The sequence below is a fragment of the Microbacterium sp. genome (assembly GCF_017305435.1).
In the GTDB taxonomy this organism is placed as follows: domain Bacteria; phylum Actinomycetota; class Actinomycetes; order Actinomycetales; family Microbacteriaceae; genus Microbacterium.
The window spans coordinates 343,948-401,618 of sequence record NZ_JAFKIP010000003.1 but is presented as its reverse complement, the minus strand read 5'-3'; the positions used below and the strand labels follow the sequence as shown (position 1 = coordinate 401,618).

The 57,671-nt window shown below is 71.5% G+C and carries 45 protein-coding genes (2 of these 45 only partly in view); 27 read left to right on the top strand and 18 right to left on the bottom strand.

What is annotated here, in order from left to right:
• The 6 genes from J0I43_RS05195 to J0I43_RS05170 all read left to right on the top strand — a co-directional run.
• A protein-coding gene (locus J0I43_RS05195) for an HtaA domain-containing protein (RefSeq protein WP_292860093.1) crosses the window boundary here: on the top strand, positions 1–521 show its 3' portion. The gene continues 376 nt to the left of window position 1, outside the view; 521 of the gene's 897 nt are visible here — the last part of the coding sequence; its start codon lies off the left edge, out of view; the stop codon is at positions 519–521.
• A gap of 83 nt (positions 522–604) precedes the next feature.
• A complete protein-coding gene (locus J0I43_RS05190; protein ID WP_292860090.1) occupies positions 605–1,762 on the top strand; it encodes a hemin ABC transporter substrate-binding protein in 1,158 nt (385 codons plus the stop codon).
• Positions 1,759–2,868, top strand: coding sequence for an iron ABC transporter permease (locus J0I43_RS05185; RefSeq protein WP_292860087.1), 1,110 nt, complete (start codon positions 1,759–1,761; stop codon positions 2,866–2,868). Before J0I43_RS05190 ends, J0I43_RS05185 begins: the two co-directional genes overlap by 4 nt.
• A complete protein-coding gene (locus J0I43_RS05180) occupies positions 2,865–3,665 on the top strand; it encodes a heme ABC transporter ATP-binding protein (RefSeq protein WP_292860084.1) in 801 nt (266 codons plus the stop codon). The genes J0I43_RS05185 and J0I43_RS05180 overlap by 4 nt, the downstream gene beginning before the upstream one ends.
• A 146-nt stretch (positions 3,666–3,811) precedes the next feature.
• Positions 3,812–8,221, top strand: a complete 4,410-nt coding sequence (locus J0I43_RS05175) for an Ig-like domain repeat protein (RefSeq protein ID WP_292860081.1) — start codon at positions 3,812–3,814, stop codon at positions 8,219–8,221.
• A 98-nt stretch (positions 8,222–8,319) separates the two neighbouring features.
• Positions 8,320–8,649: a potassium transporter Trk gene (locus J0I43_RS05170; RefSeq protein WP_292860078.1), complete on the top strand. Its 330-nt coding sequence runs from the start codon at positions 8,320–8,322 to the stop codon at positions 8,647–8,649.
• A gap of 55 nt (positions 8,650–8,704) precedes the next feature.
• On the opposite strand, the gene J0I43_RS05165 is transcribed toward J0I43_RS05170, so the two are convergent.
• Complete coding sequence (locus tag J0I43_RS05165; RefSeq protein ID WP_292860075.1) at positions 8,705–9,304, bottom strand: zinc-binding alcohol dehydrogenase; 600 nt, start codon at positions 9,302–9,304, stop codon at positions 8,705–8,707.
• 175 nt (positions 9,305–9,479) lie between these two features.
• Between J0I43_RS05165 and purM the strand changes: the two genes are divergently transcribed.
• The 3 genes from purM (at position 9,480) to J0I43_RS05150 (ending at position 13,719) form a co-directional block, all read left to right on the top strand.
• The gene (purM, locus tag J0I43_RS05160) at positions 9,480–10,601 is read left to right on the top strand and encodes a phosphoribosylformylglycinamidine cyclo-ligase (RefSeq protein ID WP_292860072.1); all 1,122 of its coding nucleotides are present in this window, start codon (positions 9,480–9,482) and stop codon (positions 10,599–10,601) included.
• Positions 10,602–10,627: 26 nt separating this feature from the next.
• The gene (purF, locus tag J0I43_RS05155) at positions 10,628–12,091 is read left to right on the top strand and encodes an amidophosphoribosyltransferase (RefSeq protein WP_292860069.1); all 1,464 of its coding nucleotides are present in this window, start codon (positions 10,628–10,630) and stop codon (positions 12,089–12,091) included.
• 356 nt (positions 12,092–12,447) lie between these two features.
• Entirely contained in the window at positions 12,448–13,719 is a 1,272-nt protein-coding gene (locus J0I43_RS05150; protein ID WP_292860066.1) for an MFS transporter, read from the top strand.
• A gap of 3 nt (positions 13,720–13,722) precedes the next feature.
• Here the strand turns inward: J0I43_RS05150 and J0I43_RS05145 are convergent, their stop codons facing one another.
• The gene (locus tag J0I43_RS05145; protein WP_292860063.1) at positions 13,723–13,908 is read right to left on the bottom strand and encodes a DUF3073 domain-containing protein; all 186 of its coding nucleotides are present in this window, start codon (positions 13,906–13,908) and stop codon (positions 13,723–13,725) included.
• 191 nt (positions 13,909–14,099) lie between these two features.
• Here J0I43_RS05145 and J0I43_RS05140 point away from each other — a divergent pair, with 191 nt between their 5' ends.
• Complete coding sequence (locus J0I43_RS05140) at positions 14,100–14,630, top strand: universal stress protein (RefSeq protein ID WP_292860060.1); 531 nt, start codon at positions 14,100–14,102, stop codon at positions 14,628–14,630.
• A 112-nt stretch (positions 14,631–14,742) separates the two neighbouring features.
• On the opposite strand, the gene J0I43_RS05135 is transcribed toward J0I43_RS05140, so the two are convergent.
• The 4 genes from J0I43_RS05135 to J0I43_RS05120 form a co-directional block, all read right to left on the bottom strand.
• Positions 14,743–19,365: a Calx-beta domain-containing protein gene (locus J0I43_RS05135; RefSeq protein WP_292860057.1), complete on the bottom strand. Its 4,623-nt coding sequence runs from the start codon at positions 19,363–19,365 to the stop codon at positions 14,743–14,745.
• Positions 19,366–19,427: 62 nt separating this feature from the next.
• Entirely contained in the window at positions 19,428–21,299 is a 1,872-nt protein-coding gene (locus J0I43_RS05130) for an ATP-binding protein (RefSeq protein WP_292860054.1), read from the bottom strand.
• A gap of 224 nt (positions 21,300–21,523) precedes the next feature.
• Complete coding sequence (locus J0I43_RS05125) at positions 21,524–22,147, bottom strand: PadR family transcriptional regulator (protein WP_292860051.1); 624 nt, start codon at positions 22,145–22,147, stop codon at positions 21,524–21,526.
• A 1-nt stretch (position 22,148) separates the two neighbouring features.
• Positions 22,149–23,000: a DUF4097 family beta strand repeat-containing protein gene (locus J0I43_RS05120; RefSeq protein WP_292860048.1), complete on the bottom strand. Its 852-nt coding sequence runs from the start codon at positions 22,998–23,000 to the stop codon at positions 22,149–22,151.
• A 138-nt stretch (positions 23,001–23,138) separates the two neighbouring features.
• On the opposite strand from J0I43_RS05120, the gene J0I43_RS05115 reads away from it, so the two are divergent.
• Together J0I43_RS05115 and J0I43_RS05110 are read left to right on the top strand one after the other, a co-directional pair.
• Positions 23,139–23,897, top strand: coding sequence for a MerR family transcriptional regulator (locus tag J0I43_RS05115; protein ID WP_292860045.1), 759 nt, complete (start codon positions 23,139–23,141; stop codon positions 23,895–23,897).
• A gap of 107 nt (positions 23,898–24,004) precedes the next feature.
• A complete protein-coding gene (locus tag J0I43_RS05110; protein ID WP_292860042.1) occupies positions 24,005–25,315 on the top strand; it encodes an esterase family protein in 1,311 nt (436 codons plus the stop codon).
• Positions 25,316–25,404: 89 nt separating this feature from the next.
• On the opposite strand, the gene J0I43_RS05105 is transcribed toward J0I43_RS05110, so the two are convergent.
• Positions 25,405–25,566 (bottom strand): hypothetical protein, encoded by a 162-nt coding sequence (locus J0I43_RS05105; RefSeq protein ID WP_292860039.1) that lies wholly within the window; start codon positions 25,564–25,566, stop codon positions 25,405–25,407.
• A 141-nt stretch (positions 25,567–25,707) separates the two neighbouring features.
• Here J0I43_RS05105 and J0I43_RS05100 point away from each other — a divergent pair, with 141 nt between their 5' ends.
• From J0I43_RS05100 to crcB, 4 genes are all read left to right on the top strand, one after another.
• Positions 25,708–25,977, top strand: coding sequence for a Rho termination factor N-terminal domain-containing protein (locus tag J0I43_RS05100; RefSeq protein ID WP_292860036.1), 270 nt, complete (start codon positions 25,708–25,710; stop codon positions 25,975–25,977).
• Complete coding sequence (locus tag J0I43_RS05095) at positions 25,977–26,939, top strand: DNA topoisomerase IB (protein ID WP_292860034.1); 963 nt, start codon at positions 25,977–25,979, stop codon at positions 26,937–26,939. The genes J0I43_RS05100 and J0I43_RS05095 overlap by 1 nt, the downstream gene beginning before the upstream one ends.
• A 110-nt stretch (positions 26,940–27,049) precedes the next feature.
• Positions 27,050–27,481 (top strand): CrcB family protein, encoded by a 432-nt coding sequence (locus J0I43_RS05090; protein WP_292860031.1) that lies wholly within the window; start codon positions 27,050–27,052, stop codon positions 27,479–27,481.
• Positions 27,478–27,852, top strand: a complete 375-nt coding sequence (gene crcB, locus J0I43_RS05085; RefSeq protein WP_292860028.1) for a fluoride efflux transporter CrcB — start codon at positions 27,478–27,480, stop codon at positions 27,850–27,852. Before J0I43_RS05090 ends, crcB begins: the two co-directional genes overlap by 4 nt.
• A gap of 32 nt (positions 27,853–27,884) precedes the next feature.
• On the opposite strand, the gene J0I43_RS05080 is transcribed toward crcB, so the two are convergent.
• Positions 27,885–28,832 (bottom strand): hypothetical protein, encoded by a 948-nt coding sequence (locus J0I43_RS05080; RefSeq protein WP_292860025.1) that lies wholly within the window; start codon positions 28,830–28,832, stop codon positions 27,885–27,887.
• Between the two features lie 169 nt (positions 28,833–29,001).
• On the opposite strand from J0I43_RS05080, the gene J0I43_RS05075 reads away from it, so the two are divergent.
• Positions 29,002–32,166, top strand: a complete 3,165-nt coding sequence (locus J0I43_RS05075) for an efflux RND transporter permease subunit (protein WP_292860023.1) — start codon at positions 29,002–29,004, stop codon at positions 32,164–32,166.
• 27 nt (positions 32,167–32,193) lie between these two features.
• On the opposite strand, the gene J0I43_RS05070 is transcribed toward J0I43_RS05075, so the two are convergent.
• On the bottom strand, positions 32,194–33,252 hold the full coding sequence (locus J0I43_RS05070; protein ID WP_292860020.1) for a DUF998 domain-containing protein: 1,059 nt from the start codon (positions 33,250–33,252) through the stop codon (positions 32,194–32,196).
• 315 nt (positions 33,253–33,567) lie between these two features.
• On the opposite strand from J0I43_RS05070, the gene J0I43_RS05065 reads away from it, so the two are divergent.
• A complete protein-coding gene (locus tag J0I43_RS05065) occupies positions 33,568–35,742 on the top strand; it encodes a DEAD/DEAH box helicase (protein ID WP_292860017.1) in 2,175 nt (724 codons plus the stop codon).
• Between the two features lie 117 nt (positions 35,743–35,859).
• Positions 35,860–36,360, top strand: a complete 501-nt coding sequence (locus J0I43_RS05060; protein ID WP_292860014.1) for a GNAT family N-acetyltransferase — start codon at positions 35,860–35,862, stop codon at positions 36,358–36,360.
• 11 nt (positions 36,361–36,371) lie between these two features.
• Here J0I43_RS05060 and J0I43_RS05055 read toward each other — a convergent pair whose 3' ends face one another.
• Entirely contained in the window at positions 36,372–37,427 is a 1,056-nt protein-coding gene (locus tag J0I43_RS05055) for an Rv2578c family radical SAM protein (RefSeq protein WP_292860011.1), read from the bottom strand.
• Between the two features lie 107 nt (positions 37,428–37,534).
• Between J0I43_RS05055 and J0I43_RS05050 the strand changes: the two genes are divergently transcribed.
• The gene (locus tag J0I43_RS05050; RefSeq protein ID WP_292860008.1) at positions 37,535–38,629 is read left to right on the top strand and encodes a M15 family metallopeptidase; all 1,095 of its coding nucleotides are present in this window, start codon (positions 37,535–37,537) and stop codon (positions 38,627–38,629) included.
• Positions 38,630–38,735: 106 nt separating this feature from the next.
• Positions 38,736–39,899 (top strand): acyl-CoA dehydrogenase family protein, encoded by a 1,164-nt coding sequence (locus J0I43_RS05045; RefSeq protein ID WP_292860005.1) that lies wholly within the window; start codon positions 38,736–38,738, stop codon positions 39,897–39,899.
• Positions 39,900–40,008: 109 nt separating this feature from the next.
• Here the strand turns inward: J0I43_RS05045 and J0I43_RS05040 are convergent, their stop codons facing one another.
• The 7 genes from J0I43_RS05040 to J0I43_RS05010 form a co-directional block, all read right to left on the bottom strand.
• Complete coding sequence (locus J0I43_RS05040; RefSeq protein WP_292860002.1) at positions 40,009–40,578, bottom strand: ECF transporter S component; 570 nt, start codon at positions 40,576–40,578, stop codon at positions 40,009–40,011.
• Positions 40,578–41,453 (bottom strand): siderophore-interacting protein, encoded by an 876-nt coding sequence (locus tag J0I43_RS05035; RefSeq protein ID WP_292859999.1) that lies wholly within the window; start codon positions 41,451–41,453, stop codon positions 40,578–40,580. The genes J0I43_RS05040 and J0I43_RS05035 overlap by 1 nt, the downstream gene beginning before the upstream one ends.
• A gap of 51 nt (positions 41,454–41,504) precedes the next feature.
• Entirely contained in the window at positions 41,505–42,314 is an 810-nt protein-coding gene (locus J0I43_RS05030; protein WP_292859996.1) for an energy-coupling factor transporter transmembrane protein EcfT, read from the bottom strand.
• Positions 42,311–44,170 carry an ABC transporter ATP-binding protein gene (locus J0I43_RS05025; protein ID WP_292859993.1) on the bottom strand — a complete coding sequence of 620 codons (1,860 nt, stop codon included), beginning with the start codon at positions 44,168–44,170 and terminating at the stop codon, positions 42,311–42,313. Before J0I43_RS05025 ends, J0I43_RS05030 begins: the two co-directional genes overlap by 4 nt.
• A gap of 175 nt (positions 44,171–44,345) precedes the next feature.
• Complete coding sequence (locus J0I43_RS05020; protein ID WP_292859990.1) at positions 44,346–44,900, bottom strand: ECF transporter S component; 555 nt, start codon at positions 44,898–44,900, stop codon at positions 44,346–44,348.
• Between the two features lie 66 nt (positions 44,901–44,966).
• Entirely contained in the window at positions 44,967–45,956 is a 990-nt protein-coding gene (locus J0I43_RS05015) for a pirin family protein (RefSeq protein ID WP_292859987.1), read from the bottom strand.
• 10 nt (positions 45,957–45,966) lie between these two features.
• Positions 45,967–46,353 carry a GNAT family N-acetyltransferase gene (locus tag J0I43_RS05010; RefSeq protein WP_292859984.1) on the bottom strand — a complete coding sequence of 129 codons (387 nt, stop codon included), beginning with the start codon at positions 46,351–46,353 and terminating at the stop codon, positions 45,967–45,969.
• Between the two features lie 96 nt (positions 46,354–46,449).
• Between J0I43_RS05010 and J0I43_RS05005 the strand changes: the two genes are divergently transcribed.
• From J0I43_RS05005 to J0I43_RS04980, 6 genes are all read left to right on the top strand, one after another.
• Entirely contained in the window at positions 46,450–49,077 is a 2,628-nt protein-coding gene (locus J0I43_RS05005; protein ID WP_292859981.1) for an RNA helicase, read from the top strand.
• 54 nt (positions 49,078–49,131) lie between these two features.
• The gene (recQ, locus tag J0I43_RS05000) at positions 49,132–51,195 is read left to right on the top strand and encodes a DNA helicase RecQ (RefSeq protein ID WP_292859978.1); all 2,064 of its coding nucleotides are present in this window, start codon (positions 49,132–49,134) and stop codon (positions 51,193–51,195) included.
• 32 nt (positions 51,196–51,227) lie between these two features.
• Positions 51,228–53,057, top strand: a complete 1,830-nt coding sequence (locus tag J0I43_RS04995; RefSeq protein ID WP_292859975.1) for a glycoside hydrolase family 3 N-terminal domain-containing protein — start codon at positions 51,228–51,230, stop codon at positions 53,055–53,057.
• Between the two features lie 180 nt (positions 53,058–53,237).
• Entirely contained in the window at positions 53,238–55,355 is a 2,118-nt protein-coding gene (locus J0I43_RS04990) for an acyl-CoA dehydrogenase (protein WP_292859972.1), read from the top strand.
• Positions 55,356–55,518: 163 nt separating this feature from the next.
• Positions 55,519–56,544, top strand: a complete 1,026-nt coding sequence (locus tag J0I43_RS04985) for a DUF1731 domain-containing protein (protein ID WP_292859970.1) — start codon at positions 55,519–55,521, stop codon at positions 56,542–56,544.
• A gap of 9 nt (positions 56,545–56,553) precedes the next feature.
• Positions 56,554–57,144 (top strand): DNA-3-methyladenine glycosylase I, encoded by a 591-nt coding sequence (locus tag J0I43_RS04980; RefSeq protein WP_292859968.1) that lies wholly within the window; start codon positions 56,554–56,556, stop codon positions 57,142–57,144.
• 202 nt (positions 57,145–57,346) lie between these two features.
• Here J0I43_RS04980 and J0I43_RS04975 read toward each other — a convergent pair whose 3' ends face one another.
• On the bottom strand, positions 57,347–57,671 hold the final stretch of the coding sequence (locus J0I43_RS04975; RefSeq protein ID WP_292859965.1) for a zinc-binding alcohol dehydrogenase family protein. 614 nt of this gene lie beyond the right edge of the window; 325 of the gene's 939 nt are visible here — the last part of the coding sequence; its start codon lies beyond the right edge, outside the window — the gene reads right to left on this strand; its stop codon occupies positions 57,347–57,349.

Sequence of the window (57,671 nt, the reverse complement as noted above, 5' to 3'; positions counted from 1 at the left end):
TCGCCAACCCGACCCTCGTGATGGACACCCCGACGCACGCGATCCTGCGCCTGGACGTCTCCGGGGTCTCGATGGAGGCCGCCCTCGCGGGCGACAAGACGGCGACCACCGTCACGCAGGTGCCCTTCGTCGACATCGATCTGAGCGGCGCGACCGTCACCCCGACCGCCGACGGTGTGACGATCACCGCAACGGATGCCCCGACCGCCATCACCGCCGACGGGTACGCCGCGTTCGGCAACTACGAGACCGGCACGGCGTTCGACCCGATCACGATCGAGCTCGCTGCCGCGTGCGCGACGGATGCCGCGGCATCCAGCCCCGAGGAGTCCGCGACGCCGATCGCCGCCGTCGTGGACGACGCCTCGGATGCCGCCGGCGACAACGCCGCGACGCTGTGGGGCATCGGCGCGGGCGTCGTCGCCGCGCTCGCCGTCGTGGGCGCCGTCACGGCCGTCGTGCTGCGCCGCCGGAAGTCGGTTGCCCCCGACGTCGACGCGGACCGAGGCGCGCAGGCGTGAGTCGCTTCCCCCGTCGACGCCCGCTGCACCGACGCCCCGTGCTTAGAGGCCCGGTGTTTCGAGGCCCGGTGTTTCGAGGACCGGTGGCGGCGGTCGCGCTCCTCGCCGCGGCTCTCGTCCTGAGCGCGTGTGCCACGGGCGGCTCCGGTGCCCATGGCGGCGCCGACGCCGCCGAGACCGCGACGGTCGCACCGCGGGTGCCCCTGTCGGAGCTCACCCCACTCGCCGATCCGCGCGCCTACGAGGGCCCGTCGACCGCCGTGCTCGCGCAGGCGCAGATCGACCCCGTCGCCGAGGACCCGCCGCAGAGCCTGCCCGTCACCGTCACCTCGCACGACCTGACGGGCGCGCGCGAGGTCACCGTGACCGACACCTCGCGGGTCATCGCGATGGACCTCTCCGGCTCGCTCGCGGCGACCGTCGCGGGGCTCGGCTTCGCCGACACGCTCGTCGGCCGCGACATCTCGACGACGTTCCCGGGCTCCGAGGACCTGCCGGTCATCACATCGAACGGCCATTCCGTCAACGCCGAGGCCGTGATCGCGACGCGGCCGACGCTCGTCGTGACCGATGGCAGCATCGGCCCGACCGACGTCGTGCAGCAGCTGCGCGACGTCGGCATCACGGTCGTCTTCGTCGAGGAGTCCTCCTCGTACGCGGGTGCCGCGCAGCTCGCCCGCGACGTGGCGGGGGTGTTCGGCGCGCCCGCGGCGGGCGACCTCCTCGCCGAGCGCATCGCGTCGCAGGTGGAGCGCACGACGGCGGACATCGCGCGCTTGGCGCCGGCGAATGCCGCGGACCGCCCGCGCATCGTCTTCCTGTATCTGCGCGGATCGGCCGGCGTCTACTACCTCTTCGGGGAGGAGTCCGGCGCGGATCAGCTGATCTCCGCGCTCGGCGGCGTCGACGTCGCGGGCGAGCTGGGCTGGCGCGGCATGCAGCCGCTCACCGACGAGGCGATGGTGGCCGCCGACCCCGACCTCATCCTCGTCATGACGGACGGGCTCGCGTCGGTCGGCGGCGTCGATGCGCTCCTCGCGGACAAGCCCGCGATCGCCCTGACGTCGGCGGGCCAGCATCGCCGGTTCGTCGACATGGCCGACGGGCAGATCCTCTCGTTCGGCCCGCGGTCGGCCGACGTCCTCGATGCGCTCGCGCGCGCGATCTACGCGCCGGACGCCGAGGCGGCGGCGGGCGGGGCGGATGCCGGGGCCGCGGCCCCTCGAGAGGGCGCTCGATGACGGCATCCACCGCCTCGCCCTCGGCGCCGCAGGCCTCGCCCGCTGCGCGCCCCGTGGCCGCGCGCACCGCGGGGACGCGCCGCCGTGTCCTGGCGTTCGGGGTGGCCGGCGTGCTGCTCGCGGTCGGCGTCGTGCTCTCGGCCGGGTCCGGGCAGCTGCCCATCGGTCCGGCGGAGGTCGTCGGATCGCTGCTGCGCGGCCTCGGCATGCCGAACGCGTGGGCGCCGGACGATGCGCTGATCGAGCAGACGCTGTGGCAGATCCGCTTCCCCCGGGTCGTGATGTCGCTCCTCGTGGGAGCCCTGCTGGCCGTCGCCGGCGCTGTCATGCAGGCGATCTTCGCCAACCCGCTCGCCGAGCCGGGGGTCGTCGGGGTCTCGTCGGGTGCGGCGGTGGGCGCCGCCACGGCGATCACGCTCGGCCTGTCGGCGTTCGGGGGGTTCACGATCGCCCTGTGCGCCTTCGCCGGCGGCCTCGCGGCCACGTTCGTCGTCTATGCGACGGCGCGTGCGAACGGCCGCACCGAATCGGTGACGCTCATCCTCACCGGCATCGCCGTCAACGCCTTCACGGGTGCGGCGCTCGCCGTGCTGATGTTCGCCGGTGACACCGCGTCGCGCGAGCAGATCGTGTTCTGGCAGCTCGGCTCGATGAACGGCTCGCGCTGGCCCGAGGTCGCCCTCGTCGCGGTCGTCGGCGCCGTCGCCGCCACCGCGACCATCGCCCTCGCCCGCCGCTTCGATCTGCTCGCCCTCGGCGACCGCACCGCCGCGCACCTGGGGGTGCGCGTCGAGCGGCTGCGCATCGTGTCGATCGTGCTCGTGGCGCTGCTCACGGGCGTCGCCGTCGCGTTCGTCGGCATCATCGCATTCGTCGGGCTCGTCGTGCCGCACATCGCGCGCATGCTGCTCGGGCCCTCCAACCGCACGCTCCTTCCGGCGGCGCTCCTCGGCGGAGCCGTCGTGCTCGTCTACGCCGACCTCCTCGCGCGGACGGTCATCCCGTCGGCCGACCTGCCCATCGGCATCCTCACGTCGCTCATCGGCGGGCCGTTCTTCTACTGGCTGATCCGTCGCGGGCGTCGCCGGGCGGGAGGGTGGGCATGACCGCGGCGTTCGGCCTGCGCGGCGTCGGCTACCGGATCGGTCACGGCGAGGGCGCGGCGACCATCCTCGACGACATCACCCTCACCGTGCCGTACGGTCGCGTGCTGGCGCTCGTCGGGCCGAACGGCGCGGGGAAGTCGACGCTCCTCGGCATCCTCACCGGCGACGCGGCCGCGACCTGGGGCGAGGTCACTCTCGACTCCCGACCGCTCTCACAGTGGTCCTCGCGCGAGCTCTCCCGCACCCGCGCGGTGCTGATGCAGTCGAACCAGGTCGCCTTCTCGTTCACGGCGCGCGACGTCGTCGAGATGGGTCGTGCGCCCTGGATCGGCGCCGCGAAAGGCACGGCGAACGCGGATGCCGATGAGCGCGTCATCGCGCAGGCCCTCGACCGCGCCGACGTGGCGCACCTCGCTGATCGGGCGTTCCCATCGCTGTCGGGCGGGGAGAAAGCGCGCGTGTCGCTCGCGCGCGTGCTCGCGCAGGACACCCGCGTCGTGCTGCTCGACGAGCCGACGGCCGCCCTGGATCTCCGCCACCAGGAGGACGTCCTGCGGATCGCCCGGGCGCTCGCGGCCGAGGGGCGGGCGGTCGTCGTCGTGCTCCATGACCTGTCGCTCGCGGCGGCGTACGCCGACGAGGTGGCGATCATCGAGGCCGGCCGCCTCGTCGCGACGGGGGAGCCCGCCGCCGTGCTCACGGAAGAGCGCATCACCGCGGTCTATCGGACGCCCGTGCGGGTGCTGGCCGACCCCGACACGGGGCGTCCCGTGGTCCTGCCGCGTCGCACCGCGTGATCATTCGCACGCATGGACGCCTGGTTAGGTTAGGCTAAGCTCATTCAAGACTGGACGTTTCCCGTACGTCCGCCTGCTTTTCCCTGTATCGACGCACTGGAGGATCCCTCGTGGAACAGAACAGGAGGCCGTCGCTGAGACGCGCCTTGGCCACACTGCTGACCGGCGCCCTCGTCGGCGCTCTCGCGATCGTGGGCGTCGCGGCGCCCGCGCAGGCGGCGGGACCGGGAGTCACCGTCCCGGTCGTTCCTCGTACGGGAGCCACGGTCGCCGTGTCGGGCACCGGATTCGACTCGTCGTCGTTCGGCATCTATCTCGGCGTCCGCGCCGCCGGCAGCGCGACCGACACCTACACGGTGTGGATCGATGACACCAACACGGTGGGAACGCTGCCGGGGCTGGGCGCGACGGCGCCGATGACGGTGGACGGGTCGTTCACCGTCGAGGTGCCGATCCCGGCCGCAGACGGGACCGCCTACTCCATCGTCACGCGCGGTGCCCACGGGCAGCCGATGCCGCAGAACGAGACGACCACACCTGTCGTCTACGAAGCGGAGGCCGTCGCCACCTCGACGACCCTCACGGCGTCCCCGGACGGCGGCGCCGTCGCCGGATCGACGGTGACCCTCCGCGCCACCGTGTCGCCGACCGCGTCCGGCACCGTCACCTTCTCGGACGGGGCGACCGTCCTCGGCACCGGCGCCGTGAACGGCTCGGGCATCGCCGAGCTGTCCACGACGACGCTCGCGGTGGGTGGACACACCCTCACCGCCGTGTTCGCGCCGACGGACCCCGTCGCCTTCACGGCGTCGAGCTCGTCGGGTCTCGCCTACGCCGTGACAGCGCGTCCCGCCATCGCGACGACGACGACGCTCGCCGCCCCGACCCCGGCGACGCGCGCACTCCTGGGTGCGGACGTCACCCTGACCGCGACGGTCGCCGCGGCATCCGGTGCGGACGCGCCGACCGGCACCGTCGAGTTCTTCCAGACGCCGGCCGGCTCCACGACGCCGGCATCCGTCGGCACGGCCTCCGTCACGGCGGGCAGCGCCACGCTCGTCACCGCGGCGCTCACTGCCGGCGGCCACGCCTTCACGGCGGTCTACTCGCCGGCCGACGGCACGTTCTCGGGCTCGTCGAGCGCTGCGAGTGTCAACTACGGCATCGTGGACACGCGTACTCCCGCGGCGTACGTGCCCGCGGCCGATGCGCTGGAAACCGTCGGCGCGAGCGCATCCTGGGCCTTCTCGGCGTACAGCAACGCCACGAGCGGCGCGGGCGCGTGGGCCAAGGCGGCCGACGGCGAGAACGTCACGGCGACCACCGGCGGGACGTTCGAGTTCTCCAACGGCGTCGTCACGGCGGATGCCGGTGGGGCGCGCATCTCGTTCGACGGCTGGTTCCGGATCACGCCGAACGCGGGGTACGGCGCCACGTTCACCGATCCCGTCCTCTCGCTCCGCGCCGACGGCTCGGGCGTCTGGACGGCGGATGTCACGACCTTCGGCGACGCCGGCTCGGTCACCCACGACGACATGGTCTTCGCCGTGTTCTCCGGCGCCACGGTCGGCGGTCCGGGCTCGGCGGTCGACACGACGATCGCACTGCAGTACGCGAACGCCGTCGCGCAGGGTTCGTTCAACGTCGCCTACGCCAACTCGTGGCCCGCGGGCTTCGTGCTGGCTCTCGACCCGCGCATCCAGAGCTACTTCTACCAGACGAGCACGAGCGCGGCGAACCTCACCAAGCCCGCCTCCGCGGTGAAGCTGACGTTCGACTGGCCCGAGGTCGAGGCCACCGCGACGTCGCTCACGGTCGCCCCCGCGACCCGCGCCCTGGTCGGAGAGGACGTGACCCTCACCGCGACCGTCACGAACACGGATGACGCGGACGACACCCCCTCGGGAGCGGTCGACTTCTTCAGCGTGGCGGCGGGGACCGCGACCCGCGTGTCGCTCGGCTCGTCGGACCTCGAGGGTGGCGTCGCCACGCTCACGACCGACGCACTCACGGCCGGTGGACACACGTTCGTGGCCGTGTACACGCCCGACTCGGCCGCCTTCGCCGGCTCCGAGAAGGCGACGACGGCCAACGTCGGCATCGTGGATGCCGCGCAGCCGGTCGCCTACGTCCCCGGTGCCGATGCCGTCGTCTCCGAGACGGCCGCCACGGCGAGCTGGGCCTGGTCGGCTTACGCCGCCGGGTGGACCAAGGTCGCGACGGGCGACATCACGGTCGCGGATGGTGTGTTCCAGTTCGCGAACGGCGTCGTCACGGGCGATGCGGGCGGCGCGGTCGTGCAGTTCGACGGCACCGTGCGCGTCGAGGCGTACGCGGGCTTCTTCCCGCCGAACGGACAGTGGGTCGAGCTCGTCGACCCCGCTCTGCACCTGAAGGCGGACGGCTCGGGCGTCTGGGTCGCCGATGTGCGCTCGGGGGCCGGTGCGTACAGCGCGAGCGCCACGACGCGACTGGTCGTCGGGACGTTCTCCGGTGTCCAGAACGTGGGCATGGCGACCGACGGGGCACGGACGGTCGCGTTCGACTACTCCGGCGCCACCGCTCGCGGCACCTGGCACGCGGACTACGCCAACTCCTGGCCGAACGCGTTCGTGCTCGCGGTTCCCAGTGCCATCCAGTCGTTCTACTACCAGAGCGGCACGTCGGCGGCCCAGGCCACCAAGCCGGCGGCGCCGCTGACGGTCGATTTCGACTGGCCCGTCGTCGCTGAAGACACGACGACGACGCTCGCGGTCGCCCCGGCGACGCGCGCCGTGCGCGGGTCGGACGTCACCCTGACATCGACGGTATCGCCGTCGACGGCGACGGGAACGGTCGAGTTCTTCGACGCGGGCATCGGCGGCGCACCGGTCTCGCTCGGCACCGGAGTGGTCACGGCGGGCGTGGCGACGCTTACGACGGGCGCCCTCGCCGCCGGCGGTCACGCCTTCTCAGCGGTGTACACCCCTGACTCGGTGTTCTTCACCGGCTCTTCGTCGAGCACGACCGCGAACTACGGCATCGTCGACACGGCGATCGACGTCCCGGTGGCGCCGACGTCGGGCACCGCCGTCAGCGGAGTCACGGCGCGCTGGAACTGGTCCGCGTACGCGTCGGGCTGGACCAAGGTCGCGTCGGGCGACGTCAGCGTCGCGGACGGCACGTTCGTCCTCTCGGGCGGTACGGGCATCGTCGGCGACGACGGCAGCATTTCGCTGGCGTTCACCGGCACGCTGCGCGTCGAGGCGTACGGAGGCTTCTTCCCGCCGAACGGTCAGTGGGTGGAGCTCGTCGATCCGACTCTCGTGATCGATGCGCGCGGGGCCGGCACCTGGTCGGCGGGCGTGCGCAGCGGATCCGGAGCCTACGCGGCGTCCGCGACGCAGCGCCTCGTCGTGGCGACCCTGACGGATGCCCCGCTCCCCGACTTCTCGAAGGCGAGCGTCGACACGTCGTTCGCGTTCGACTACGCCGGGACGGTCGCCGCAGGCACCTGGTCGGTCAAGAACGGCACGGCGTTCACGGATGCCTGGACGAACGAGTTCATCCTCGCCGTGCCCTCCGCGATCCAGGCGTTCTACTACGCCTCGGGCGCGCAGGCCGATGCGACGAAGGCGCCCGCTTCGCTCTCGCTGGCATGGAGCACCACGCCGGTGATCACCGTCGAGGGGACGCCGCGCGCCGGCGGACAGCTCACGGTGACGGGTACGGGCTTCACCTCGGGACAGAACGTGCTCGTCGAGGTCCACTCGACGCCGTACGCACTCGGTTCGGCGACGGTCGGTGCGGGGCGCGGGTTCTCGGTGACCGGCACGCTCCCGGCGGACTTCCCGACCGGCGCGCACACGGTCGTCGCGATCGTGGACGGCACGGAGCTCGCGAGCGCCCCGGTGACGGTCGCCGCGGCGGTCCCGGCGCCGGCCGTCGAGACGGCTCCCGTGGCGACGTGCACGGCGCAGGCCGTGTCTGGCGCGTCGTTCAGCTGGGGTGTCAAGGAGAGCTTCGTCTCCTACGTGAACGGTCCGATCGCGAAGGGCTCGGCGAGCATCTCCTGGGGCTCCGGCTCGGGGGCCTACAACACCTCCGAGAACCTCGGTCGCGTGAACTACGGCGGCTCGGCGGTGTTCACCGGTCACGGCGGCATCCTCGACCTCACGCTGTCGAACCCGACGGTCCAGGTGAACGGCACCGGCTCGGCGACCCTCTCGGTCGTCGCGAACGGGTCGCGCGTCACGATCGCGACGCTGTCGCTGCCTGCGGCATCCGTCTCCGGCAGCGCGATCTCGTGGCGGAACGCCTCGGCGACCCTCACGAGTGCCGGCGCCGCGCTGTTCAGCTACAACGGCAACGCGTTCTACCCTGCAGGCACGGCGCTCGACCCGGTGTCGTTCACGTTCCCGCTGGGTGCGGACGTGCCGTGCGACACGTCGACGTCGGGTGAGCTCGCCGCGACCGGCGGGCAGCCGCAGGACGGCACCGTGTGGTTCGGTCTGGGCCTGCTCGTCCTGGGCGCCGCGCTCGTGGTGGCGCGCCGCCGCCGCACGCTGATCGGCTGACCGCCGCTCGGCACGCGCACCGCACGGATCCCCGCTCTCGTCACGAGGGCGGGGATCCGGCGTGCCCGGGCGCGTGCGAGCGGTGGGACAATGGAGGCATGAGCGAACCTGCCGAGCACGCGGTGCACCGCATCGAGACGGCGCGCGTTCGACGCAGCCCGCGCTACGCGATCTTCTGCGTGCTGGGCGCCGCCCTCGGCATCCTCGTCGCCCTCATCCTGACCTTCACCTTCGACGGGACCGCTGAGCAGAGCCCGTCGACGCAGGTGCTCTACTCCGCATCGCAGGTGTTCGGCTTCCTCTGCCTCGTCTGCATCCCGGTCGGTGTCGCGGTGGGCTTGGTCGTCGCCCTGATCCTCGACCGCAGCCTGTCACGCCGCACCCGCGAGGTGCGCATCGACCACGAGCGCGTCGAGCTGACCGACTGACCCTTCCGGGTGCGAACCCGCGCCCGCCGTGATCACGCCGCCCGGGTGCGGCGGGTCAGGCGATGTCCGCGATGATCGGCGCGATCGCGGTGTCGAACGCGGCGACGTCGTGCCGCAGGCCGTCGGTCACCGCGACCGTGAGCGCGCCGATCCACCAGACGCCCCGCTGCGTCAGCGGCAGCACCTGCACGTTCAGCTCGAACGAGTGCGCGCGACGCCCGGAGGAGCGCTCGTGCTGCGCGATCGCGCTCGCGTACGCGCGGTACGAGGCGCCCGTCCCGACCGACTGGCGGTAGCGCTCATTGGCGTCACGGGCGTACGCGACGGCATCCGCCCCCAGCGGCAGGATCGCAGCGTGCAGCTGCGCGAACCCCTCCGTCGGCAGGGCGACCAGCATCTCGAACCCGTCGACGAGCTCGAGCGGCACGGGCGACGGGTGCGCCTGCGGCTCGACCGTCATCTCCCACAGCGCCCGCCACTGCCGTTCGAGCGCGCTCAGATCGACGTACCCGTCGGATGCCGCGGCGAAGACGCCACGCAGGTGCGGCAGCTCCTCGGGGTGGCGGATGCCGAGGGCCTGGCGCAGGTACAGAGCGACGAGCACGGGAAGCCCCGCGTCCTCGCGCACGACCCACGACGGTGCCTCCGCTGCCATGCCGCCATCCTAGGGATGCCGCGTCTCCCCGCGCGCGGGACGGTCGCGACGGGTCGTCGACGCAGGACGTCGGCGCACATCGTCGCTTCCCGCCCGCGAAGCGACGATTCGCGCCGACGATCTCCCGCCGCAGGGGGCGATCTGCGCCGACATCTCCACCCGGTAGGCTGTTCGCGTGGCCCATGCCCCACAGAACCCCTATTCCGAAGCCGGCGTCGACACCGCGGCGGGAGACCTCGCCGTCGAACTGATGAAGTCGGCCGTTCGGCGTACCCACGGCCCCGAAGTCCTCGGCGGCGTCGGCGGTTTCGCGGGACTCTTCGACGCGAGCGCGCTGCTCGGCTACACGAAGCCCCTGCTCGCCACGAGCACCGACGGCGTCGGCACGAAGGTCGCGATCGCACAGGCCATCGACAAGCACGACACGATCGGTCAGGACCTCGTCGGCATGGTCGTCGACGACATCGTCGTGGTGGGGGCGAAGCCCCTCTTCATGACCGACTACATCGCGTGCGGCAAGGTGTTCCCCGAGCGCATCGCCGACATCGTGCGCGGCATCGCGACCGGCTGCGAGCTCACCGGCACCGCCCTCGTCGGCGGCGAGACCGCCGAGCACCCGGGCCTTCTCGGCATCCACGACTACGACGTCGCGGGCGCCGCGACCGGCATCGTCGAAGCCGGGGCCGTCCTCGGCGCCGAGCGCGTGCAGCAGGGCGATGTCGTCCTCGCCCTCGCATCCAGCGGTCCGCATTCGAACGGCTACTCGCTCATCCGCCACATCGTGAGCCGCGCGGGCATCACCTACGCGTCGGATGCCGCGGACTTCGGTCGCACCTGGGGTGAAGAGCTCCTCGAGCCCACGCGCCTGTACACGCGGCCGCTCCTGCGCCTGCTCGAGGCCGTTCCCGGCGGCATCCACTCGCTCAGCCACGTCACCGGCGGCGGCATCGCGGCGAACCTCGCCCGCGTGCTGCCGAAGGGCTCGTGGGTCGACGTCGACCGCGCGACCTGGTCGCCGGCACCCGTCTTCCGTGTGCTCGCCGACCTGGGCGGGCTGAGCCTGGAGAGCACCGAGGCGACGTGGAACCTCGGCATCGGGTTCTTCGCCGTCGTCGCCGCCGACCACGCGGATGCCGCGATCGCGGCGCTCCGCGCGGACGGCATCGCCACGTGGCAGGTCGGAGTCGTGCGCACCGGAGTGGTGCCCGAGGACGCCCACGGAGACTTCGAGCAGGGCGCGAAGGGCGTCGATGGCGGCGCCGTGCGCCTCGTCGGCTCCTATCCGGCGTCGAACTGAGCGTGGAAGAGGACTGAGCTACACCCATGTGCGGAATCGTCGGCGTCGTCTCGCAGGGGAACGTCAATCAGGAGATCTACGACGCTCTCCTCCTGTTGCAGCACCGCGGTCAGGATTCGACCGGCATCGCGACGGCCGAGCCGAACGGCGTCTTCCACCTGTTCAAGGCGAAGGGTCAGGTGCGCGAGGCGTTCCGCACGCGCGACATGCGCGCGCTTCTCGGCACGATCGGACTCGGCCACGTGCGCTACGCGACGAAGGGCACCGCGTCGAGCGAGGAAGAGGCGCAGCCGTTCTACGTCAATGCGCCGTACGGCATCGTGCTCGTCCACAACGGCAACCTCACCAACACCCGTGAGCTGACCGACGAGCTCTTCCGCAAGGACCGTCGTCACCTCAACACGAGCTCCGACACCGAGCTGCTCGTCAACGTGCTCGCGAATGAGCTGCAGGCATCCATCGGCGGACTCGAGCTCGACCCGGCACAGGTGTTCCAGGCGGTCTCGCGCGTGCACGAGCGCGTCGAGGGGTCGTACGCGTCGATCGCGCTGATCGCCGGCTACGGGCTGCTCGCCTTCCGCGACCCGTTCGGGATCCGCCCCCTCATCCTCGGCACCCGCCAGGACGAGAACGGGCGCTACGAGTGGGTCGTGGCATCCGAGTCCCTCGTGCTCGAGAACGGCGGGTTCGAGGTCGTCCGCGACGTCGAACCGGGGGAGGCCGTGTTCATCGACCTCGAGGGCCGCCTGCACACGCAGCAGTGCGCGGCGGACCCGAAGCTCGTGCCGTGCTCGTTCGAGTACGTGTACCTCGCGCGCCCCGACTCGATCATGAACGGCATCTCGGTGTACGAGGCGCGGCTGCGCATGGGCGACCGTCTCGCGGACACGATCGCGAAGTACACGCCGACGGGCACGATCGACGTCGTCATGCCGATCCCGGACTCGTCGCGACCGGCCGCGATGCAGGTCGCGCGCAAGCTCGGCATCGAGTACCGCGAGGGCTTCTACAAGAACCGCTACGTCGGCCGCACCTTCATCATGCCGGGGCAGGCGGTGCGCAAGAAGAGCGTGCGGCAGAAGCTCAACGCGATGTCGAGCGAGTTCAAGGGCAAGAACGTGCTGCTCATCGACGACTCGATCGTGCGCGGCACGACCTCCAAGGAGATCATCCAGATGGCGCGGGATGCCGGGGCGCTCTCCGTCACCTTCGCCTCGGCCGCGCCCCCCGTGCGCTTCCCGCACGTGTACGGCATCAACATGCCGTCGCGGCACGAGCTCGTCGCACACGGACGGACGATCCCCGAGATCGCCACGGAGCTCGGCGCGGACTACATGGTCTACCAGGAGATCGACGATCTCAAGGCGGCGATCCTCGAGGGCGCGCCGGACGTCGAGGACCTCGACATGAGCTGCTTCGACGGTCGCTACGTGACGGGCACGGTCTCCGAGGAGTACCTCGCCTGGGTCGAGGGCACACAGGAGTCCTGACCGCCCCGCTCGCTGCGCCCGCACCGGTTGGCCGGAGACCCTCGTCCCACTTGAGGTGCCGGTTGTCCCACTTGCGGTGACCCATGTCCCACTTGCGGTCGTTCTTGAGGCCGGATGCCAGCCACTTTTGGGACATGGATGCCGCGTGCGGGACATAGTCCCCCCTTTGTGGGACATGGGTGGCAGTTGTGGGACAGGGCGCCTCTCGTCCCACTTGAGGCGCCGGTTGTCCCACTTGCGGTGACCCTTGTCCCACTTCTGGTCGTTCTCGAGGCCGGATGCCAGCCACTTTTGGGACACGGTCGCCGCCGCGCACCGCCGCCGCCCGACCATGAGCGCGGGCATAGGCTTGGGGAGTGACGGAAGCCCCCACACGACCCCTCTGGCGGGGGCGCGCTCTCGCTTTCGCCGGCATCGTGCTCGTGGCCTTCTCGCTGCGGTCCGCGGTCGCCGCCCTCTCACCGATCCTCGCCGAGGTCAACGCCGACCTGCACGTGCCGACGTGGGTGATCGGCCTCATCGGGGCGGCTCCGCCCGTGTGCTTCGCCGTCTTCGGCATCGTGACGCCGATGCTCGAGCGCCGGTTCGGGCTGGAGCGGCTCGCCGCGGCATCCATGCTCATCGCGGCCACGGCGATGGTCGTGCGCGCGCTCGCGGGCGACGGCGCCGTCCTGCTCGTCGGCACGGTCGTGCTGTTCGCGGCGGTGGGCGTCGGCAACGTCGTCCTGCCGCCCCTCATCAAGGCGTACTTCCCCGACCGCACGGGCATGATGACGGCGCTGTACTCCTCGCTCCTCGCCGTCGCCGCCTTCGTGCCGCCGCTCGTGGCGGTTCCGGTGGCGGATGCCGCGGGCTGGCGGTTCTCCCTCGGGCTGTGGGCGGTGTTCGCGGTCGCGGCCATCGTGCCGTGGGTCGCGATGCTCGTGCGCGAGCGGCGCTCCACCGCGGCCTCCACCGCGGCATCCGCCGTGCTGCTGACGACGGGAGCGATCGACATCGTGGAGGAGCCCGCGCCCCGGGTGCTCGGCCGCCTCGTGCGGGTGCCGCTCGCGTGGGCGCTCGCGCTCACGTTCGGCGTCTCGGCGGCGAGCGTCTACGCCTGCTTCGCGTGGCTGCCCGTCGTCCTCGTCGACCTGACCGGAGTGGACCACGCCTCGGCGGGCGCGCTGCTGTCGCTGTTCGGAGCGATGGGGCTGCCCTGGTCGATTCTCGTGCCGATGGCCGTCACGCGGTGGAACCGGGTCGGCGTCGTGTACGGCGTGGCGCTCGTCGCCGGCGTCGCGGGCGTTCTGGGAATGGTGCTCGCGCCGACCGCGGCGACGGTGCTGTGGGTCGTCCTGCTCGGCACGCCGCAGGGGCTCTTCCCCGCCGTCCTCGTGATGATCCAGCGCCGCTCACGCACGCACGAGGGCGCCGTCGCCCTCTCGAGCTTCAGCCAGAGCATCGGCTACGCCGTCGCGGCACTGTTCCCGCTCGGGTTCGCGGTGCTGCACGAAGCGACAGGGGACTGGCGCGGGGCTCTCGTGAGCCTCGGCATCCTGTTCCTGTTCACCATCCCGGCGGGGATCATCGTCACGCGCACGCGCACGATCGAAGACGAGTGGGAGCGTCGCTACGGCGCGTGGTGACGGTCAGACGCGCGCGGCGTCCTCGTCCTCGTCTTCGTCCTCGTACTGGTCGGCCCACTTGTCGACGTACGGGTCGTCTTCGTGGTGACCGAGCTCCTTCTCGAGCGCGGAGTAGTTCACGTTGTACGTGTCGTACTTGAGTTCGCGAGCGATCTTGGTGTGCTTCGCCTTCTGACGGCCACGCCCCATGCGAGACCCCCTCATTTCTGAAGTCACGGGTGATGCGGCTACGGTTCGCATCTACCCGGTGCATCCGATGCATCCGCGATGCATTCCGATTCGGCCAGGGGCCGGGAAGAGTAGCATTCAGGATAACACGGGGCCCTGCGACCCTCGCGGTTCTGCGGTCCCGACGGCGCGATTCGAGCGGAGAGTGCGACATGGCTGAGGCAGGCGCGGGGGAGGTTCCGCTGCACGCGGTGATCGTCGGCGTGATCCCCGACCAGTCGGCGCGGGTTCTGAAGGAGGCTGCGCGCTACGCGAAGCTCTTCGGTGCGCCCCTCATCGTGGCCCACGTCGACATCACACGCTTCGTGACCTATGAGGACCCCGACGGCTACGTGCACTCCGCGCCGATCGACCTCGACGCCGCGACGGGGCAGGCGCAGCTGGCCGCCGTGACGGATGCCGCGACGGCGATCCTCGGCGGCCCGGGCGCGCCGGACTGGTCGGTGCGGCAGCTCGTCGGCGACCCCGCACTGGCCCTCAAACACCTCGCCGAGCAGGCGCAGGCGAGGCTCATCGTCGTGGGCACCCGGCGCCGCGGATTCGGGGAGTCCGTGCGCGAGTTCTTCACCGGCTCGGTCGCCGCACGCCTCGCGCACCGCCAGTCGCGCCCGATCCTCGTCGTGCCGCTGGAGGATCCCGCGGGCGACGACGAGGAGCTCTGGCCGGACCTCCACGAGGGCTGAGGCCCGAAACCGATCACGAGAACAGAGCGGAGCGGGCTGACCCGCTCCGTCTCGCGCGTGACGGGGGCACGTTCTCCGGAGCGGCGATCGCGGCGGCGATCGGGGGCGCGACTCAGGCGTGCGGGCGCCGCCGCGCGACGGCCGCTGCGACCAGGACGACGCCGACGAGGAGGGCGACCACGCCGCCGCCGATCGGCAGCCAGGGCACCGCCCCGCCCGATCGGGGGAGCGCACCGGTGCCGGCACCCTCGTCACCGTCCGTCTCACCCGGTGAACCCGCACCCGGTGAACCCACACCTGGGGAACCCGCACCCGGTGAACCCGTCGGGGGCGTGTCCGTCGATCCTCCGGGGGGCGTCGTCTCGCCGCCTGCCGTCTGCCGCACCCCGACGGCGACGCTCGGCGGCGCCGAGACGGTGCGCGCGGTCGCCGCTGCGGTGACGTCGACCATGAGGTACCGCACGACGTCGCCGGGCTCCGACACGGTCACGGCTCTCGTGGCGACCGTGGCCACGCCGGAGGCGGACGCACCTGCGACGAGGCGCAGGACGATCGGGTCGGCTCCGTGCAGGGTGACGACACCGCCTGCGGTGTCGTAGTCGACCCCCGCGAGCGCGGTGCCGTCTCGCGTCTGCCATGCGATGTCGATGCTCTCGCCGACGGGCAGCGTCGGCGCCCGGAAGGTCACCGACGCCGGAGAGCCTCCGACGGCGGGCGTCGCCGTCGCGAGGACCGCCAGCGGGTCGTCGTCGGCGATGCGGAGGTCGCCCGACACGCTGGCAAGGCGGGTATCGGTGCTGTCGGCGGTCAGGCGGATGGTGCGGTCGCGCTCTGCGACCGTGTTGCCGCGGACCGTGAGCGGCACGGTGGCGGTCGTCTGCCCTCGGGTGATCACGACCGTGGTGTCGAGCGGCGCGATGTCGACGCCGACCGTTCCGGTGCCGTCTCCGGCCCGGACCCGCACCGGAACGTCGATCGCGGCGGCGCCCGACAGCGTCACGGTGATCTCGCGGGCGGTCGGCGTCGCGTCCCCCTCGGCGACCGACGACGGGCCGAGGGCGATGACCGGCGTCGGGTCGACATCCGTGACGACGACCTCGCCGATCTCCGAGCCCAGGGCCGCGTTCGCCGAGACGCCCGTGATCACGAAGGACAGCGTGCGGTCCGCGCCCCAGATGCCGTCGGGGGCGGGGAGGCTCAGTGGCACGTCGACGTGGATCGCCCCCGCGGGCACGGTGACGGTGCCGGTCTGATCGCCGAGGCTCCAGGCGACCTGGAGGTCGGCCGTGGCGGCGCGGTCGAGCTCGATGCCCGTCGTCGCCGTCCCGCCCTCGGGCCCCGATGCGCCCGTCGCCGACACCGTCACGCGCGGCTGCGGCGGGGTCCAGCCTGTCTCGGTGATCGTGTCGGTCGGCAGCACCAGGGCGTAGCCGTTCCATGTCGAGGGCTCGGAGTGCACGACGTAGCCGTCGATGTTCAGCGCCGTGGGAGTCTCCTGCGGAGCGGGGTTGTCGGGCACCGGATGGCCGAGCGATCCGAACGTGTTCTCGCCCGACCAGGTGATGAGCCGCCCGTCGGCGAGCACGAGGTGGTGGTCGGCACCGGCCTCGACGTCGACCACGAACCAGTCGTCGGGCAGAGGCACGCGGTGCAGGATGCCGGGCGGGCACAGCTCGGGCGTGCACCCCGGCATCCCGTTGACGGCGCCGTCCCACGTCTTCACCCACGCCGACCCGTCGGCGGTGACGACCCACCACTCGTTGCCGTTGGTGTCGACGTCGACAGCGGGGTCGTCCGGGCCGAACGACCCGAACGGCCGCAGGACGTTGTCGGTGTACTCCGACCAGCTGGTCCGCTCGGCACCGCACGCGACGACCGAGCCGTCGGCGAGGCGGAAGATCGCCGAGCCAGGGTTGTTGCCCGATCCGTCGGCCTGCACCATCGTCGCGAGAGCCGAGGTCAGCGCGGGCTCGGCGACGGCGACGAACGACGACGGTCGATAGCCCCATCCGGTGGCCGCACACTGACGCGCTCCCCACTGGTAGAGCGTTCCGTCGTCCGTGCGCGCCAGGCCCGCCCCGCCCAGCTGCCAGACGTCGGTGACCCCGGTCAGCGGGTCGAGGCTTCCGTCGTCGTCGGCATCCGGCCCGAGCACGTAGTCCGGGTAGTTGCGGCCCCACAGCGCGGTGCCGGCGCCGAGCGATCCCCCGTTGATCTCATCGCCCCACGACACGACTCGGCCGTCCGCCATGCGTGCGTACGTCGCGCCCTCGCCCCGGGTCAGCTGCGCGACGCCCTGGAGGTGACCCGAGGCGCTGCCGATGCCGTAGACGTACCGGCGGGGATCGTTGTTGTCGACGGCGACCATGTTGTTGCCGCCGTATCCGTAGCCGTACAGGTCGCCCTGCCGGGACAGCCACCACACAGCGCGGAAGTACCCGCCGATCTGCGCGACGTCGCCGGCCTGGTTGTCGTAGCGGCGCGGCGTGGCGTCGTCGCCCCGAGGGTTGCCTGGCCACGCGCCCCACGTCCAGAGCTCGCCGCCGACGCCGAGGTCGGTGCCGAGATCGGGCGTGGCGCTGTTGCAGTCGTCGTCCTTGCCGTTGAGGAGCACCTCGAGGCGACCGGGGTGCACATCGCCGTCGGCGTCGTCGCAGTCGGCGGCGGCGTTGTCGGCCCAGCCGTCCCCGTCGCGGTCGGGGTCGGTCACGCGCACGCGCCACGCGTGCTGCCCGAGGTTCCCCGGGTGCGGGTCCGACGCGGTGGCGACGATCGTGTGCGCTCCCCGGTCGGAGCTCGCCGCGACGTAGTCGAAGGTGTTGCCCGTGGCGCCGTCCACGGGCACGCCGTCGACGAGCCAGGTATAGGTGAGCGCGTCGTCCTCGGGGTCGTGCGCGCTGATCGAGAACGTCGTGGGTGCGCCGACGACAGCGGATGCCGCGGGCTTGCCGTTCCCGTCGAGCGGCGTCGCGGCGTCGATGACGGGCGGGAGGTTGCCCTCGCGCACGTCGATGAGGGCGTGTGCCGTGACCGGTGCGGCCCCGGGGCGGGTCGCGAGAGCCGCGACGACGCGGAGGCCCGCCATCCGGTACGTGGGCGTCACCGTCGAACCGGTGCCGTCGTCGAAGGTGCCGTCGGCGTCGAGGTCCCACGAGACGGTCGCGCCGGCGGATGCCGTGGCCGAGAGCTCCAACGGAGACCCGACCGAGCCGACGCCGGGAATGGCGAGGGTGAGCGTGGGGACGGCGGCCGGCGACCCGGCATCCGTCGACTCGTCGTCGGCGATGATGTCATCGGCGAGCGCGGTGAGATCGGCGGCTGCTGTGCTGAGGTGAGCGGCGGCCGCCGTCTGAGCGGCGACGGTGTCGCCCACGACGCCGAGGTTCATGAGCGGCGCGGTGATCGTGCCGGCGATGCCTGCGCGCTGCTCGTCGAGGTAGGCACCGCGTGCGCCCACACCGATCCCCGCATTTCGCAGCGCGCGGTCTTCCGCGGCGCTGTAGCCCGACGTGGACTGGCGGCCGATCGCGTTCGCGCGGCTCTGCGTGTGCGCGTCGAGGTCCGGGATGACGGTGCGGACGGCGTCCCAGAAGTCCGACAGCAGGCCCGTTGTCGTCGCCGACGAGTCGGCCAGCGCCTCGGCGAGGGCCGCAGCCGAACGCAGCTGGGCGACGGCGGCCGCGGCATCCCCCGCCGCCTGCGCGCCCTGGTAGCGCTCGACGGCCCGCACGAACGCCTCGCGCAGGGCGACATCGCGTTGCAGGGCCTGGCCGAGGGAGGCGGCCCGGTCGAGGATCGCGCCGCCCCCCTGCACGGCGGGGACGGGCAGATCGACGGCGGCGCTCGTGGGTGTCGTGAAGTCGTCCCGCGCCGGATCGGCGTACAGACCGAAGTAGGACTTCGCCTGGTTCGCGATGAGGCTTTTCACTCCGCCGAAGAGCCGGTCGCGGATCGAATCGCCGCCGAAGCCCCAATAGTCGGCGAGCAGACCGAAGCACGCGCCGGTGTCGCCTCCGGCGCACTCCGCCTGATCGAGGATGTCTCCCGCGGTGGCCGCCCACTCCTGGATCTCCTCCGAGTCGGCCCAGATCTGCACGAGGTCGAGGCAGTCGCCGGCATCCAGCTCGGCGCAGCCGGCGATGGAATCGATGTTGATGAGACTGTCGAAGAGCTTGCCGATCTGCTGCCAGCGCCCCCACTCGGTCTCCGCATCCGTCTTGAGGGCACGGATCGCGTCGTCGATCGGCGGCAGCTCCGTCGAGAAGTCGACGTGCACGGCGTCGGCGTACAGAGCGTCCTCATCGGGGTCGAAGACGCCGTCCTGGCAGGTGTCGTAGACGATCGAGTAGGTGCCCTCACCGAGGCTGCCCGACGGCTGGGTGATCGCGAGGATCTGCTCGATGAACGCCGAACCCGGCTGCACGACGGTGGTCGGCGATCCGCTCGCGTCGACGAGAGGGCTGCCCGCGGCAGGCGCCGCGACGGTGAGATAGAGGTCGGATGCCGCATATCCCCAGTCGCGGATGCCGTCCTCGTGCGCGCAGCGCGTCCAGAACTGCAGGCGCCCGTCGATCCGCAGCACGGCGTTGGCTCCGAGGGTGACCTCGGCGCCGCCGCCGGGGAGCGTGAGCGCATCGTCGGACGCCGCCGCCGGGGCGGCCGTCACCACGCCGGCCGTCAACAGCACGGCGGCCGTTGCCGCCGTCGCGGCGAGTCGCATGGTGAATCGGCGCATCCTCGAGGCCCCTTCTCGCAAGGCATAGTCACAGCGACGATAGGGCTGGGCACGCCGCGGTGTCAGTGTCGCGGCGGTGCCAACTTCGTGCCGGCAGGCGCAGGCGCAGGCGCGGCCGCCGTGCGTGCGGCGACGCGCTCGCGGGCTTCGCGGAGGAGCCGGAACCACGTGAGCCGACTGACGTGCAGTTCGTCGAGCGCCTCCGCTTCGGTGACCGGCGAGGCCGCGTACGCGAGGTCGAGCACCGTCCGCAGCCGCCGATCACGGGGGTTGTCCCCGAAGACAGCGCTCAGCAGCGCCTCGCGCTCCGAAGCGAGATCGTGCCGTCCGAGGAGCTCCAGCGCGTCGGCAGCGGGGGCCGCCACGCCGAGTTCGCTCAACACCTGCGCTTCGACGAACCGCGCGACATCCCAGGGTCGGAAGTCCGTGAGGACCACGGGGCGGCCGCGCGCGCTGGCCATCATGCGGGTGATGGGCTCGACCGACGGCAACGGACGCCGGTCGGGAGCGGGGAAGTGCGCGACGACGGCGGTCATGTCGGGGCGGCCGTGGCGCGCCACGAGGGCGGCGGCGCCGAGGCGGGATGCCTCGAGAAGGTCGTCCTGCGGGGCATCCGCGAGCATGCCGATTCCGGCATACGAGGTCGCGAGGTCGATGCCCTCCCGGAGGGCGACGTCGAGGAGGCTCGCCGTCACCGGTCCCTCATCGCGCAGCTGCGTGGCGGGGACGAACGCGGCGAACAGCACCGGTTCGCCGTCCGAACGGCGGACGACGATCCACAGCCGACCCGGCTGTGCGGACCACCTCCGCACTTCGTGCACGTCGAGGTTCTCGTCGAACCCGTGCCGGGCGGTGAACCTGTCGAACTCGCCATCGGCCGGGAGGTCGACGTAGTGGTTCGGGCCGGGGCGGTTCGAGATCGCGTCGCGCAGGACGGGATGCTCGACGAACTGAGACAAGTCCATCAGCGCAGCCACCTCCCCCAGGCGTGCCCGAGTCCCGAGGTGGCGGACGATCCGTACGGTGAGCTCGCGGAGGCGATCGGGCTCACTGCGCCGCATGCGCTCGCGCACCGCCGCGGCGAGGACGTCGTGCAGCACCGCGCGCTGACCCATGCTCTCCACGACGGGGAGTGCGAGGAGCGCCGGCATCCCCTCGCGGGTGGCGCGCCCGGGGAGGGCGGCGGCCAGGAGGCGCGCATCGACCGAGGGTGCGATGGCGGCGACGTCGATCAGGTCGGCTGCGGCATCCAGCGTGGACCGACCGGTGAGCCATGCGACCAGACGCTGTTCGAGCTCACCCGCACTCGGGACCGACCCTGTGCCCCCGGTCGCGTCGGCCGCAGCGGGGTCGACGGAGGCGACGGTCAGGGCCAGCGGTGAGCCTTTCGCCCATCGGATGATGTCGGCGGAGTGCTCGTCGGCGACACCGCGCAGACCGAGGAGGCGCGCGCTCTCCGACGTCGACAGCGGCGGCAGGGCGAGATCGACGAAGATCGCGTCGAGGCCGTGCTCCCGCCAGGTCGGGTCCGGCCGGTGCCGTCCCGCGACCACGATGCGCCATCCGCCGCCGAGGCTGTCGAGCAGGCGGTCCCGTACGGCGGGGAGGGCCCCGCCGAGTGCGTCCGCCTCGTCGACGAAGGCCACCCCCGTCGCCTCGCGCCCGGATGCGGCGGCGACGGCCGCGAACGCCACATCGACGGGACGCCGTCCATCGATGTGGGCGGTCGCGAACCCGTGCACGCGGGCGCGCCGCGTCATCTCGCGGACGAGCGCGGACTTCCCCGAACCCCCGGGGCCGTGCACGAACAGGACGCGGCTCGTCGCTTCGGCATCCAGCAGCTGCCGGAAGACCCGCAGCTGCTCCTCGCGGCCCACGAAGCGCGCCGCGTCGGCCGCATCGGCGACACTGCGGAGCGTCGGTTCGCGCGTCATGCCTGGGATGCTATCGCCCGCCGCCGGACGGGCACACGGGCTGATGGCCGTGGCGTCCTGTATGCGGCATCGCGGGATGGTGTGCACTTTCTCAGGAGTCGCGCGCCCACCACCGTGGCTCAGCCCTCGGGAAGTCCCCGTCGTGGCGACGGACGGGGAAACCCGCTCCTGAGAAAGTGCGCGCCACTCGTGCCCGCGGCCCGCAGCCGGCCCGGCCCCCGATCTCAGCCGCGGAGGGCGCGGGTGAGGTCGTGCGCCGCCTCGTCGAGCGCGCGGGACAGGTCGTCGATGACGGATGCCGCGAGCGCGCCGCCGCGCGCGACGTGCGTGCGCAGGTCGGCGCGGACGTTCGCGCGGAACTCCGCGACGAGCGCGTCGGCGCGGCGCAGCTGCTCGCGGGAGTCGGTGCGTGCGGCATCCTCCGCGCTCGAGGATGCCGAGGCGCGGTGCTGCGCGGCATCCCCGTCGGCGCGTGCGGCGGCGGCGAGGTCGGCGCGCAGGCTCTTCATCGCCTCGCGCACGCTTCCGCGCACCTCGTCGGCGATCAGGCGCACGCTGTCGGCGAGACCCGCTTGGATGCCCTCGAGGTCTCCCGCGCGTGCGGCGAGCTCGGCCCGGCCGGCCTCCGTGATCGCGTACACGGTCTTGCGGCCGTCGACGGTCTTCGTGACGAGGCCCTCGTCCTCCAACTTCGCGAGGCGCGGGTAGATCGTGCCGGCACTGGGCGTGTAGGTGCCGCCGGTGCGGTCCGAGAGGGCCTGCATGAGGTCGTAGCCGTGCCGCGGCGACTCGTCGAGCAGGCTCAGGAGGTACAGGCGCAGGTCGCCGTGCGAGAAGACGGGCGCCACGTCAGTACTCCTCGCCGATCGGCGCCGGAACGTCGGCCGGGGCGAGCGCCGCGCGGCGCAGCACCGTGACCGCTCCCGACACGGAGTTCGCACGCACGTCGGCGAAGCTGCCGCTGAGCTCGCCGACCGAGTCGGTCCAGTTCGTGGGCCCCGACGCCGAGCGCTTGACGCCGTCGACGAGGACGCGGCCGCTCACGGACCGCAGCACGTAGTTGGCCGGAAGGCCCTCGTCGAGGCGGACGGTCGTCTCGCCCGAGACGGTGTTGACGTTCACGGCATCCACACGGCCCGACGAGTCGACCATGACGTCGCCCGAGACGGTGTCGGCGCCGGCCTTGCGGATCGTGCCGGTCGCCGCGACCTCGCCCGACACCGAGTTCGCGCTCAGTGTGCCGTCGAGGCCGCGGATCTGCACGTCGCCCGAGACGGCGTTGACGGTCAGGTCGCCGGTGAGGCCGTCGACGATGATGTCGCCGGAGACGGTGTTGAGGCGCGCACCCGACGCGAGGCCCGACACGAGCGCGCTCGCCGACACGACGCCGAGCGTCAGAGCGACGTCGCGGGGGACGGCGACGGAGATCTCGGCCTTCGGGCCGCCCGAGCCGAAGTTGCGGAACACCTCGAGGAAGTTGTCCCAGCGCAGCTGGGGGTGGTCGATCTCGACGACATCGCCGGACGTCTCGATACGCAGGTCCTTGATCGTGACGCTGTGCACCTCGATGCGCACGCCCGGCTCGTCATGGGCGACGACGTCGATCTGGCCGCCGACGAGGCCGACCTTGAGCTTGCGGATGCCTTCCAGGTCGATCACGCGGTTCTCGCCCGGCTTGATCAGCCACTTCTCGTCCGACATGTGTTCCTCCGTCTGGATGTGCGCGAGTCGAGATATATCGCGTTAAGGCGAGAATAACACGATATATCTCGACTTTCCATCATCTCTGAGAGAGTTCGGCTTGACATTGACGCAACGTCAACCTTTAGCGTGGCATCCATGAACGATTGGTCGATCCAGCAGATCGCGAAGCTCGCCGGGACGACGAGCCGGACCCTCCGGCACTACGACGACATCGGACTGCTGACGCCGACGGGGGTCGGGGCGAACGGCTATCGCCGCTACGACAGCGCCGCCCTCGTGCGCCTGCAGCGGATTCTGCTGCTGCGGGAGCTCGGGCTCTCGCTGCCGCAGATCGCCGAGATCCTCGCCCGGCCGGCGGCGGAGGAGGACGCGCTCGCGCACCACCTCGCCTGGCTGCGTGCCGAGCAGCACCGCCTCGGCCGGCAGATCGCCGCCGTGCAGTCGACCATCACCGCATTGGAGAAAGGGGAAGAGCCCATGGCGAAGGACATGTTCGACGGGTTCGATCACACGCAGTACCGCGACGAGGTCGCCGAGAGGTGGGGCGAGCAGGCCGCCGCCGACTCCGACCGCTGGTGGCGGGGCATGGATGCCGCGGCGCAGGGCGACTGGAAGGCGCAGACCGCGGCGTTGAACGCGGCCTGGCAGGAGGCCGCCGCGCGTGGAATCGACCCGGACGGGGTGGAGGCGCAGGCGCTCGCCGCACGGCACGTGGAGTGGCTCCGCGGCATCCCCGGCACCCCCGCATCCGATCCCTCCGGTGACGTCGCCGGATACGTGCGCGGTCTCGGCGAGATGTACGTCGCCGACGAGCGGTTCGCCGAGGGCTACGGGGGTGTCGAGGGCGCGGCATTCGTCCGCGCCGCGCTCGCCGCCCACGCCGCGCGCATCTGAAAGCCCGGGAGACGGGACGTGCGTCCGTGGCTCCCGCCGATCCGCGCTGACTACCATGATCCGCACGGCATCGACGAGTCGTCGTGTCGCGCGGAGGGGGGACCTGGATGCCGAAGTGGCTGGCGGGCGCGGACATCGTCGACGGACCGGTGCCGCTCGCGGTGTGGGGTCTGACGATCCTCGGCATCCTGATCCTGCTGGCCCGGCCGCCGCGTGCCGCGTGGATCGCCCGCTGTCTGTTCGGGCTGTTCGCCGGCGCGGCGGTCGGTGTCGGCGCCGTGCTGGTCGCGGACGCGGCCGGATCCTTCGGCGAGAGGCTCCCGCTCACCGTCACGGTGTGGGCGGGTGCGGGCCTCGGCGGGGCCGGTCTCGCGATCGCGAGCCTGTGGGGTGTCACGCCGTGGCGGAGGGTCGTCGCGGTCGTCGTCGCGATCCTGACGGTGCTGTCGACGGTGATCGGGATCAATGCCTCGTTCGGCATCAATCGGACGCTCGGGGCGCTCTTCGGGGTCTCGAGCCTCGATCAGGTCGACGGGCTGGACGGTCCGCATCCGAGTCCCCGCGTGTCGCCGAGCGGTCCGCTGTACGCGCGGTGGACGCCGCCGGCCGACATGCCCGCGCAGGGGAAGGTCGGACTTCTCAGCGGGGCGAGCGCCATCCCCTCGTCGGCCGGGTTCACTCCGCGCGACGCCTCCATCTATCTTCCGCCCGCGGCTCAGGTGCCGGACGCCCCGGCGCTGCCGCTCGTCGTCATGATGATGGGCCAGCCCGGCAACCCCGACCCCTCCTTCATCCAGACGGCACTGGACGCCCTCGCCGCTCAGAACAAGGGCCTCGCGCCGATCGTGATCGTCGCCGACCAGCTGGGCGATCCGAGCCAGGACCCGCTGTGCACGGACTCCTCGACCTACGGTGGGGTCGCGACGTACATCAACACGGACGTCGTCGCGTACGCGAAGAGCAGGTTGAACATCATCCAGGACCCGGCCTTCTGGACGATCGCGGGATACTCCAACGGGGGCGCGTGCGCGTTCATCTGGGGGACGCAGCATCCCGACATCTGGGGGAACATCATCTCGATCTCCGGCGAGCCGTACGCCGGATCCGAGGACCCGAACGCCGCGATCGCGGGCGTCTACGGCGGCGATCAGGCGGCGTTCGAGGCGAACAAGCCCGAGGCGTGGATCCAGAAGAACGCCGGAGCGTTCGCGGGGCACGTCGCCGTGTTCACCGCCGGAGAGAACGATCCCGTGTACGTCGCCGCCGCTCAGGCGAGCGCGCAGCTCGCGCAGAATGCCGGATTCACGGCCACCTCGTACATCGTCCCCGGCGCGGGGCACGTGCAGGACGCTCTGAACGGCGGACTGCCGAAGGCGTTTCAGACGCTGTACCCCCGGCTCGGACTGTCCGCCCCGTAGCGAAACGGCCCCGGGCGCGGCGACGGCACACGAAACGGCCCCAGCGATGCCGGGGCCGTTTCGCGTGTGCAGACTGCCGCGCCGCGGCGTCAGGCCCTGCCGCCGCGCACGACGCGCAGCAGGAACGCGATCAGCGCGATGACGCCGACGATCAGCGCGACCCACAGCAACCAGTTGAGGGCGGCGTTCATGCCGCCGACGATGGCGAGCACGATGGCCACGATGATGATGATCAGGAGGGCGATGTTCACGGGGGAACTCCTTTCGTTCGGGCGGCTCTTGTGAAGCGGCCCGGGGCTCCGGGGACGGCGGAGCCACCCCGACGCTACCGCCGTCGCTCTCACTTGCCGCCCCCCTTGCGGCGGGTGAGAGCGATGCGATAGGGCCGATGTATGCCGAGAAACGAGACCCCTGCCAGCATCAAGGATCCCGAGCTCTACGAGGAGCTCCGAGCGGAAGGCGCGTCGAAGCAGAAGGCGGCCCGCATCTCGAACGCCGCCGCCCGCGACGGTCGCTCGGCCGTCGGCCGCCGCGGCGGCGAATCTGGCTCGTACGAGGACTGGACCGTCGCCGCGCTGCGCGCCCGCGCCAAGGAGCTGGGTCTCCACGGCTACTCCGGCAAGCGGAAGGCCGAGCTCGTCGACATGCTGCGCGAGGACTGATGCCGAGGCTGAAGACCGTCCGCCCGGGCACCGACCTCGGCTACACGCGCACACGCTCGGGGAGCGGGTTCCGGTACACGGATGCCGACGGTGCGGCGCTGCCCGCCGCCGAGCGCGAACGCGTCGTCGCCCTCGTGATCCCGCCGGCATGGACGGACGTCTGGATCAGCGCGGCATCCGACGGTCACATCCAGGCGACGGGCGTCGACGAGGCGGGGCGACGCCAGTACGTGTATCACCCGGACTGGTCCGCGGGGCGCGACAAGGGCAAGTACGCCCGCGCGCTGCAGCTCGCCGCCTCGCTGCCGCACGCGCGCGCTCGGGTCACGGCGTCGCTGCGTCGCGACGACCTCGATCGCGAACGGGTGCTCGCGACGGCGTTCCGGCTGCTCGATCAGGCGGCACCGCGCGTCGGCAGTGCGAAGTACCTCACGCGTCACGGCAGCCGCGGCCTCACGACGCTCCGCCGCCGGGATGCCGCCGTCGACGGGGCGATCACGAGCCTGCGCTTCCGCGGCAAGAGCGGCAAGCGGCAGAGTCTCGACATCGACGACGCGGAGCTCGCCGTGGTCGTCGCGGGCCTCGCCTCGGGCCGCCCGGCGGCTCCCCTCCTCGCCTACATGCGCGGCCGGCGGCGGGTGCCGCTCACGCCGAAGGATGTCAACGCCTATGTGCGGGCGATGACCGGGGGGACGTTCACGGCCAAGGACTTCCGCACCCTCCGCGGCACGATCCTTGCCGCCGACGCGCTCGCACGGCTGGGTCCGCCCGGCTCGAAGCGCGATCGCAAGCACGCCGAGGTGTTGGCCGTGAAGGCCGCCTCCGACGCGCTCGGGAACACCCCCACCGTCGCGCGGGGCTCATACATCGACCCGCGGGTGTTCGCGAGGTACCGCCGCGGCGTCGTGCTCGACACGACCGTCTCGCCCGAGTCGGCGATCCGTGCGCTGATCCTCGGGTGAGCGGGCCCGCGCCCGGAATGTCGTCGCAGATGGTCGCAATCTCCCGCTGAGGCGACGATCTGCGCCGACATCTCCGCTGAGGCGGCGATCTCGTCGGGTAGCCTGCGGTCATGGCCCGCGCCGCATGGTTCTCACCTGTCGTGCTGATCCTCGTGATCTGCGGCGGGGCGGCCGGGGTCGCCGCGCGTGCGGCGCTGACCGTGCCGTTCTCGGCGGGCGCGCATCCCCTCCTCGTCCCCGCTCTCACCCTCGTCATCAACCTCGCGGGAGCGCTTCTGCTGGGTGTCGTCGTCGGGGCGCTCGACGACCGGCATCCCCGGTGGCGCTCGTTCCTCGGTACGGGTGTGCTGGGCGGATTCACGACGTACAGCGCCTTCGCGGTGCACGTCGTGACGATGGGAAGCTCCGCGCCGCTCGTCGGGCTCGTGCTCGCCGCCGTCACGATCTTCGGCGGCGCGCTCGCGGCCGCCGCAGGCCTCGGTCTCGGTCGGCGCATCGCCGGGCGGCCGGGCGAGATCGAATCCCCGGAGGAGGCCGAGTGAACGCGCTCGAGGTCACGGCCCTTCTCGTCGGCGGCGGACTGGGTGCGGGGGCGCGCTATCTGCTTGACGGCGCCATCATGCGCGGGCGCCGCGCCGCGTTCCCCCTCGGCATCCTCGTCGTGAACGTCCTCGGGTCCTTCCTGCTGGGGCTTCTCACCGGCATCCCCCACCTCGCCCTGGTCTGGCTCACCATCCTCGGCACGGGCGTCCTCGGCGGCTTCACGACGTTCAGCGCCGTCGCCGTCGAGACGGTGCTGCTCGCGCAGCGCGGGCGGCGCGACTGGGCGTGGGTGAACCTCGTCGGCACGCTCGTCGTGTGCGTCGTCGCGGCCGCGATCGGGTTCACGATCGGCGGACTCTTCCCCCGCTGACGGATGCCGCGATGACGGATGCCGTGTCGGCGTCAGCTCGTCGCGCCGGGGCCGATCGCTCGCACCTGGACGCCGAGGCGGCTCCGCCAGTCGCGGATGACCTGCTTCTGCGCGTCGTCGCACTCGACGCCGTAGCCGACGCTCACGTCCCAGTAGCTGGAGCCGCTGTCCCAGACGCGGCTGTCGAGGGTCCAGCCGTCGAGGAAGGTCAGCGCGAAGCAGTCGGCCATGGTCTCGGGGTCGCCACCGAAGGCATCCAGAGCCGTCTCCGTCGGCTCGGGGTTGGCGAACTGCAGCACGTGCGCGAACTCGTGGTACGCGACGCCGGTGCGGATCCGATCCGTCATGTACGGCTCCGCTTCGGCTGCGACGTCGACGTGCACGACGCGCGGGTCGAGCGCCCGCACGCACGCGATCGCGTCGGCGGTGCTGCAGACGTCGTCCAGCGACCAGCTCACGTACCCCTGGCCGAGCGCGTCGAGGGCGGCTTCGTACGCGCTGCCGGACGCGTTGACGGATGCCGCGGCCGCCGCCTCCGCGCGCTCCGCGGCGAGGCGCGCCCGTGCGTCCTCGACGGCGCGGATGCTCGTATCGAGACCCTCGACATCCCACCGACGACTCCACGCCTGCCAGGTCAGCGAGTCGTAGGAATCCCAGGGGATCACGGATGCCATCGGCATCCCGCGCATCCCCTCGACCTCGCCGAGGAGGCCTTCGACGGCGGCGCCGAACGCCTCCTTGCGGTCGATGAGCTCGCGCTGCTCGTCGAGCTGCTGACGCTGGTCCTCGATCTCGCGCTGCTGGTCGTCGATCGTCGCCCGGTCCTGCGTGCGCTCGACATACAGCCAGGCGGAGACCCCGACGACGGCGACGAGCAGGGCGCCGAGGATGCTGACGGCGACGATCCAGCCGACGGCCCGGCGCGGGGGCGCGGGCGGGGGGACGGGCGCGGGAGCATCGGCGACGACGGGATCTGACACGCGGACGCCCTTCCTCGAGGTGCCGCCAGCCTATCTCCGCCGTGGCAGGGGAATCCCTTCGCCGACGCATCGCATGCGAGAATGACCTCGATACATCCGTGTATCGAAGCGTCGAGCCGCCATCGGGCGGGAACGGCGCCGGAATCGCTTCCCTCAGCAAAGGTCCTCCGTGTCGAACCTCGCCGTCCTCAGCCTGAAGAACCGCGCCCTCATCGCGCTGATCACGATCGTCGCCGCGATCTTCGGCGGGCTCGCCCTGACGAACCTGAAGCAGGAACTCATCCCGTCGATCGAGTTCCCGCAGCTGTCGGTCGTCACGACATACCCGGGTGCGTCGCCGGAGGTCGTGAACAACGACGTGTCGACACCGATCGAGACAGCGATCCAGGGCATCCCCGGTCTCGAGTCCACGACGGCGACGAGCACGACGAACGCGTCGATCATCCAGGCGTCCTTCACCTACGGGACCGATCTCGCGACGGCCGAGCAGAAGATCCTGCAGGCGATCAACCGCATCAAGTCGACGCTGCCGGACGGCGTCGAGCCGAACGTCGTGTCGTTCTCGATCGACGACCTGCCGGTCATCTCGCTCGCCGTGACGGGCTACGACGACGCCGACACGATCCAGTCCCAGCTCGAGGCGAGCGTCATCCCCGATCTCGAGGACGTCAAGGGCGTGGCCGCGGCATCCATCGTCGGCGGCCAGGGCCAGCGGGTCACGATCACCCCCGATCAGGCGAAGCTCGCGGCGGCCGGGTTCTCGCAGACCGCCATCACCGATGCGCTCGACCAGAACGGCGTGCTGTTCCCCGGCGGGTCGGTGACCGAGGGCGAGCAGAACCTCACGGTGCAGACCGGCGCGAAGATCACGTCGGTCGATGAGATCGCGTCCCTCCCGCTCGTGCCGTCGAACGCCGAGCAGATCGCCGCGGGCACCCGCACGATCGGCGACGTCGCCACGGTCGCCCTCGCGAAGGACCCGGTGACCTCCATCTCGCGCGTGAACGGCGAGAGCGCGCTGACGATCTCGATCACGAAGCTCCCCGCGGCGAACACGGTCGACGTGAGCCGCGCCGTCACCGAGCTCCTGCCGAAGCTCCAGGACGCGATCGGCACCCAGGCCCAGTTCACCGTCGTCTTCGACCAGGCGCCGTTCATCGAGCAGTCGATCGAGTCGCTCGCGCAGGAGGGCCTGCTGGGCCTCGTCTTCGCCGTCCTCGTGATCTTCGTGTTCCTCCTGTCGGTGCGCTCGACGCTCGTCGCGGCGATCTCGATCCCGACGAGCGTGCTGATCACCTTCGTCGGCATCCAGGCGTTCGGCTACTCGCTGAACATCCTCACGCTCGGCGCCCTCACGATCGCGATCGGCCGCGTCGTCGACGACTCCATCGTCGTGATCGAGAACATCAAACGGCACTACGTGGGCGACGCCGACAAGGGCGACGCGATCCGCCTCGCGGTGCGCGAAGTGGCCGCCGCGATCACGGCATCCACGATCACGACCGTCGCCGTCTTCCTGCCGATCGCATTCGTCGGCGACATGACCGGCGAGCTCTTCCGTCCGTTCGCCCTCACCGTCACGATCGCGATGACCGCGTCGCTGTTCGTCGCGCTGACGATCGTGCCGGTGCTGGCGTACTGGTTCCTCAAGCCCGGCAAGGAGGTGCAGGATGCCGCGGGCAACCCGATCGACCCCGAGCACCCCGACGCGCCGCCGACGCGCCTGCAGAAGGGCTACCTCCCGATCCTGTCGTGGACGCTGAGGCACTCGTGGGTGACCCTCCTCGTCGCCGTGCTCGTCCTCGGCGGCACCCTCGCCGCCGCCCCCTTCATGAAGACGAACTTCCTCGGGGACAGCGGGCAGAACACGTTCACCGTGTCCCAGAGGCTCGCCCCGGCGGCGTCGCTGGATGCCGAGGACGCCGCCGCGCAGAAGGTCGAGCAGGCGATCCTCGGGGTCGAAGGCATCAAGACCGTGCAGACCTCGATCGGCTCGAGCGGTTCGGCGATCCGCGACGCGTTCGCCGGCGGCTCGTCGGGCATCACGTACTCGATCACGACCGAGACGTCCGCCGATCAGGAGAAGGTGCGCCAGGAGGTCGAGGACGCGACATCCGCCCTCGCCGACGTGGGCGACATCACGGTGTCGGCCGGCCAGGGCGGGTTCGCCTCGAGCAACGTCGAGATCGACGTCACCGCCCCCGCCGCCGACACGCTGCAGACGGCGACCGATGCCGTCGTCGCGGCCCTGCAGGGCAAGGACGGCATCGGCCAGGTCACGTCGAACCTCGCCGCCTCGCTGCCGTACGTCGCCGTGACGGTCGATCGCGCCAAGGCCGCGTCGCTCGGGCTCTCGGAGGTCACGGTCGGCGCGCTCGTCGCGAACACGATGCAGCCGCGCCAGGCCGGCACGGTCGAACTCGACGGCACCGCCGTCACGGTCTACCTGCAGGCGGCATCCGTCCCCGCGACGATCGACGAGCTGAAAGCGCTGCAGATCCCGACCGCGGCCGGTCCGCTGGCCCTCGACCAGGTCGCGACCGTGGCCGAGAGCCAGGGCCCGACCTCGATCACGACGCAGCGCGGGCAGCGCACCGCGACGGTCACGGTCACCCCGTCGACCGACAACCTCAACACGGCCAGCGCGACGGTGACGGCGGCGCTGAAGAACCTCGACCTGCCCACGGGCGCCGACGCCGAGATCGGCGGCGTGCTCACGCAGCAGCAGGATGCCTTCGGTCAGCTCGGCCTCGCGATGCTCGCCGCGATCCTCATCGTGTACATCGTGATGGTCGCGACGTTCAAGTCGCTGCGCCAGCCGCTGCTGCTGCTCGTGTCGGTGCCGTTCGCGGCGACGGGCGCGATCCTGCTGCAGATCGCGACGGGCGTGCCGCTCGGTGTGGCATCCCTCATCGGCGTGCTCATGCTCATCGGCATCGTCGTGACGAACGCGATCGTGCTGGTCGACCTCGTGAACCAGTACCGCGAGAAGGGGTTGTCGGCGCATGACGCCGTCGTCGCCGGCGGCTCGCGACGCCTCCGCCCGATCCTCATGACGGCGCTCGCGACGATCTTCGCCCTCACTCCGATGGCTCTCGGCATCACGGGCCACGGCGGGTTCATCTCGCAGCCGCTCGCGATCGTCGTGATCGGCGGGCTCATCTCGTCGACGGTCCTGACGCTGCTCGTCCTGCCGACGCTGTACAACCTCGTCGAGGGGGCGCGCGAGCGTCGGGCCGCTCGGCGCGAGGATCGTGAGGGGATCGACCTCACGCCCGTCGACACGACCGACCTGCACCCGCGCCGCGCGCTGCGCGAGCAGCACGAGGGCTGATCGGCGACACGCTGCCGGTGCGGTGATTCAGACCTGCAGCGGCTCGGGCTGGTCGGCGACGCCCATGAACCGGATGAACACCGCGAGCCATCCGAAGATCAGCGCGAACACGATGATCTCGAACGCCGTGAGCCCGAAGTAGCCGACCGCGAACAGCACGATCGACACGACGAGCGCCGCGAGGAACGCCCACGACGAGAGGAAGTAGGCGCGCGGCATCCGCCGCACGATCCACGGTCCGCCGACGAGCAGCAGCAGGAACATGAGCGCCATGCCGGATGCCGACAGGTTGTGCAGCAGCATGTTGACGTCCACGGGGAAGATCCCGACGCACGCGAGCATGACGCCCATGACGGCGAGGGCCGTCGTGACGATGCGCGTGCCGCGGGGAGACTCGCCGAGCGCGGCCAGGTCGTGGCCGACGTACAGGGTGAAGGTCGTCACGAGCAGCCCGCCGGCGATGAGCGTGCCGTTGAAGAGGAAGCTCGACAGGTCGTTGAAGGTGCCGAGCTGGCTGAAGTGGTACTCCCACCACTTCGGGTCGCTCGTCGTCAGCATCGCGGAGACCGTGCCGATCGCGATGAACGCCACGAGGAGGCTCGTGAGGCGCTGCGTCGTCATCCGCGACGCCGACAAGTAGGCGAGCCAGGCGGCCATGCCGGCGGTCACCGCGAGGAGGACGGTCGTCCAGAACGCGTTCAGCTCGACGCCGATGAACGAGCGCGCGAGCACGGCGAAGATCGCGATCGTCGCGATGGCCGCGAGCGAGACGTGCGCGATGACGACGGATGCCGTCGACAGCGCGTACCGCCAGTTTGCGATCTCGCGGCGCCACTCCTGCCCGTCGGTGGTCCGCGCCCGCCAGTAGCCGACGGCCGAGCTCACCGCCGCCGCCGCGGCGGCGGCACCGCCGGCCCACACTGCGAAGCTCGCCGGCCCCCACAGATTCGCCGTCGCGTGCACGAGCCCGAGCCCGAGTCCGAGCGCGCCGCCCGCGATGCCCGCGATCATCGCGGCGAGGATCGCCTCGGATTCGGCGCGGAGAGTGGCGTGCGGGGCGGCCGATTCGGTCGAAGTCGCGGGCATGGGGTCAGTGTAGGGCCGGCGCGGAGGGCGGAAGTCACCCCCGTGCGTGGCGGCGGGCTGGGCGGAGGGAGTCTCCCAGACTCGCCCGGTAGACTCGTGCGGTCGGCTCTGGACGCCGCGCGTGTGCGCGGATGGGTTCGTGAGTGCTTTGTGAGTCAGGGGCCGATGGTGAGCGCCGATCGGCGCGCATGAACCATCACTGAATGGCCCCGGCCGATGAACGCCCGGGCAGCCCGCCTCGCTCCTCTCCGCTGTCGCGGATCTCGCTGCATGGGTGGGTGCTGTTCTCGTGCAAGCAACCCAGAAGGACACCCGATGCCCAAGAACAAGAAGCCCGCCGGCGGGAGCCGCGCGCAGAGTTTCGAGCCGCGTTACGGCGCGAAGAAGACCTCCTACCAGGACGCCAAGCGTCGCCCGGGCCAGTCGTCCGCCGGCACGCCCGGCTCGAAGAGCCCGAATCACCGCGGCTATCGGCCGGAGGCGTCCACCGACGCCGGTGCTCCCGCCAAGAAGCAGCGCTGGAACGCGCAGGAGCGCGCGGGGCGCGACGAGGCCCGCGGCATCCGTTCGCACTCCGCCGGGCGCGAGGACCGTCCGCGTCGGGATGACCGGCCTGCGCGGTCGTACGACGATCGTCCTGCCCGGTCGTACGACGACCGCCCCGCTCGGTCGTACGACGACCGCCCCCGCCGGGATGCTCGGCCGGCGCGTGACGATGCGCGTGCACAAAACTCCTCCGATTCGGGACGGGAGCGCCCGAACCGGCGTGATTTCGGCCAGAACGGCTCGGATCGCCGGAGTTCCGACCGTCCCGCCCGCTCGTACGACGACCGTCCCCGCGGCGAGCGTCAGCCACGCGACGACCGTCGGACCTTCGGCGACGCCCGCCCGTCGTTCCGCGACGACCGCCCCCGCCGCGCCGTCGACGACCGTCCGCGCCGCGATGACCACCGGTACGGCGACCGGCGTGTGCAGAACTCCTTCGATCCGGGCTCGGAACGCCCGAATCGGCGTGATTCCGGCCAGAACGGCGCGGATCGGAGGAGTTATGACCGCCCCGCCCGCGATGACCGTCCCCGTCGGGACGACCGCCCGACCCGGTCGTACGACGACCGCCCGCGTCGGGACGCCCGCCCGGCCAGGTCGTACGACGACCGTCCCCGTCGGGACGACCGCCCGGCCTATGCCGGGAACCGCTCGGATTGGCACGCCGACGCGAAGGATGCCGCGAAGCGCAAGGCCTACGAGGAGCACGCCGACACCGTGCACGAGAAGCTCCAGGCCGAGGCCATCCAGGCCGAAGAGGTCGCGGGCGTGACGTTCGGCGCCCTGGGGCTCGGCGACAACATCGTCCGCGCGCTCGAGGGACTCGGGGCGGCTTCGCCGTTCCCGATCCAGGCAGCGACCATCGCGCCGATCCTCGAGGGCAAGGACGTCCTCGCGCGGGGACGCACCGGATCGGGCAAGACGATCGCGTTCGGCGCTCCGCTGGTCGAATCGATCCTGCGCAGCCAGGCGGGCAAGCGTCGCGAGTTCGGCCGCAGCCCGAAGGCGCTGATCCTCGCCCCGACGCGTGAGCTCGCCCTGCAGATCGACCGCACGATCCAGCCGATCGCACGGAGCGTGGGCCTCTTCACGACGCAGGTGTACGGCGGTGTGCCGCAGGCGCGCCAGGTCGGCGCGCTCAAGAAGGGCGTCGACATCGTGATCGGCACACCGGGCCGCATTGAAGACCTGCAGGAGCAGGGCAAGCTCGATCTCTCGGAGATCCGCATCGTCGTTCTCGACGAAGCCGACCACATGTCGGAGCTCGGCTTCCTCGAGCCGATGCAGCGCCTTCTGCGCCTCGTGCCGGCGGAGGCGCAGAAGCTCCTCTTCTCCGCGACGCTCGACCGCGAGGTCGCCGCGCTCGTCGACGAGTTCCTCGTCGAGCCGGCCGTCTACGAGGTCGCCGGTGAGGACCAGGATTCCGGCACGATCGACCATCGCGTGCTCGTCATCGACCATCGCGACAAGGCCGAGATCCTCACGAGCCTCGTCGACCGCAGCGGCAAGACGCTCGTCTTCGCCCGCACCCGCGCGTACGCCGAGATGCTCGCCGAGCAGTTCGACGACGCCGGCATCAAGGCGGTCGCGCTGCACGGCGACCTCAACCAGGCCAAGCGCACGCGCAACCTCGAGCGGCTGACCTCGGGGCGGGTCGATGTGCTGGTGGCGACGGATGTCGCGGCGCGCGGCATCCACGTCGACGACATCGATCTGGTGATCCAGGCGGATGCCCCCGACGAGTACAAGACGTACCTGCACCGGTCGGGCCGTACCGGGCGGGCCGGGCGCAGCGGCACGGTCGTGACCCTCATCACCCGCCAGCGTCGCCGCCGCATGACCGAGATGCTCGATCGGGCCGAGATCGACGCGCCCTTCGAGGATGCCCGCCCGGGAGACGACCTCATCGAGGAACTGGCCGGACGTCAGGTGGTCCCCGCGTAGCGCCCCTGCCCGCGAGAACACACAACAGCACCGTTCCCGACTGGGATCGGTGCTGTTGTGCGTTCTCGGGCGTGGGGGAACACTGATCGTGTCGGATGCCGGGAGGACAATCGGACCGTGATCGAGATCCGCCTGCGCCCGTGGCGCGACGATGACCTGCCGCTCCTCGTCGCCGCGAATGCGCCCGAGATGACGGCACACCTGGGCGGCCCCGAAGCGCCGGATGCCGTCGTGGCCCGCCATGAGAAGTACCTCCGGCTGGTGCGCGATCCTGCCTACGGCGTGCAGGCGATCGAGTCTGGCGGTGTCGGTGTCGGCGTGGGCGGGGTGAACTGGTGGCCGTCTGAGTGGGAGGGTGCTCCGGTCACCGAGATGGGATGGTTCGTCGTGCCGGATGCCCAGGGCCAGGGCATCGCCGCGCGCGCCGTGGCCCTCGCGATCGCGGATGCTCGCGCGCGTGCCGGGCACCGCACGCTGGTGGCGTTTCCCGCGGTGGACAACCTCCCGTCGAGCCGCCTGTGCGCGGCATCCGGGTTCCTCCGCCGCGGTGAGGCCAAGCTCCCCTACCGGGACACGGTTTTGCGCGTCGGGGTCTGGGCGCAGGACCTCGACGGCTGAGCCCCCGACCGTCAGAACAGCCGGGCCTCGCCCGCCCCGGCACCCACCTTCGCTCGACCCGTCGTCCGGACGGGCCCCGGGCGCGGCGGCCGGCTCTCGACGTCCTCCTCGGCGCCTCCGGTGAGCCGGTGCCGGCGCAGGAGCGGGCGGACGCGCGCGACGAGTTCCTTGCGGTAGCCGTCCGGCGCGTAGGCGGATGCCCCGGGGTACAGCCCGCGGTACAGCGGCACGAGCTCGGGTCGGGTACGGGAGAGCCAGTCCCAGAACCACTCCTTCGCACCGGGCCGCAGATGCAGCGCGCCGAACACGACCCGGGCCGCCCCCGCGGCGCGGATACGGGCGAGGGCGTCGTCCACTGCCCGCGTCGAGTCGGTGAGGTGAGGCAGGATCGGCATCAGGAACACCGTCACGCGGAACCCGGCATCGGCGGCCGCCCGCACCGTCGCGAGCCGCGCCGCGGACGTGGGTGTGCCCGGCTCGAGGGACTGCTGCAGCGCGTCGTCGAAGACCGCGATCGACATCGCGATCGAGACGGGGACGGATGCCGCGGCATCCGTCAGCATCGGCAGGTCGCGGCGGAGGAGCGTGCCCTTCGTCAGGATCGAGAACGGGGTTCCGCTGTCGGTGAGGGCCGCGATGATCCCGGGCATGAGCGCGTAGCGCCCCTCGGCACGCTGGTAGGGGTCGGTGTTCGTGCCGAGCGCGACCGGTTCACGGGCCCAGGTCGGCTTCGCGAGCTCGCGTCGCAGCACGTCGCCGACGTTCGTCTTCACGATGATCTGCTGATCGAAGTCCTGGCCCGCGTCGAGATCCAGGTAGGTGTGCGTGTTGCGGGCGAAGCAATAGGCGCACGCATGAGTGCAGCCCCGATACGGGTTGACCGTCCAGTCGAACGGCATCGCCGACCCGCGTGGCACATGGTTCAGCGCCGACTTCGCGCGCACCTCGTGGAAGGTCATCCCCTGGAAGGCGGGTGTGCGGACCGAGCGCACGAGTGCACCCAACGCCTCGAGACCCGGGAGCGCCGCAGCGTCCGTCTGTTCGAGAGTCTGTCCGTGCCACCGCATACGATCAGTGGAACAGAGATTCGAAAATCGCGCAAGGGGGTGCTTCGTGAAGATGGAGAGATGATCGCTCTCGGCGAGGTCACGGCTGCGCACGTCAGAATGGGTGGGTGATCCCTCCCGAGCCGTTGCCGTCTCGACGCGCGCTCCGCGCCGAGCGCGAGCGTGCCGATGCGGATGCCGCGGCGACGCCGGGGGCGGAGCCGAGCGCGCGCACAGCCGCGCAGGCCGTGTCCGCGGGAGCCGCGGCGGGCGCCCTCGCGGACGGCACCCGCCGAGCGCGCGTCGCCCGGCCGCGCACGCGGCTGCTCGTCATCGCCGCCGCGGCGATCCTGCTCATCGCCGCCGTCGCGGCAGCGGTCGCCCTCGGCGGGCGCGGCGGGTCGACCACGGCGGATGCCACGCAGCAGACGCGCGTGGACCCCGTTCCCGCGGTGACCTCCCTGCCCGTGCCCGCGCAGTCCGCGGCGACCGTCGTGGCGGCGGGGTGCGACGACCCCGCGGTGTCGACGGCGTTGGCCCAGGGGTCGGATGCCGACGTGATCGCCGCCTTGGGCGGCGCGACCGCCTTCCGCGACCTCGTGGCCACGGGGTCGGCGCCGTGCGTGAACCTCGCCGATCCCGTGCGGGAGTGGGTCGTCGTCAACAAGCAGCGTCCCCTGAGCCCGCTCGAATGGGAGCCCGACACCGTCGTCGCCCCTGCCGACATGCAGCGCACCGTCGACGGGCGGCTGCGCCCTGCCGCGGCCGATGCCCTGACGGCGCTGGTCGCCGCCGCGCAGGCCGAGGGCGTCGGCGCGATCGGCCTCAACAGCGCCTTCCGGTCGTTCGACTCGCAGACACGCACCTACAACGGCTACGTGAACTCGCTCGGGCGGGAGTCCGCCGACCTGCAGAGCGCCCGCCCCGGCTTCAGTGAGCACCAGACGGGTCTCGCGACGGACGTCGCAGCCTGCGACGGCGGCTGCGGGGCGATCGAGTCGTTCGGCGGCACGGCGCAGGGCGCCTGGGTCGCCGCGAACGCGTGGCGGTTCGGCTTCATCGTGCGCTACGAGGACGGCTACACGGCCATCACCGGGTACCAGGCCGAGCCTTGGCATCTGCGCTACATCGGCCCGGAGCTCGCGCAGGTGTATCACGACGGCGGATTCCACACCCTCGAGGACTTCTTCGGCCTTCCTCCCGCGCCCGACTACGTCGACTGACAGCCCGCGACCGGATGCCACGACCGGTGAAACCCAGTACCATGGATGCCGGGACATCGTCCCCCCACGTCAGGCTCGACGACGAGACACGGAAGGCAGGCGCAGCATGGAGCGCAACATCTACGACGAGGACCACGAGGCGTTCCGCGACGTCGTCAAGGAGTTCGTGAAGCGCTACGCCACCGAGGAGAAGCGCAAGCAGTGGGAGGCCGACGGCGAGGTCGACCGCGCCACGATGCGCGCCGCCGGGGACGCCGGCATCATCGGCCTCTCCGTTCCCGAGGAGTTCGGCGGCGCGGGCATGCTGCAGGACTACCGCTTCCGCGCGATCGTGCTCGAAGAGGTGATCGGCGCGGGTCAGGGGTCGCTCGCCGGCGCCCTCGGCATCCAAGACGACCTCGCCGTTCCCTACATCGTGCACATGGGCACGCAGGAGCAGAAGGAGAAGTGGCTGCCGGGCATGGCGACCGGCGAGATCCTCGGCGCCCTCGCGATGACCGAACCCGGCGCCGGCAGCGACCTGCGGGGCATCAAGACGACGGCGAAGAAGGTCGACGGCGGCTACCTCGTCAACGGCGCGAAGACCTTCATCTCCTCCGGCAAGACCGCCGATATCGTCGTCACCTTCGTCAAGACCGGCGAGGGGAATCGCCCGGATGCCTTCAGCCTGCTGATCCTCGAAGACGGGATGGAGGGGTTCGATCACTCGAAGAAGCTCGAGAAGATGGGCTTCCACGGCTGGGACACCGCCGAGCTCAGTTTCACCGATGTGTTCGTGCCCGAGGCGAACCTCATCGGCGGCAAAGAGGGCCTCGGCTTCATCCAGCTCATGATGAACCTGCCCCTCGAGCGCCTGTCGATCGGGGTCGCCGCGGCTGCCGCCGGCGAGGCTGCCTTCGCCTGGACGCGCGACTACGTCATCAGCCGCGAGGCGTTCGGCGAGCGGATCGCCGACTTCCAGAACACCCGCTTCCGTCTCGCCGACATGGCGACGACGGTCGACGTCATGTGGGCCTACATCGACCGCGCGATGGAGCTCTACGCGGACGAGAAGCTGACGGCGGAGGAGGCGGCGAAGGTCAAGTTCTGGGCGACCGACCGCGAGGCGGAGCTCCTCGACATCGGCGTCCAGCTGCACGGCGGCTACGGCTACATCACCGAGTACCCGATCGCCCGCGCCTACCTCGACGCCCGCGTCCACCGCATCTACGGCGGCACGAACGAGATCATGCGCGACCTCGTCTCGCGCCAGATCGTCGGCAAGCGCTGACCCGCTGACCCGCTGACCCGCGCCGCGCGCACCGCCTGCACCGCCGCCCGCGTCTCGAAAGCAGGCTGGATCGAGCGGGTCGGGCGCCGCGAGGCGCGGAACGGTCGGTTCAGCCTGCTTTCGCGACGCCCGGAACCTCGGCGGGTCGCCGGCGGGCGAGTCGGGCGACCCCGGCCGCGCGCAGGCGGTCGGCGATCACGATCGCGAGGAACGTCCCCGCGACGCAGGATGCCGCGCACAGCGCGATGAACCCCACGACGAGACCGGGCGCCATCGCCCACAGGTCGAACGACTGCGCCGCGAGCAGCGGGTAGGAGACACCCATCGCGAGCGCTCCCGCATAGTGCAGCCACGTGCTCCAGCGCCGGTACAGCGTCACGAGGAACGGCAGCTCGGGGAAGAACGACCAGAACAGCGTCGTCAGGATCGCGCTCGCGGTGTAGAACGGTGCGAGCACGAGGCCGGAGATGAGGCCGACGAGCAGGCCCGCGAACGGGCGCTGCAGGAGCCGCAGCGCGATCACAGCGGGCATGACCCAGAGCCCCGCGATCGCGACCGAGGCGAAGGGCACCGTCGCGAAGAGGGCGACGGAGAGCCACCATCCGACCGCCAGGACGATTCCTCCCGCGACGCCGATCGCGGCGCATGTGAGCAGACACGCCGTCGTGACCTTGCCCATCAGCGGCCTCCCGCCGGCTGCGCCTGCTCGGACTTCGGGGCGGGAGATGCGGCGCCCACCCGCCAGTACCCGATGAAGCTGATCTGGTCCTTGCCGAGCCCCTGGGCGACGAGGTGCCGCCGTCCCGCGGTCGGCAGTGACTGCTCGCCGACGATGAAGGCGTGGGTGTCGGATGCCGGGGCCGGCAGCTTCTCGAGCTCCGCGAGCGCGAGCGATCCGGGCTTCTGCGCGGCATCCCGCACCAGCCACCTCACCTCGATGCCGGCGGGGGCGTCGAACGGCAGGACGTCCTCGGCGGACGGCGCCTCGACCAGCGCGATGCCCGTCGCAGACGACGGCAGCGAGGCGCAGATGCCCGCCACGGCGGGCGCTCCCGTCTCATCCGCCACGAGCAGCAGGTTCTCGACACCCCGGGCGGGGTTGAAACGCAGCCCCTCGTCGATGATGACGACGGACTCGCCCGGGGCGGCGGCATCCGCCCACCGCGAGGCGGGCCCGGCGGTGGGCCCCGAGCCGTGCAGCACGAAGTCGACGTCGATCTCGGGCCCTCCCGACTCGCCGACTACACGGTGCGCGCGCACCGTGTAGTTGCGCATCACGGGGCGCACGCCGTCGGGGATGCGCAGGTACTTGAGATACCCGAAGATCTTGTTGGCCTTCGCGGGGATGCGCTCGAGGCCCTCGTCGCCGCCGTCGCCCGAGTGGGGGAGGAAGAGGCGGAACCACTGGTCGTAGCCGAGCGCGGTGAAGCGTGCGATGTCGCCGCCGCCGAGGGTGATGCGCATCCAGTGCGGGCTGAGCCGCTCGGTGCGCAGCACCTCGAGGCGCAGCAGCTCCTGCGACGTGGGGGCGACGAGCGCGGAGATCCGAGCCATGCGAGGGTCCTTTCGAGGGGGAAGGGGCGCCGGGGGCGGGGACAGCGCCCGCTACAGGGTCCAGGGGAAGAGGGCGACGAGGATGCCGGCGCTCAGGATCCAGAACAGGGCGACGAACACGGTGTCCCGAACGCGCCACGGCACGAGGTGGCGCTCGGTGCGGTCGGGGTGGGCGCCGAAGGCGCGGGCGTCCATCGCGAGCGCGACCCGCTCGGCGTGCCGGATCGCACCGGCCAGGAGCGGCACGATGTAGCCCCACCAGCGCGCGAGCGCCGCGAACGGGCCGCGCCCGCCGTGCGCCCCGCGCACGCGATGCGCCTGCCGGATGACGTCGAGCTCGTACCCGAAGCGCGGCACGAACCGGAAGGCGGCGAGGGCCGTGTAGCCGATCCGGTACGGCACCCGCAGCTGCTGCACCGTCGCGCGCACGAGATCGGGACCGTTCGTCGTGAGGCCGGCGAGGAGGGCGAGGCTCACGATCGCCGCGAGCCGCACGCCGGTCGCCATTCCCACCGCGAGGGCTCCGCCGTACAGCGACCAGCCCCCGATCTGCAGCACCGTCACGGACGTGTCGACACGGGAGGCATCCGTCCACACCGACATGCCGAGGCCGAGGACGAGCGCCGCGCCGGGGATCGCGACCGCCAGCACGAGCGCGATGCGCGCCGTGAGCCGGGCGCCCGCGAGGAGGACGAGGTACGCGATCACGAGGAAGGCGAGGGGCGTCGCGAGGTCGCGCACGAAGACGAGGAGGAGCATCGCGGGCAGCGGCGCGAGGAGCTTCGCGAGCGGGTTCAGCGCGTAGAGGAACCGGCCGGGCGCCTCGACGCGGGCGTAGGGATCGAAGGTCGCAGTGGTCACGGTGCGGCCTCCGGGGTGACGGTCGGCGCCGGGGTGACGGTCGGCGCCGCGGTGGCGGTGGGATCGGGGTTCGGCAGGTCGGCGAGGCGCGTGACGCCCGCGAGCTGCGGGTGCCGCGTCATCCCCGAGAACGCCCGGCGCAGCGGCGGCTGCCGCAGCCCCGCCGTCCGCAGGAAGGCGTCGTCGGCGAACACGTCGTGCGTCGCGGCATCCCGCAGGATCCGTCCGTCGCCGACGACGATCGTGCGGTCGGCGTACTCCGTGACCAGCTGCATGTCGTGGGTGACGACGAGCACCGTCGTGCCCTCTCGGCGCAGGCTGTCGAGGAGGCTCAGGAGCTCGTCGGCGCGCGCGCGGTCCTGACCGAAGGTCGGCTCGTCGAGCGCGAGGACGGGCGCGCCCGTGACGAGCGCCGTGCCGACCGACAGCCGTCGCTTCTGCCCGCCGGAGAGGAGGAACGGGTGCACGTCGGCCTTGCCGTCGAGCCCGAACCGGCGCAGCACGTCGGTCGCGCGGGCGCGCACCGCCTCGTCGGGCACGTGCTGCTGACGCAGGCCGTGGGCGAGCTCGTCGAAGACCGTATGCGCGATGAACTGGTGCTCGGGGTTCTGGAACACGAACCCGATCCGTCGCGACAGCGTGCGCAGATCGGTGCGGGCGATGTCGGTGCCCGCGACCGTGACCTGCCCGCGCGGGATGGGCACGACCCCGGCGATCGACTGCAGCAGGGTGGTCTTGCCCGCGCCGTTGGCACCGACGATCGCGACGAACTCGCCCGCGTGGACGTCGAGGTCGACGCCGTGCAGGATCTCGGCCCTGCCGCGGTGCGTCCGCAGGCCTCTCACCCGGATCAGCGGTTCGGAAAGCAGGCTGGATCGACTGTCGGCACCGGCCGCAGGGGCAGAAGTCTCGATCCGCCCTGCTTTTCGGACGGAAACGGTCGCGGACGAGGGGGCACCCGCCGCCTCGAGCGCAGAGCGCAGCTCGTCGGGGTCGATCGGGAGCGGATCGAGGGCCCACCCCGCCGCGCGCAGGCGCAGTGCCGCGAGCGTCGCGACCGGCAGCCAGACTCCCATCGCATGCAGCTCCTCCGCGCGGCCGCGCAGCACCTCGTCGACCGTGCCGTCGGCGTGCGTGCGACCGTCGTGGTCGAGCACGACGACGCGATCGGTGATGCGGGCGGCGGCGTCGAGGTTGTGCTCGATCAGCACGATCGCGCGGTCGCCCGCGGCGACGAGCTCCTCGAGCGCGGCGTAGACCTCCTCGATGCCCTGCGGGTCGAGGTTCGCGGTCGGCTCGTCGAGCACGAGCAGCGGCGACCCCATCGCGAGCGCGCAGGCGATCGCGAGGCGCTGCCGCCCGCCCCCCGAGAGCCGGTCGGGGTTCTCGGAGCGACGGTCCCACAGCCCGACGCGGCGCAGGGCGTCTTCGCTGCGGGAGAGGACCTCGTCCACCGGCATCCGCAGATTCTCCGGGCCGAACGCGACCTCATCGAGGAGAGTGCCGGTCACGAGCTGGGCGTCGGGATCCTGGAAGACCATGCCGACGCGCGTCGACAGCGTCGCGACCGGAGTGTGCTGTGTGTCGAGTCCGTCGACGAGCACCGTGCCGGAGAGGGACGCGGGGACGGCGTGCGGGATGAGTCCGTTGAGCGCGAGGGCGAGTGTGGACTTGCCGGCGCCGCTCGGTCCGAGGAGCAGCACGACCTCGCCGCGCGCGACCGAGAAGCTCGCCGCAGCCGGCGTCGGCGTCGCCGCGCCTTCGTGGCTGATGCCGACACCGCGCACCGCGAGGAGGAGCGGTGCGGTGTCGCCGGGCTGCCGGACGGTCGCCGCTCCGGAGACGGTCGAGGCCACGGGTGTCCCAGCTGATCGGAGGAAGGGGTCGGGGACAGCTTAGGCGACCCTAACCTGCACAGCCAACCTCGGGCCCGTCCCACTTCGGGCGCACAATGTCCCACAAACGGCTGTTTCCGCGCCCCGAAAGCAACCACAAGTGGGACACGGTGGGCTGCCGCGCGGCTGGACCGGGTCAGCGCCCGCCGGTGGTGCGTGCGACCCCCGCGCGTCGCAACGAGGCGCCGATGCCGAGCCCGACGGCCGTCCATGCGACGGGGCCGAGGACCGACAGCGCGAGGTACGCGATCTGCGCCCACAGCGGCAGCACGCTCATGTGCGCCGCGAAGAAGACGACGACCGCCACCAGCACGCCGATGACGACCGCCGAGATGAAGAAGCGCCAGGCGCCCCAGGAGCGGTACCGCGTGAGTGCGGCGACGCCTTCCTGGATGCCGCCGAACAGCAGCGCCGTCCCGATGAACCGCCCCGCCCAGGCCGGGTTGAAGGCGCTGGCGACGATCGCCGCCATGACGTGCGACAGCACGGCGACGAGCGGCAGGCGGAGCACTTCCTGCGCGATGATGCCCGGCAGCACGTGCGCACCCAGCAGCAGCCCGTACGCGAACGGGATCGCCGCGAGGACGACGGGGGTCAGCAGGCCTGCGATCCCGCCGACGATGCCCGTGGCGACACCGATCGCCGCGCACACGAGGAGAACGCGCGTCGTCAGGATCGGGTTCCGGGCCACGGGTCCAGCGTACCGGCGCATGCGGGCGCGCCGGCCGTGAAAAACAGCGATCGTGCAGACGGGTGCTCAGCGGCCGGGTGACGGACGGCGACGCTGAGTGAGCCGGACGGCGGGGAGCGGCGGCGCGGGGATGCGCTCGGCGCCGTGGCCCGTGACGTGACCGAATCGTTCGAGGGCGCGCGCGGGATCCTCCCAGGCATCCCGCGCCGCCACGATCTCCTCGTGCGTGCGCCCGACGAAGTTCCACCACATGACGATGTCGGCCTCGAACGGCTCGCCGCCGAGGAGGAACAGCGTCGTCTCACGCTCGGCGCGCACCTCGATCGTCCCGCGTCCGACCCCGAGGTAGAGCAGGCTCTGGTCGGCGAGCGGTGTGGATGCCTCGGCATCCGTCGCGACCTCCGGAGCCCCGCTCACGCCGACGAGGGCGTACTCCCACGCCGGATCCAGCGGCAGCGAGACGGATGCCGCGGCAGGAACATGCACCTCGACGCCCGCGATCGGCGTGTACATCGTCGCGGGGGAGGACGCGCCGGCGAACGCGCCGACGACGACGGTCGCCCGGGCGCCGCCGCCGAGGTCGACGACGGGGAGGTCCTCGTGCCGCTCGAACGCCGGCGCGCCGTGCCGGCGCGACTCCGGGAGGGCGACCCACAGCTGCAGTGCGTCGAGGGGGACGGCGTCGTCGCCGACCGAGTACTCCGAGTGGGCGATGCCGGCACCGCTCGTCATGAGGTTGAGTGCGCCGCGGCGCACGATGACGTCGCTGCCGAGCACGTCGCGGTGGCGCACGTCGCCCACGAACGGCCAGGTGACGGTCTGCAGCCCGATGTGAGGATGCGGCTCGACGCGCATCTTCGCGGTCTGCGGCCCGAATCGGTCGAGGAAGCACCAGGCGCCGACCATCGGGAGCGGCCGTTGCGGGAGGCTCCGATGCACCGACATCCCGCGGACGCCGCCCAGCGGCACGTCGCGCGCCTCCAGCAGCAGCGCGCGCGGCCCGTCGCAGACCACGGGCGTCTCGGTCTCGAGAGGCCCGCTGTCCAGGCGCGTCATCGTCGGTCCGTCATCCGCGGCCGATGCCCTCGTCGGACGGTCCGCGCTCGATGGTCGGCGCGTGCTCGGCGACCTCGACATCGCGCTCGCGCCAGTGGATCTTCAACCCCGGCACCTCGTGCTTCTGCAGGTACGTGACGACGAACGGGCACACCGGCACGACCGTCTCGCCGCGGTCGGCGGCATCCTCCATCGCGGCCCGGACGAGCGTCGTGGCGAGGCCGCGGCCGCTGAAGGCCGGGTCGACCTCGGTGTGCGGGAAGACGAGGCGGCCGCGCGCATCCGGGGCGAACTCGGTGAACCCCGCGACCGTGCCGTCGACGACGATCTCGTACCGCTCGGCCGCATCGTTGCGCACGACCTCGATGTCGCCGTCGTTCCGGGTCTCGTCAGTCATGCTGCCTCCTTCGTCGGGGATGCCTCCACGCTATCCCGGCCCGCCGTTCGGCGCACGGGCGGGGCGGGCGGGCAGCGGGTGGGGCAGACTCGAGGGGTGAGTTCGTCGCTGCCGCTGATCGAGGCCGTACCGCCGGGGGCGTCGGCGGATGCCGCGTACGATGGCTTCGTCCGCTGGGCGGGCGGGCGCGGGCTCGAGCTGTACCCCGCGCAGGACGAGGCCGTCATGGAGCTCGTGTCGGGAGCGCACGTGATCCTGTCCACTCCGACGGGGACGGGGAAGTCGCTCGTCGCCATCGCGGCGCACGCCGCGTGCCTGGCATCCGGGGGTCGCTCCTATTACACGGCCCCGATCAAAGCGCTCGTGAGCGAGAAGTTCTTCGCGCTCGTCGAGATCTTCGGCGCCGCGAACGTCGGCATGGTCACGGGCGACTCGTCGGTGAACCCGGACGCGCCGATCATCTGCTGCACGGCCGAGATCCTCGCGAACGTCGCGCTGCGCCAGGGGGCGGATGCCTCGGTCGACCAGGTCGTGATGGACGAGTTCCACTTCTACGGAGACCCCGAGCGAGGCTGGGCGTGGCAGGTGCCGCTGCTCCTGCTGAACCGCGCGCAGTTCCTCCTCATGTCCGCGACGCTCGGAGATGTGTCGGCGATCGCCGACGACCTCGCCCGCCGCACCGGCCGCGCCGTCGCGGAGGTCACGGGGGTGGAACGCCCCGTGCCGCTGCACTTCTCCTACGAGCGACGTCCCGTGCACGAAGTGCTGACGATGCTCCTCGACGAGCGCGAAGTGCCCGTCTACATCGTGCACTTCGCGCAGGCGGCGGCCCTCGAGCGGGCGCAGGCCCTGGCATCCCTCTCGCTCACGACGCGCGCGCAGCGCGACGAGATCGCCGAGGCGATCGGCGCATTCCGCTTCACGACGGGGTTCGGCAAGACGCTGTCGCGGCTCGTACGTGCCGGGATCGGCGTGCACCACGCGGGCATGCTGCCGCGCTACCGACGGCTCGTCGAGACGCTCGCGCAGCGGGGACTGCTGAAGGTCATCTGCGGCACCGACACGCTCGGCGTGGGCATCAACGTGCCGATCCGCACGGTCGTGATCACGGCGCTCAGCAAGTACGACGGCACGAAGATGCGCCAGCTCACGGCGCGCGAGTTCCACCAGGTCGCGGGCCGCGCCGGCCGGGCCGGGTACGACCCGTACGGCAATGTGATCGTGATGGCGCCCGAGTGGGAGATCGAGAACGCCGTCGCGCTGGCGAAGGCCGGCGATGATGCGGCCAAGCGCAAGAAGATCGTACGGAAGAAGGCGCCGACGGGGGTCGTCAACTGGGGCGAGGGGTCGTCAGAGCGCCTCATCGCCGCGCCGCCGGAACCCCTCGTGCCGCAGCTGAAGCTGACCGCGGCGATGATGATCAACGTCATCGGCCGCGGCGGCGACGTGTTCGGGAACGTCCGCTCGCTCGTGTTCGACAACCACGAGCCCCGTGCGCGGAGGTACGCCCTCGCGCGTCGGGCGATCGCGATCTTCCGCACGCTGGTGGACGCCGGGATCGTCGAGATCGTCCGCGACGGTGCGGGGCCCGCACACATCCGGCTCACGATCGACCTGCAGCCGAACTTCGCCCTTAACCAGCCCCTGTCGCCGTTCGCGCTCGCCGCGATCGGGCTGCTGTCGCCCGACGATCCCGGCGACGACGTGCAGAACTCCTTCGAATCGGACCCCAGTACCGCGGAATGCCCCGAACCGGGCGAATCCGGCGCGGATCGAAGGAGTTCCGCACGCGCGACCGTCGGCACGGGCCAGTACGCCCTCGACGTCGTGAGCATCATCGAGGCGACCCTCGACGATCCGCGCGCGATCCTGTCGCAGCAGGAGTTCAAGGCGCGGGGAGAGGCGGTCGCCGCGATGAAGCGCGACGGCATCGAGTACGACGAGCGGATGGCGCTGCTCGAGGCGATCTCCTACCCGAAGCCCCTCGACGAGCTTCTCGCGCAGTCGTACGAGGTCTTCGCGTCGAGTCAGCCGTGGGTGCGCGACTTCGCGCTGAGCCCGAAATCGGTCGTCCGCGACATGTTCGAGCGGGCGATGTCGTTCGCCGAGTACGTGTCGTTCTACCAGCTGCAGCGCAGCGAGGGCCTCGTGCTGCGGTACCTGTCGGACGCCTATCGCGCGATCCGTCAGACCGTGCCCGCCGAAGCGCGCACGGACGAGCTCATGGACATCATCGAGTGGCTCGGCGAGCTCGTCCGCCAGGTCGACTCGAGTCTCGTCGACGAATGGTCGGCGCTCGTGGACGGCGCCGCGCACCTCCCCGAGGACGACGCCCCCGTCGTCCCACCGGCACCGCCATCGATCCTCGCGAACCGTCGCGCCTTCACGGTCCTCGTTCGCAACGAACTGTTCCGCCGCGTCCAGCTCGCCGCCATGCAGGACGACGACGCGCTCGTCGCCCTCGACCCCGACGCCCGCTGGCCGGAGGCTCTGGATGCCTACTACGACGAGCACGACGAGATCCTGACCGGCGGGCCCGCCCGCTCGCCCCGGCTGTGCGCGATCGACGAGTCCGCCGCCGCGAGCGGGGTCTGGCGCGTCGAGCAGACGATCGACGACCCGGCCGGCGACCACGACTGGCGGATCCGTGCGGAGGTCGACCTCGAGGCATCCGTCGACGAAGGTGCGGCGATCGTCCGCGTCCTCGAGGTGGTGCGACTGTAGGCGGAGTGTCCACAGCCCGCTCCGGATGTCGGGCGGCGCGGTTAGCCTGGGGGAGTGAGCTCGCAGACCCTCGGTGACCCGTACGACGATCCGTACGCGGATGTCCCGTGGGATGTCGACGCGCTGACGCCGCCGGACGACGACGAGACCGCCCCGCCGCCCGAGTTCGACGGCTACGCGGGCGCGCTCGCGCGGGCGACGATCGCCTCATCGCGCGAGACCGGCACGCCCCGGCAGCCCGGAGCAGCGCCCGCGGCATCCCCCGTCTCCGTCCCGGCCCGTGCTCGCCTCGGCCGCGATCGCACGGGCGAAGACGCGCGCGCCGTCCTGAAGGACGTGTTCGGCTACGACGACTTCCGCGGCGACCAGGCCGCGATCGTCGATCAGGTCGTCTCCGGCGGGGACGCGCTCGTCCTGATGCCGACCGGTGGCGGCAAGTCGATCACGTACCAGATCCCCGCGCTCGTGCGCCCCGGTACGGGGCTCGTCGTGAGCCCCCTGATCGCCCTGATGCACGATCAGGTCGACGCCCTCATCGCGAACGGCGTCAATGCCGCCTACCTGAACTCGACCCAGTCCTCCGCCGAGCGGGCGAGCGTCGAGCAGGCCTACCTCGCGGGCGACCTCGACCTCCTCTACGTGGCGCCCGAGCGGCTGAGCGGCGCGGCGACGACCACGCTCCTGCAGCGCGGCACGCTGAGCGTCATCGCGATCGACGAGGCCCACTGCGTCAGCCAGTGGGGCCACGACTTCCGCCCCGACTATCTCGCGCTCGGCGACCTCGCGGAGCGCTTCCCGGGTGTCCCGCGCATGGCGCTCACCGCGACGGCGACGCGCGCGACGCACAAGGAGATCACCGAGCGCCTCGACCTGCCGGACGCGCGTCACTTCGTCGCGAGCTTCGACCGCCCGAACATCCAGTACCGCATCGAGCCCAAGGTCGACCCGCGCCGCCAGCTCCTGCAGTTCATCCGGGCGCAGCCGACCGGGTCGGCGGGCATCGTCTACGCTCTCAGCCGCAAGTCGGTCGAGCAGACGGCCGAGTACCTGCGCACGCAGGGTATCGACGCGCTCCCGTATCACGCGGGGTTGGATGCCGGGGTCCGGGCCCGCAACCAGGGCCGCTTCCTCCGTGAGGACGGCGTCGTGATGGTCGCCACGATCGCGTTCGGCATGGGCATCGACAAGCCCGACGTGCGTTTCGTCGCGCACATCGACCTGCCGAAGTCGGTCGAGGGGTACTACCAGGAGACCGGCCGCGCCGGTCGCGACGGCGAGCCCTCGGTGGCGTGGATGGCGTACGGCCTGGGGGATGTCGTCCAGCAGCGGCGTCTCATCGACCAGTCACCGGGTGAGCGCGCATACAAGCAGCGCCTCGGCCAGCACCTCGACGCGATGCTCGCGCTCTGTGAGACGGTGGCGTGCCGCCGGCAGAACCTCCTCGCGTACTTCGGGCAGGAGTCGGGGCCCTGCGGCAACTGCGACACGTGTCTCACGCCGGCCGACACCTTCGACGGGCTGGTTCCCGCGCAGAAGCTCCTCTCCACGATCATCCGCCTGCAGCGCGAGCGGAATCAGGCTTTCGGGGCGGGTCACCTCATCGACATCCTGCGGGGGGCCTCGACCGAGCGCATCCGCCAGCAGAAGCACGATGCCCTCTCCACCTACGGCCTCGGTGCCGACCTCAGCGATCAGGACTGGCGCAGCGTCATCCGGCAGCTGCTGGCCGGCGGCATCGTCGCCGCGCAGGGCGACTACGGCGTCCTCGTCCCGGGGGAGCGGGCGGGTGACGTGCTGCGCGGCGAGGCCGCGGTGCCGCTCCGCCGTGACGTGCTGGGACGCTCGGGGGGAGCGTCGCGGGTGCGGAAGGCCGCGGCATCCGACACCCTCGTCGACGGGGATCGCGACCTGTTCGAGGCGCTGCGCGCGTGGCGGGCGGGCATCGCGAAGGAGCAGGGCGTCCCGGCGTACATCGTGTTCGGGGATGCCACGCTCCGCGCCCTCGCCGAGCAGCGCCCCGCTTCGATGGTGGACCTCGACGGCATCACCGGCATCGGTGCGAAGAAGCGCGAGGCGTACGGCGAGTCCGTCCTCGAGGTGATCGCCGCCGCAGTCTAGAAACCTAGTGCTGTTCGGTTTACGATGGCGGGATGAGCAACGAAGCCTCCGCCCCGGCGCCCGGCGCCATCGTCGACCCCGCGGGCACGCCCCGCGACATCCCCCGCGACACGACCGCGCGTCCCTGGCTCGACGCGAGCCTGCCGACCGACGAACGCGTCGAGCTGCTGCTGCGCGAGATGACCGTCGAAGAGAAGGCGGGACTGTTCTTCCAGACGATGATCGCGATGGGTGAGGACGGCGAGCTTTCGCCGGGCGACGCGAACTTCGGCATCGCGTCCAACGAGGACTACGTCGCCGGCCGGCACATGAATCACTTCAACCTGCTCATGGTGCCGAGCGACCCGACCCTCATCGCCCGCTGGCACAACCGGCTGCAGGAGCTCGCGGCATCCACGCGCCTCGGCATCCCCGTCACGATCTCGACCGATCCTCGGCACGGCTTCAGCGAGAACCCTGGCGCGGCGCTGCTGGCCGGCCCGTTCTCGCAGTGGCCCGAGCCGCTCGGGCTCGCCGCCACGCGCGACGCCGAACTCGTCGAGCGCTTCGGCGACATCGCCCGTCGCGAGTACACGGCCGTCGGCATCCGCGTCGCCCTGCACCCGCAGGTCGATCTCGCGACCGAGCCGCGCTGGGCACGTCAGCTGCAGACCTTCGGTGAGGATGCTGCGCTGACCGGCGAACTCGGCGCCGCCTACGTCCGCGGCTTCCAGGGGGAGAGCTTCGGCCCGGGCTCGGTCTCGACCATGACCAAGCACTTCCCCGGCGGTGGTCCGCAGAAGGACGGCGAGGACCCGCACTTCGACTACGGACGCGAGCAGGTCTACCCCGGCGGGCAGTTCGAGCACCACCTGACGCCGTTCGAGGCGATCTTCGCCGCCGGCGGGCGCCAGATCATGCCCTATTACGGCATGCCGATCGCCACCGAGTACGAGGAGGTCGGCTTCGGCTTCAACAAGGGCGTGCTCACGGGGCTGCTGCGCGAGCGCTTCGGCTTCGACGGCATCGTCTGCACCGACTGGGGGATCATCACCGACCAGCCCATCATGGGTACGGACTTCGCCGCGCGTGCCTGGGGCGTCGAGCACCTCACGCCCGGCGAGCGGATGGTGAAGGTGCTGGATGCCGGTGCCGACCAGTTCGGCGGCGAGCACGACCCGTCGCTGCTGATCGGTCTCGTCCGCGACGGCCTCGTCGCCGAGGAGCGACTGGACGTCTCGGCGCGGCGCCTGCTGCGCGAGAAGTTCGAGCTCGGCCTGTTCGAGGACCCGTTCGTCGATGAGGGGGAGGCCGCCGCGATCGTGGGCGCCCCGGAGCACCGCGCGGCAGGGCTGGATGCTCAGCGCGCATCGATCACGGTTCTGTCCTCATCGGAGGCCCTGCCGTTCGCCCGCGGCGCGAAGCTCTACGTCGAGGGGATCGATGCCGAGGTCGCCGCGCAGTACGGCGAGGTCGTGGCGTCGCCCGCAGAGGCGGACGTGGCGATCCTGCGACTGCAGGCGCCGTACGAGCAGCGGAGATCGATGTTCGAGAACTTCTTCCACGCCGGTTCGCTCGATTTCCCCGCGGAGGTGGTGGAACACGTGCGCGAGATCGCGGCCGCCGCGCCCACCGTCGTCGATGTGTTCCTGGACCGCCCCGCGATCCTCACGCCCCTCGCCGAGGCCGGCGTCGCCCTGACGGCGAACTGGGGCGCGCACCCGACCGCCCTGCTGGACATCCTCTCCGGGGCGGCGCCCGCGACCGGGCGGCTCCCGTTCGACATCCCGCGGTCGATGGCGGCCGTCGAGGCATCCCGCCCGGACGTCCCGTTCGACACGGCCGACCCGCTGTTCCGCTTCGGCCACGGCGTCGCACTGTGACCACACCCATGTCGAGTGAGACTGAGTCTCACTCGACATGGGTGTCGGTCTCATACAAGGAAGCGTGCACACGGGTGTGCACGGGTTTGTAGCTCGTGCGCAATCCGTTTGCGGGACGGTTGTGACACTCCTACGGTCGAGAGTGATCTTCTCTGTCCGTCTCCTTCGAGAGGTGCTCCCATGACCGACGCCGCCGTCCGCGAGAACATCCACCCCAAGAAGCCCGCCACGAGCAAGCGCACGCCCGCGGGCGGGGCGCCCGCCGCCCCCCATTCGGCGGAGGAGGCGCACGAGCCGCGCATCGACATCGACGCGGTCACCGACCTCCTTCTCGGCACGTGGGGCGAGACACGTCGTGAGGCGCGCGAGATGATCAAGGACCCTGCGTTCTGGCGCATCGACGGCCAGCCCATGCCGGAGCACCGCGAGCGCGTGCTCAGCCAGCTTCGGCTGCTCGTCGAGAACAACGGCTCGCGCCGCGCCTTCCCGAAGGAGTACGGCGGCCTCGAGGACAACGGCGCGAACCTCGCCGGATTCATGGAGCTCGTCCTCGCCGACCCGAGCCTGCAGATCAAGTCGGGCGTGCAGTGGGGCTTGTTCGGCTCGGCCATCTACCAGCTCGGCACGAAGAAGCACCACGATGCGTGGCTGCGCGACGTCATCGAGCTCGAGCTGCCGGGCGCGTTCGCGATGACCGAGACGGGGCACGGCTCCGACGTGGCATCCATCGGCACGACCGCCACCTACGACCCCGATACCGAGGAGTTCGTCATCCACACCCCCTTCCGCGGGGCGTGGAAGGACTATCTCGGCAACGCCGCTCTGCACGGGCGCGCCGCGACGGTGTTCGCCCAACTCATCACGGGCGGCGTGAACTATGGCGTCCACTGCTTCTTCGTACCGATCCGCGACGAGGCGGGAGCGATGCTCCCCGGCATCCAGAGCGAGGACGACGGGGTCAAGGGCGGCCTCAACGGCATCGACAACGGCCGGCTCGCCTTCGACCATGTGCGCATCCCGCGCTTCAACCTGCTGAACCGCTACGGCGACGTGGCATCCGATGGCACCTATTCGTCCGAGATCCCGAGCCCAGGCCGGCGCTTCTTCACGATGCTCGGTGCGCTCGTGCAGGGCCGGGTCTCGCTCGACGGGGCCGCCACAACGGGGACGGCGCTCGCGCTCTACATCGCCCTGACCTACGCGAACCAGCGCCGGCAGTTCGACTCCGGATCGGGCAGCGACGAGGTCGTCCTGCTCGACTACGGCAAGCACCAGCGACGCCTGCTGCCCCTGCTCGCGCAGAACTACGCGCAGTTCTTCTCCAACGACGAGCTGCTGCGCAAGTTCGACGCCGTCTTCTCGGGGCGCACCGACACGCCGCAGGAGCGCGAGGACCTCGAGACGCTCGCCGCCGCCCTCAAGCCCCTCTCGACGTGGAACGCGCTGTCGACCATCCAGGAGACCCGCGAGGCGTGCGGCGGTTCCGGCTTCCTCGCCGAGAACCGCATGGTCGGCCTGCACCAGGACCTCGACGTCTACGTGACGTTCGAGGGCGACAACAACATCCTCCTGCAGCTCGTGGGCAAGCGGCTGCTCGCCGACTACGCGAAGCAGTTCAAGGGCGCGGATGCCGCGAAGCTCGCCTCGTTCGCCGCGAAGCAGACCGCGGGCAAGGTCTTCCATGGCGCGGGCCTCCGCCGGCTCGGCCAGACCGTGGCCGACTTCGGTTCGACGGCGCGGTCGGTCGAGCTGGGCCTGCGCGCCGAGCAGCAGCACGAGCTGCTCGCGGGGCGGGTCGAGCAGATGATCGCCGACATCGCGGCGCGGCTGCGCCCGGCGTCGAAGGCGTCGCCCGACGAGGCCGCCGCGATCTTCAACGCGAACCAGGCCGAGCTCATCGAGGCCGCGCGCGCACACGGCGAGCTGCTGCAGTGGGAGGCGTTCAGCGATGGCATCGCGAAGGTGGAGGACGCGGGCACGGCGCAGGTGCTGACATGGCTGCGCGATCTCTTCGGCATGCATCTGATCGAGAAGCACCTCGCGTGGTACCTCATCAACGGGCGCCTGTCGACGCAGCGCGCGGCATCCGTCTCGCGCTACATCGACCGGCTCGCGCTGCGGTTGCGCCCGCACGCGCAGGATCTCGTGGATGCCTACGGCTTCGCCCCCGAGCACGTGCGGTCCCCCATCGCGTCGGGCGCCGAGCAGGCGCGTCAGGACGAGGCGCGCGCGTATTACGCGGACCTCGCCGCGTCGGGGCACGCCCCGCGGTCGGAGAAGGCGCTGAAGAAGAAGTAGCCCCGGGCGCCGACGCCCGTCACGAACTCCGCAGTCTGTCGCGAACTCCGCACCGGTCGCCGCGATCAGCTGCGGAGTTCGGCGCATTCTGCGGAGTTCGTGCGACGGCGCGATGCGGTCGCTAAACTGAACGTGTTCAGAATTGGCGATGAGGGTGGGCAGCATGGATGCCAGGGGTGCGGGTCGAGTCGTCGTCGCGGGAGCCTCGGGGTTCATCGGGCGTGCGGTCGTCGCCTCATTCCGCGAGTCCGGCGACGAGGTGACGACGATCGGACGCGGTTCGGGGGCCGATGCGGCATGGGGTGACACGGAGGCGATCGCCGCGCTCGTCGACGGCGCCGATGTGCTCGTGAACCTCGCCGGGAAGTCCGTGAACTGCCGTTACACGGATGCGAACCGCGACGAGATCCTGCGCTCGCGCGTCGCGACGACCCGGGCGTTGCGTGCGGCGGTGGCCGCGGCATCCGCTCCGCCGCGCGTCTGGCTGAACGCGTCGACCGCGACGATCTACCGGCATCGGATGGATGCCGCGAACTCGGAGTCATCGGGCGAGATCGGCGAGGGGTTCTCGGTCGACGTCGCGACGAGCTGGGAGGCCGAGTTCTTCGCGGGGGAGCTGCCCGCGACCAGGCGCGTCGCGCTGCGCATGGCCATCGTGCTGGGCGACGGCCCGGCGACCCGCATGCTCGTGCGGCTGGCGCGACTGGGCCTCGGCGGTCCGCAGCGCGACGGGTGGTGGCCGCCGCATCGCCGCTATCGCGGCATCGGGCCACGGCCGACCGGGGACGGGCGGGCTCCACGTCACGACACGCGCGGCCGGCAGCGGTTCAGCTGGGTGCACGTCGACGACGTGGTGAGAGCCGTGCGATTCCTCGCCGAACGCAGCGAGATCGCGGGCCCCGTCAACGTGGTCGCGCCCGCGGCATCCGACAATCGCACGCTCATGCGGACGCTCCGCCGCATCGTTGGCGCCCCGTTCGGCCTCCCCGCCTTCCGGTGGATGCTGGAGCCGGCGATGTGGGCACTGCGCACGGAGCCGGAGCTCGTGCTCAAGAGCCGATGGGTCACGCCGGAGCGCCTGATCGATGCCGGGTTCGCGTTCGCCCACACCGACCTCGACGAAGCGCTGCGCACCGTCGCCGGACCGCGAGACGTTCGCCGGCGCGGGCGCACCGATGTCGCCGGATAACCTGGCGTGATGGATGACCTTCGCCCTGACCTCATCCGCGGGCCCGACGGCCTCGCCCGATGCCGGTGGGTCGGTGACGACGCCGAGTACCGCCGCTACCACGATGAGGAGTGGGGGCGGCCGCTCCACGGCGATCGGGCGCTTTTCGAGAAGATGTCACTCGAGGGGTTTCAGGCAGGACTGTCGTGGATCACGATCCTGCGGAAGCGCCCGCGCTTCCGTGAGGTGTTCGCCGGTTTCGAGCCCGAGGCGGTCGCGGCGTTCGACGACGAGGACGTCGAACGCCTGATGGCGGATGCCGGGATCATCCGCAATCGCGCCAAGATCCTCGCGACGATCGGCAACGCCCGCCTTGCCGCGGCGATGGCGCCGGGCGAGCTCGACGCCCTCATGTGGTCGTTCGCGCCGACGCCACGCGCGGTGGCTGACCGGCCGGCAGCGTTCGGCGACGTGCCGGCGACGACCGCGGCATCCGACGCCCTCTCGAAAGGGCTCAAGAAGCGCGGGTTCCGTTTCGTCGGGTCGACGACGATGTACGCCCTCATGCAGTCGGCGGGGATGGTCGACGACCACCTCGTCGGCTGCCACCGCGCGGGCTGACCCGGCCGCCGTGCCGCGTCGCCGCCGCCCGTCACCGCGCCGATGTGTTCAGTATTCAGTCCGCACGGCGGCGCGCGCCGCGCCGATCCGCGGATTCGCGCGACGCGCGCAGCGTGGGTCGTGCGCGGAGACTGAATACGGTACGCTCCCGCGCCGCTCCGCGTCGCGCCGGCCCGCGCCGCGCCGCCGCGCGGGGGCCGGGTCAGTCCGGTACGACCACCTGGCGTGCGGTGGAGCGTTCTGCCCACGCTGTCGTCACGTCGTCGAGTGCCACGACCTGCGCATCGACGGCGTAGTCGCCGCGCATGATCTCGCGTGAGAGCGCGGGGAGCTCGGCCAGAATGTCGCGCGGGGAGACCGAGCCCTGGCCGCTGCCGACGATCCGGAGGTTGCACGCGCGCAGGGCCGCTGACGGGATCGGGGACTCGAGGCCCGTCATCGAGCCGATCTGGACCCAGGTCAGCGCCTGGCTGTCGTCGGCGCGTGTGGGGACGATCGCGCGGAGCGCCCTCGCCGCCCACGGGCCC

Coding starts and splice junctions, on each gene's coding strand:
- J0I43_RS05185 (WP_292860087.1), top strand. CDS start 1,759: ATGACGGCATCCACCGCCTCGCCCTCGGCGCCGCAGGCCTCGCCCGCT.
- J0I43_RS05180 (WP_292860084.1), top strand. CDS start 2,865: ATGACCGCGGCGTTCGGCCTGCGCGGCGTCGGCTACCGGATCGGTCAC.
- J0I43_RS05170 (WP_292860078.1), top strand. CDS start 8,320: ATGAGCGAACCTGCCGAGCACGCGGTGCACCGCATCGAGACGGCGCGC.
- J0I43_RS05165 (WP_292860075.1), bottom strand. CDS start 9,304: ATGGCAGCGGAGGCACCGTCGTGGGTCGTGCGCGAGGACGCGGGGCTT.
- purF (WP_292860069.1), top strand. CDS start 10,628: ATGTGCGGAATCGTCGGCGTCGTCTCGCAGGGGAACGTCAATCAGGAG.
- J0I43_RS05145 (WP_292860063.1), bottom strand. CDS start 13,908: ATGGGGCGTGGCCGTCAGAAGGCGAAGCACACCAAGATCGCTCGCGAA.
- J0I43_RS05140 (WP_292860060.1), top strand. CDS start 14,100: ATGGCTGAGGCAGGCGCGGGGGAGGTTCCGCTGCACGCGGTGATCGTC.
- J0I43_RS05135 (WP_292860057.1), bottom strand. CDS start 19,365: ATGCGCCGATTCACCATGCGACTCGCCGCGACGGCGGCAACGGCCGCC.
- J0I43_RS05130 (WP_292860054.1), bottom strand. CDS start 21,299: ATGACGCGCGAACCGACGCTCCGCAGTGTCGCCGATGCGGCCGACGCG.
- J0I43_RS05120 (WP_292860048.1), bottom strand. CDS start 23,000: ATGTCGGACGAGAAGTGGCTGATCAAGCCGGGCGAGAACCGCGTGATC.
- J0I43_RS05115 (WP_292860045.1), top strand. CDS start 23,139: ATGAACGATTGGTCGATCCAGCAGATCGCGAAGCTCGCCGGGACGACG.
- J0I43_RS05110 (WP_292860042.1), top strand. CDS start 24,005: ATGCCGAAGTGGCTGGCGGGCGCGGACATCGTCGACGGACCGGTGCCG.
- J0I43_RS05100 (WP_292860036.1), top strand. CDS start 25,708: ATGCCGAGAAACGAGACCCCTGCCAGCATCAAGGATCCCGAGCTCTAC.
- J0I43_RS05095 (WP_292860034.1), top strand. CDS start 25,977: ATGCCGAGGCTGAAGACCGTCCGCCCGGGCACCGACCTCGGCTACACG.
- J0I43_RS05090 (WP_292860031.1), top strand. CDS start 27,050: ATGGCCCGCGCCGCATGGTTCTCACCTGTCGTGCTGATCCTCGTGATC.
- J0I43_RS05070 (WP_292860020.1), bottom strand. CDS start 33,252: ATGCCCGCGACTTCGACCGAATCGGCCGCCCCGCACGCCACTCTCCGC.
- J0I43_RS05065 (WP_292860017.1), top strand. CDS start 33,568: ATGCCCAAGAACAAGAAGCCCGCCGGCGGGAGCCGCGCGCAGAGTTTC.
- J0I43_RS05055 (WP_292860011.1), bottom strand. CDS start 37,427: ATGCGGTGGCACGGACAGACTCTCGAACAGACGGACGCTGCGGCGCTC.
- J0I43_RS05045 (WP_292860005.1), top strand. CDS start 38,736: ATGGAGCGCAACATCTACGACGAGGACCACGAGGCGTTCCGCGACGTC.
- J0I43_RS05040 (WP_292860002.1), bottom strand. CDS start 40,578: ATGGGCAAGGTCACGACGGCGTGTCTGCTCACATGCGCCGCGATCGGC.
- J0I43_RS05035 (WP_292859999.1), bottom strand. CDS start 41,453: ATGGCTCGGATCTCCGCGCTCGTCGCCCCCACGTCGCAGGAGCTGCTG.
- J0I43_RS05015 (WP_292859987.1), bottom strand. CDS start 45,956: ATGACGCGCCTGGACAGCGGGCCTCTCGAGACCGAGACGCCCGTGGTC.
- J0I43_RS05010 (WP_292859984.1), bottom strand. CDS start 46,353: ATGACTGACGAGACCCGGAACGACGGCGACATCGAGGTCGTGCGCAAC.
- J0I43_RS04995 (WP_292859975.1), top strand. CDS start 51,228: ATGAGCAACGAAGCCTCCGCCCCGGCGCCCGGCGCCATCGTCGACCCC.
- J0I43_RS04990 (WP_292859972.1), top strand. CDS start 53,238: ATGACCGACGCCGCCGTCCGCGAGAACATCCACCCCAAGAAGCCCGCC.
- J0I43_RS04985 (WP_292859970.1), top strand. CDS start 55,519: ATGGATGCCAGGGGTGCGGGTCGAGTCGTCGTCGCGGGAGCCTCGGGG.
- J0I43_RS04980 (WP_292859968.1), top strand. CDS start 56,554: ATGGATGACCTTCGCCCTGACCTCATCCGCGGGCCCGACGGCCTCGCC.